This window comes from Xanthomonas sp. WHRI 6106, from assembly GCF_040202405.1.
GTDB classification, from domain to species: Bacteria; Pseudomonadota; Gammaproteobacteria; order Xanthomonadales; family Xanthomonadaceae; genus Xanthomonas; species Xanthomonas cannabis.
Window position 1 is genome coordinate 113,438 of record NZ_JBEGFC010000003.1, and the last position, 55,132, is coordinate 168,569.

General features: G+C 66.4%; 55 protein-coding genes and 2 pseudogenes (2 of these 57 cut by a window edge). 25 read left to right on the forward strand and 32 right to left on the reverse strand.

Translation table 11 applies throughout. From position 1 onward, the window contains the following. Together ABQZ09_RS06080 and ABQZ09_RS06085 are read right to left on the reverse strand one after the other, a co-directional pair. Positions 1–177: the 5' portion of a hypothetical protein gene (locus ABQZ09_RS06080; RefSeq protein WP_349776401.1), read on the reverse strand. It extends 102 nt beyond the left edge of the window; the window shows 177 of its 279 coding nt (coding positions 1–177); the start codon lies at positions 175–177; its stop codon lies off the left edge, out of view. Then, positions 174–392: a hypothetical protein gene (locus ABQZ09_RS06085; RefSeq protein ID WP_349776402.1), complete on the reverse strand. Its 219-nt coding sequence runs from the start codon at positions 390–392 to the stop codon at positions 174–176. The genes ABQZ09_RS06080 and ABQZ09_RS06085 overlap by 4 nt, the downstream gene beginning before the upstream one ends. Before the next feature lie 610 nt (positions 393–1,002). Between ABQZ09_RS06085 and ABQZ09_RS06090 the strand changes: the two genes are divergently transcribed. Next, the gene (locus ABQZ09_RS06090; protein WP_039405961.1) at positions 1,003–1,266 is read left to right on the forward strand and encodes a type II toxin-antitoxin system TacA family antitoxin; all 264 of its coding nucleotides are present in this window, start codon (positions 1,003–1,005) and stop codon (positions 1,264–1,266) included. Between the two features lie 435 nt (positions 1,267–1,701). Here the strand turns inward: ABQZ09_RS06090 and ABQZ09_RS06095 are convergent, their stop codons facing one another. Continuing rightward, the gene (locus ABQZ09_RS06095) at positions 1,702–2,616 is read right to left on the reverse strand and encodes a universal stress protein (protein WP_228314817.1); all 915 of its coding nucleotides are present in this window, start codon (positions 2,614–2,616) and stop codon (positions 1,702–1,704) included. Positions 2,617–2,630: 14 nt separating this feature from the next. Further along, entirely contained in the window at positions 2,631–3,539 is a 909-nt protein-coding gene (locus ABQZ09_RS06100) for a bestrophin family protein (protein WP_349776403.1), read from the reverse strand. 212 nt (positions 3,540–3,751) lie between these two features. On the opposite strand from ABQZ09_RS06100, the gene ABQZ09_RS06105 reads away from it, so the two are divergent. Beyond that, positions 3,752–5,191, forward strand: coding sequence for a sensor histidine kinase (locus tag ABQZ09_RS06105; RefSeq protein ID WP_039405957.1), 1,440 nt, complete (start codon positions 3,752–3,754; stop codon positions 5,189–5,191). Next, positions 5,184–5,828 (forward strand): LuxR C-terminal-related transcriptional regulator, encoded by a 645-nt coding sequence (locus ABQZ09_RS06110; RefSeq protein ID WP_039405954.1) that lies wholly within the window; start codon positions 5,184–5,186, stop codon positions 5,826–5,828. Before ABQZ09_RS06105 ends, ABQZ09_RS06110 begins: the two co-directional genes overlap by 8 nt. Before the next feature lie 92 nt (positions 5,829–5,920). Here the strand turns inward: ABQZ09_RS06110 and ABQZ09_RS06115 are convergent, their stop codons facing one another. Further along, positions 5,921–6,751 (reverse strand): YoaK family protein, encoded by an 831-nt coding sequence (locus tag ABQZ09_RS06115; protein WP_349776404.1) that lies wholly within the window; start codon positions 6,749–6,751, stop codon positions 5,921–5,923. A 162-nt stretch (positions 6,752–6,913) separates the two neighbouring features. Here ABQZ09_RS06115 and ABQZ09_RS06120 point away from each other — a divergent pair, with 162 nt between their 5' ends. Then, on the forward strand, positions 6,914–8,713 hold the full coding sequence (locus tag ABQZ09_RS06120; protein ID WP_349776405.1) for a methyl-accepting chemotaxis protein: 1,800 nt from the start codon (positions 6,914–6,916) through the stop codon (positions 8,711–8,713). A 197-nt stretch (positions 8,714–8,910) separates the two neighbouring features. Here the strand turns inward: ABQZ09_RS06120 and ABQZ09_RS06125 are convergent, their stop codons facing one another. The 4 genes from ABQZ09_RS06125 to ABQZ09_RS06140 form a co-directional block, all read right to left on the reverse strand. Next, positions 8,911–9,462 carry a CPBP family intramembrane glutamic endopeptidase gene (locus ABQZ09_RS06125; protein WP_349776406.1) on the reverse strand — a complete coding sequence of 184 codons (552 nt, stop codon included), beginning with the start codon at positions 9,460–9,462 and terminating at the stop codon, positions 8,911–8,913. A gap of 595 nt (positions 9,463–10,057) precedes the next feature. Continuing rightward, positions 10,058–10,306, reverse strand: coding sequence for a hypothetical protein (locus ABQZ09_RS06130; protein ID WP_349776407.1), 249 nt, complete (start codon positions 10,304–10,306; stop codon positions 10,058–10,060). 209 nt (positions 10,307–10,515) lie between these two features. After that, the gene (locus ABQZ09_RS06135) at positions 10,516–11,466 is read right to left on the reverse strand and encodes a nucleotidyl cyclase domain-containing protein (protein WP_228314822.1); all 951 of its coding nucleotides are present in this window, start codon (positions 11,464–11,466) and stop codon (positions 10,516–10,518) included. Between the two features lie 158 nt (positions 11,467–11,624). Further along, positions 11,625–12,239, reverse strand: coding sequence for a LysE/ArgO family amino acid transporter (locus tag ABQZ09_RS06140; RefSeq protein ID WP_349776408.1), 615 nt, complete (start codon positions 12,237–12,239; stop codon positions 11,625–11,627). Positions 12,240–12,343: 104 nt separating this feature from the next. On the opposite strand from ABQZ09_RS06140, the gene ABQZ09_RS06145 reads away from it, so the two are divergent. The 6 genes from ABQZ09_RS06145 to map all read left to right on the forward strand — a co-directional run bounded on the left by ABQZ09_RS06145 (position 12,344) and on the right by map (position 18,099). Further along, positions 12,344–13,267 carry a LysR family transcriptional regulator ArgP gene (locus ABQZ09_RS06145; protein WP_349776409.1) on the forward strand — a complete coding sequence of 308 codons (924 nt, stop codon included), beginning with the start codon at positions 12,344–12,346 and terminating at the stop codon, positions 13,265–13,267. Between the two features lie 346 nt (positions 13,268–13,613). Beyond that, on the forward strand, positions 13,614–14,147 hold the full coding sequence (locus ABQZ09_RS06150; protein WP_349776410.1) for a hypothetical protein: 534 nt from the start codon (positions 13,614–13,616) through the stop codon (positions 14,145–14,147). Between the two features lie 344 nt (positions 14,148–14,491). Next, entirely contained in the window at positions 14,492–14,989 is a 498-nt protein-coding gene (locus ABQZ09_RS06155) for a chemotaxis protein CheB (protein ID WP_349776544.1), read from the forward strand. Next, positions 14,890–16,635, forward strand: a complete 1,746-nt coding sequence (locus ABQZ09_RS06160) for a chloride channel protein (RefSeq protein WP_349776411.1) — start codon at positions 14,890–14,892, stop codon at positions 16,633–16,635. The genes ABQZ09_RS06155 and ABQZ09_RS06160 overlap by 100 nt, the downstream gene beginning before the upstream one ends. 463 nt (positions 16,636–17,098) lie before the next feature. Continuing rightward, complete coding sequence (locus ABQZ09_RS06165; RefSeq protein ID WP_039405934.1) at positions 17,099–17,326, forward strand: ParD-like family protein; 228 nt, start codon at positions 17,099–17,101, stop codon at positions 17,324–17,326. Further along, positions 17,323–18,099, forward strand: coding sequence for a type I methionyl aminopeptidase (map, locus tag ABQZ09_RS06170; protein ID WP_349776412.1), 777 nt, complete (start codon positions 17,323–17,325; stop codon positions 18,097–18,099). The genes ABQZ09_RS06165 and map overlap by 4 nt, the downstream gene beginning before the upstream one ends. A gap of 56 nt (positions 18,100–18,155) precedes the next feature. Here the strand turns inward: map and ABQZ09_RS06175 are convergent, their stop codons facing one another. Then, positions 18,156–18,365 (reverse strand): hypothetical protein, encoded by a 210-nt coding sequence (locus tag ABQZ09_RS06175; RefSeq protein ID WP_184555718.1) that lies wholly within the window; start codon positions 18,363–18,365, stop codon positions 18,156–18,158. A gap of 327 nt (positions 18,366–18,692) precedes the next feature. On the opposite strand from ABQZ09_RS06175, the gene ABQZ09_RS06180 reads away from it, so the two are divergent. From ABQZ09_RS06180 to ABQZ09_RS06190, 3 genes are all read left to right on the forward strand, one after another. Then, complete coding sequence (locus ABQZ09_RS06180; RefSeq protein ID WP_349776413.1) at positions 18,693–18,863, forward strand: hypothetical protein; 171 nt, start codon at positions 18,693–18,695, stop codon at positions 18,861–18,863. 283 nt (positions 18,864–19,146) lie between these two features. Further along, positions 19,147–19,377, forward strand: a complete 231-nt coding sequence (locus tag ABQZ09_RS06185) for a DUF1653 domain-containing protein (protein WP_349776545.1) — start codon at positions 19,147–19,149, stop codon at positions 19,375–19,377. A 35-nt stretch (positions 19,378–19,412) separates the two neighbouring features. After that, the gene (locus ABQZ09_RS06190) at positions 19,413–19,745 is read left to right on the forward strand and encodes a hypothetical protein (protein ID WP_349776414.1); all 333 of its coding nucleotides are present in this window, start codon (positions 19,413–19,415) and stop codon (positions 19,743–19,745) included. Between the two features lie 51 nt (positions 19,746–19,796). On the opposite strand, the gene ABQZ09_RS06195 is transcribed toward ABQZ09_RS06190, so the two are convergent. The 5 genes from ABQZ09_RS06195 to ABQZ09_RS06215 all read right to left on the reverse strand — a co-directional run bounded on the left by ABQZ09_RS06195 (position 19,797) and on the right by ABQZ09_RS06215 (position 25,702). Beyond that, positions 19,797–20,534, reverse strand: coding sequence for a DNA/RNA non-specific endonuclease (locus tag ABQZ09_RS06195; protein ID WP_039405981.1), 738 nt, complete (start codon positions 20,532–20,534; stop codon positions 19,797–19,799). Between the two features lie 525 nt (positions 20,535–21,059). Then, positions 21,060–23,195, reverse strand: a complete 2,136-nt coding sequence (locus ABQZ09_RS06200; protein WP_184555723.1) for a methyl-accepting chemotaxis protein — start codon at positions 23,193–23,195, stop codon at positions 21,060–21,062. After that, positions 23,192–23,620, reverse strand: coding sequence for a type 2 periplasmic-binding domain-containing protein (locus tag ABQZ09_RS06205; RefSeq protein ID WP_349776415.1), 429 nt, complete (start codon positions 23,618–23,620; stop codon positions 23,192–23,194). The genes ABQZ09_RS06200 and ABQZ09_RS06205 overlap by 4 nt, the downstream gene beginning before the upstream one ends. Before the next feature lie 10 nt (positions 23,621–23,630). Beyond that, positions 23,631–24,800 carry a hypothetical protein gene (locus tag ABQZ09_RS06210; protein ID WP_039405915.1) on the reverse strand — a complete coding sequence of 390 codons (1,170 nt, stop codon included), beginning with the start codon at positions 24,798–24,800 and terminating at the stop codon, positions 23,631–23,633. A gap of 488 nt (positions 24,801–25,288) precedes the next feature. Continuing rightward, positions 25,289–25,702, reverse strand: coding sequence for a Rid family hydrolase (locus ABQZ09_RS06215; RefSeq protein WP_349776416.1), 414 nt, complete (start codon positions 25,700–25,702; stop codon positions 25,289–25,291). Positions 25,703–25,826: 124 nt separating this feature from the next. Here ABQZ09_RS06215 and ABQZ09_RS06220 point away from each other — a divergent pair, with 124 nt between their 5' ends. Then, positions 25,827–26,753: a LysR family transcriptional regulator gene (locus ABQZ09_RS06220; protein ID WP_503018596.1), complete on the forward strand. Its 927-nt coding sequence runs from the start codon at positions 25,827–25,829 to the stop codon at positions 26,751–26,753. Between the two features lie 21 nt (positions 26,754–26,774). On the opposite strand, the gene ABQZ09_RS06225 is transcribed toward ABQZ09_RS06220, so the two are convergent. Further along, a complete protein-coding gene (locus ABQZ09_RS06225) occupies positions 26,775–28,529 on the reverse strand; it encodes a M14 family metallopeptidase (protein ID WP_503018662.1) in 1,755 nt (584 codons plus the stop codon). 331 nt (positions 28,530–28,860) lie between these two features. On the opposite strand from ABQZ09_RS06225, the gene ABQZ09_RS06230 reads away from it, so the two are divergent. From ABQZ09_RS06230 to ABQZ09_RS06240, 3 genes are read left to right on the forward strand one after another with little or no spacing between them, the layout of a single operon-like run. Then, entirely contained in the window at positions 28,861–29,601 is a 741-nt protein-coding gene (locus tag ABQZ09_RS06230) for an ABC transporter ATP-binding protein (protein ID WP_039405979.1), read from the forward strand. A gap of 10 nt (positions 29,602–29,611) precedes the next feature. Next, complete coding sequence (locus tag ABQZ09_RS06235; protein ID WP_349776418.1) at positions 29,612–31,048, forward strand: ABC transporter permease; 1,437 nt, start codon at positions 29,612–29,614, stop codon at positions 31,046–31,048. Next, positions 31,048–32,316, forward strand: a complete 1,269-nt coding sequence (locus tag ABQZ09_RS06240; RefSeq protein ID WP_349776419.1) for a DUF3526 domain-containing protein — start codon at positions 31,048–31,050, stop codon at positions 32,314–32,316. The genes ABQZ09_RS06235 and ABQZ09_RS06240 overlap by 1 nt, the downstream gene beginning before the upstream one ends. A 158-nt stretch (positions 32,317–32,474) precedes the next feature. On the opposite strand, the gene ABQZ09_RS06245 is transcribed toward ABQZ09_RS06240, so the two are convergent. From ABQZ09_RS06245 to ABQZ09_RS06265, 5 genes are all read right to left on the reverse strand, one after another. Then, a complete protein-coding gene (locus ABQZ09_RS06245) occupies positions 32,475–33,137 on the reverse strand; it encodes a DUF2894 domain-containing protein (protein WP_184555743.1) in 663 nt (220 codons plus the stop codon). Further along, positions 33,134–33,808, reverse strand: a complete 675-nt coding sequence (locus tag ABQZ09_RS06250) for an OmpA family protein (protein ID WP_184555746.1) — start codon at positions 33,806–33,808, stop codon at positions 33,134–33,136. Before ABQZ09_RS06250 ends, ABQZ09_RS06245 begins: the two co-directional genes overlap by 4 nt. Beyond that, positions 33,805–36,462 (reverse strand): DUF802 domain-containing protein, encoded by a 2,658-nt coding sequence (locus ABQZ09_RS06255; RefSeq protein WP_349776420.1) that lies wholly within the window; start codon positions 36,460–36,462, stop codon positions 33,805–33,807. Before ABQZ09_RS06255 ends, ABQZ09_RS06250 begins: the two co-directional genes overlap by 4 nt. 10 nt (positions 36,463–36,472) lie before the next feature. Continuing rightward, positions 36,473–37,210: a DUF3348 domain-containing protein gene (locus ABQZ09_RS06260; protein WP_039405885.1), complete on the reverse strand. Its 738-nt coding sequence runs from the start codon at positions 37,208–37,210 to the stop codon at positions 36,473–36,475. A gap of 262 nt (positions 37,211–37,472) precedes the next feature. Then, a complete protein-coding gene (locus tag ABQZ09_RS06265) occupies positions 37,473–38,660 on the reverse strand; it encodes an MFS transporter (RefSeq protein ID WP_349776421.1) in 1,188 nt (395 codons plus the stop codon). Between the two features lie 103 nt (positions 38,661–38,763). Between ABQZ09_RS06265 and ABQZ09_RS06270 the strand changes: the two genes are divergently transcribed. The 3 genes from ABQZ09_RS06270 (at position 38,764) to ABQZ09_RS06280 (ending at position 40,680) form a co-directional block, all read left to right on the forward strand. Then, entirely contained in the window at positions 38,764–39,696 is a 933-nt protein-coding gene (locus ABQZ09_RS06270; protein WP_228314835.1) for a LysR family transcriptional regulator, read from the forward strand. Positions 39,697–39,861: 165 nt separating this feature from the next. Beyond that, positions 39,862–40,074 (forward strand): hypothetical protein, encoded by a 213-nt coding sequence (locus tag ABQZ09_RS06275; protein ID WP_039405875.1) that lies wholly within the window; start codon positions 39,862–39,864, stop codon positions 40,072–40,074. A 288-nt stretch (positions 40,075–40,362) separates the two neighbouring features. Then, positions 40,363–40,680 carry a hypothetical protein gene (locus ABQZ09_RS06280; protein WP_349776422.1) on the forward strand — a complete coding sequence of 106 codons (318 nt, stop codon included), beginning with the start codon at positions 40,363–40,365 and terminating at the stop codon, positions 40,678–40,680. A 390-nt stretch (positions 40,681–41,070) separates the two neighbouring features. Here the strand turns inward: ABQZ09_RS06280 and ABQZ09_RS06285 are convergent, their stop codons facing one another. Together ABQZ09_RS06285 and ABQZ09_RS06290 are read right to left on the reverse strand one after the other, a co-directional pair. Continuing rightward, positions 41,071–41,286, reverse strand: a complete 216-nt coding sequence (locus ABQZ09_RS06285; protein WP_184555762.1) for a hypothetical protein — start codon at positions 41,284–41,286, stop codon at positions 41,071–41,073. 9 nt (positions 41,287–41,295) lie between these two features. After that, a complete protein-coding gene (locus tag ABQZ09_RS06290) occupies positions 41,296–41,547 on the reverse strand; it encodes a YkgJ family cysteine cluster protein (protein WP_039405871.1) in 252 nt (83 codons plus the stop codon). Between the two features lie 448 nt (positions 41,548–41,995). On the opposite strand from ABQZ09_RS06290, the gene ABQZ09_RS06295 reads away from it, so the two are divergent. Next, positions 41,996–42,163, forward strand: coding sequence for a hypothetical protein (locus ABQZ09_RS06295; RefSeq protein ID WP_068835607.1), 168 nt, complete (start codon positions 41,996–41,998; stop codon positions 42,161–42,163). Between the two features lie 184 nt (positions 42,164–42,347). Here ABQZ09_RS06295 and ABQZ09_RS06300 read toward each other — a convergent pair whose 3' ends face one another. Next, positions 42,348–43,511, reverse strand: a complete 1,164-nt coding sequence (locus tag ABQZ09_RS06300) for a zinc-dependent alcohol dehydrogenase (protein ID WP_349776423.1) — start codon at positions 43,509–43,511, stop codon at positions 42,348–42,350. 255 nt (positions 43,512–43,766) lie between these two features. Between ABQZ09_RS06300 and ABQZ09_RS06305 the strand changes: the two genes are divergently transcribed. Beyond that, positions 43,767–44,384 carry a DUF4142 domain-containing protein gene (locus ABQZ09_RS06305; protein WP_184555765.1) on the forward strand — a complete coding sequence of 206 codons (618 nt, stop codon included), beginning with the start codon at positions 43,767–43,769 and terminating at the stop codon, positions 44,382–44,384. Positions 44,385–44,426: 42 nt separating this feature from the next. Next, positions 44,427–44,609: pseudogene (locus ABQZ09_RS06310) on the forward strand (DUF3606 domain-containing protein). Between the two features lie 105 nt (positions 44,610–44,714). Here ABQZ09_RS06310 and ABQZ09_RS06315 read toward each other — a convergent pair. The 6 genes and pseudogenes from ABQZ09_RS06315 to ABQZ09_RS06340 all read right to left on the reverse strand — a co-directional run bounded on the left by ABQZ09_RS06315 (position 44,715) and on the right by ABQZ09_RS06340 (position 52,673). Next, positions 44,715–46,493, reverse strand: coding sequence for an ABC transporter ATP-binding protein (locus ABQZ09_RS06315; RefSeq protein WP_349776424.1), 1,779 nt, complete (start codon positions 46,491–46,493; stop codon positions 44,715–44,717). After that, complete coding sequence (locus ABQZ09_RS06320) at positions 46,490–47,641, reverse strand: beta-glucosidase (RefSeq protein ID WP_349776425.1); 1,152 nt, start codon at positions 47,639–47,641, stop codon at positions 46,490–46,492. The genes ABQZ09_RS06315 and ABQZ09_RS06320 overlap by 4 nt, the downstream gene beginning before the upstream one ends. Positions 47,642–47,729: 88 nt before the next feature. Next, positions 47,730–48,914 carry a UDP-galactopyranose mutase gene (gene glf, locus ABQZ09_RS06325; protein WP_104579504.1) on the reverse strand — a complete coding sequence of 395 codons (1,185 nt, stop codon included), beginning with the start codon at positions 48,912–48,914 and terminating at the stop codon, positions 47,730–47,732. After that, the gene (locus ABQZ09_RS06330) at positions 48,914–50,098 is read right to left on the reverse strand and encodes a glycosyltransferase family 1 protein (protein WP_349776426.1); all 1,185 of its coding nucleotides are present in this window, start codon (positions 50,096–50,098) and stop codon (positions 48,914–48,916) included. Before ABQZ09_RS06330 ends, glf begins: the two co-directional genes overlap by 1 nt. A 34-nt stretch (positions 50,099–50,132) precedes the next feature. Beyond that, positions 50,133–51,315, reverse strand: a pseudogene (galE, locus tag ABQZ09_RS06335) (UDP-glucose 4-epimerase GalE). Between the two features lie 491 nt (positions 51,316–51,806). Next, positions 51,807–52,673: an SDR family oxidoreductase gene (locus tag ABQZ09_RS06340; protein ID WP_039405849.1), complete on the reverse strand. Its 867-nt coding sequence runs from the start codon at positions 52,671–52,673 to the stop codon at positions 51,807–51,809. A 231-nt stretch (positions 52,674–52,904) separates the two neighbouring features. On the opposite strand from ABQZ09_RS06340, the gene ABQZ09_RS06345 reads away from it, so the two are divergent. Beyond that, complete coding sequence (locus ABQZ09_RS06345; protein WP_349776427.1) at positions 52,905–53,546, forward strand: DUF6766 family protein; 642 nt, start codon at positions 52,905–52,907, stop codon at positions 53,544–53,546. Positions 53,547–53,695: 149 nt separating this feature from the next. Next, positions 53,696–53,881 carry a hypothetical protein gene (locus ABQZ09_RS06350; RefSeq protein WP_039405975.1) on the forward strand — a complete coding sequence of 62 codons (186 nt, stop codon included), beginning with the start codon at positions 53,696–53,698 and terminating at the stop codon, positions 53,879–53,881. Positions 53,882–54,026: 145 nt separating this feature from the next. Here ABQZ09_RS06350 and cydB read toward each other — a convergent pair whose 3' ends face one another. Next, entirely contained in the window at positions 54,027–55,049 is a 1,023-nt protein-coding gene (gene cydB / locus ABQZ09_RS06355) for a cytochrome d ubiquinol oxidase subunit II (protein WP_349776428.1), read from the reverse strand. Continuing rightward, a protein-coding gene (locus ABQZ09_RS06360) for a cytochrome ubiquinol oxidase subunit I (protein ID WP_349776429.1) crosses the window boundary here: on the reverse strand, positions 55,040–55,132 show its 3' end. Its footprint extends 1,317 nt past the window's final position; 93 of the gene's 1,410 nt are visible here — the last part of the coding sequence; its start codon lies beyond the right edge, outside the window; the stop codon is at positions 55,040–55,042. Before ABQZ09_RS06360 ends, cydB begins: the two co-directional genes overlap by 10 nt.

Below are 55,132 nucleotides of genomic sequence, written 5' to 3' on the forward strand. Positions count from 1 at the left end.
GCTCTGCGCATCGCTGCCCGGCAAGACATCATCGAAGCCTGTGGCTTCGCAGGCGATCAGGATCGGCGGTAGATCGGGCTGCGCGTGGGAATGCAGCATGGCCAGCACATAGCCCTGCATCATCTCGAAGCTGAGGGTGACGCCGGTGCAGACGCGGAAGTGTTTGCTCGTACTCATTGCCACACCTGCGCAGCCAAGGCATTGAACGCAGCGATTGCTGCAGCACCGTTGGCAAACGTTAGGCTATGGGTGGCCTTGCTCGTACATGCGAGGCGTGCCTTCAAGCGCAGCCACGGGGAATGGCTGCATGCGAGGGTGTCGGCGATCAGGTCGACATGCTGGTCGGCTTGGCGCAACGCAGACACGGATACTTCATGGGTGTCGTAGGACATGCTGGACTCCTTTTGTATTTTGGAATCCGTCACCCAGACGCCAATCGGGGTGACGGACGGTGCGCGGTTGGCGTGCCGGCCAAAAGGAACCGGTGGGCCTTGCGGCCCCCGCGCACCGCCCGCCATAAAGCTGGCCGGCATGCACCCGCGGCGATGCGGGCGATAAAAAAGCGCCGTGCATCGATCGATGGGCGCTGGTGCGCCTTTTGGTTCGGAACGCCAATTCCGGTCGCCGATTGTGCGGCGACGCCCAAATACTCGCTCCGGCTCACGGCGCGTGTCAACGGGAAAGCGTTGGAGTCGGCGTAGCTCATTTCGAGAATCTCCGGCACGACGTGGTCTTGCCTGACGCTCTTTCAGCCTGGACGCTGTAGCCAGCGGGCGAGCACGCGCGTCGCAGCTCAACGCAGACAGCCGTGTCGCCCAATTTGTGCCAAGCGTTGGCCGAAGCGCACGTCTGCCGCTAACGGCTGTCACGCGCAACGCTTGTCATGCTGTCGTGGCTAAGCCACCGAGGTCGTTGAAGGTTGATTACGACGTCCGGCTAGGACAGGGTAGGTCATTGGATATGGGTCCATACGGTACTGTTTCGTACAAATAGGAGCTTGCCATGGTCAACATTCCCACCCGCTTCGACCTGCGCTTGAACCCTGCCGACAAGGCGCGCATTTCCCGTGCTGCCGATCTGCGTGGCATGTCGCTTTCGGATTTTGTGCGTGATGCAGTCATGCGCGAGGTGGAGAGCGTCATGGCCGCTGAGTTGACGGTGACGTTGTCGGTGGAGGAATCCAAGCGATTCCTGAAAGCATTGGACGCACCCTTCCAGCCCAATGCCAACTTGGACAAGGCACTCTCCCGCGTTGCGCAGGGCTGAGTGCGTGTTGATCGTTGAGTAGCTCCGGCCAAAGCGGCGCGATTGCAATAGCTTTAGCTGCAAGGAGCCGACACTGGATGCTTATCTGCAGCGGCAGGCGGTGCAGCACCATCGCGATGGCATCAGCACGACCCATGTCCTGGTGGATGATGAGGTTGCTGGCAACATTCTGGGCTACTCCACCTTACCAGCAGCTCAGCTCTTGCTGACAGCGTTACAGGAGCAGGATCGCAAGCGCTCGCCCAACGACCCGGTGCCCGCGATCCGGATGGGACGCTTGGCGGTTTCATCAGCAGAGCAGGGTAAGGGGCATGGGGATTCCCTGCTGGCACATGCGGTCGCTCGCTGCTTGGGTCTGTTGCTTGCGGGTGGCAGGTGAGACAGCGAAGCGGTTTGACAGCCGGCATGCACGCACCGGGGCGGGCGAGAGGGCGTTTACGCGCGCAGCAACCACCTGGTGCGGCCGCGGCGGCGTCGCGGCGTGTCCTGGTTGGGTGTGGTGCCGATGGCCGGGCGGCGCAGATGCGACGGTGGCAGGCAGATCAGCACGCAGGGGGTCTTGGCCAGGGTGGCCTGCAGCGAGGAGCGCCAGACACCGCGGCGGACGACAGCGTCGTGTTCGACGACGAGTACGTCGGCACAGGCGCGTTTGAGCAGGCCGGCGATCTCGCGGCGTGGGTTGCCCACGGCCACATGCAGCCGCACGCGCAGGTCATCATCGTGCAGTTGCACGACCAGGTCGCTGAGCCAGCTGGCGGCTGCAGTTTCGGTCAGGGGCTTGTCGTTGAACAGGCTGTCCACCAGCAGGCCTTCGCTGATGTCCGGCATGACGTGCAGCAGGTGCAGGTCCGCGCCGCGACGGCGCGCCATGGCGGCGGCATCGCGCAATGTGTCGAGACTGGTCTCGCGGCCGGTGATCCAGCAGGCGACATGGCCGCCGCCCGCGCCGTCGCGCGGGATGGCGTCGGCGTAGGGAAGGGTGAGCATGGGGGTGGCGACGCGTTCGAGCACGCGTGCACGCAGCGAGACATGCAGTGGCCGTGGCAGCCCAGTGCGTTCGGACGGCGGCATGATCAGCAGTGCGTCGTCGCGGCTGCGGCAGAACGAGACGATGCCGGCGGCGGCCGGGCCGCTGGCAAGCGCGCGCTCGCAGCCCGGATAGTTGGAGGCTTCGGCAAAGAACGCGTCCAGCGATTGCTGGGCCTGCGCGCGCTTGCCCTTGGCATGCACGTGCAGGATGGTGAGGCGGGCGCGCAGGCGGTCCACCAGTTGCGCCACGGTGGGAATGGCCGCGTGGCAGGTTTCGGAAAAGTTGGTCGCAAAGATCAGGTGGGTTGGCGTGGTCTGCATGGCACTCTCCGTTGTCAGTAGATGAAGCCGTCGATGGCGCGCACTTCGCGCAGTGGCACGCGCTGGCCCAGCATTTCGCGCAGTGTCAGCTCGATGCCGCGCGACAACGCGGTCATCGGGGTGTCGTGCACGGTGTTTTCGAATGGGTCTTCGATGGCGCTGCTGGCGCTGTCGATGGCGATCAGGGTGAAGCTGATCAGGACCGAGGCGATCGGCATGGCCAGGCCCATGCCGGCGATCAGGCCCAGTGGCACCAGCCAGCAATACATGTTCACCAGCGTCCTGGGCAGCGATGAAAACTGCCGCGGCAACGGGGTGTTCTTGATGCGCTCGCAGGCGCCCTGGATATTGGCCAGCCCAGTGAGGTTGGCGTCCAGCGACGACCAGCGCAGGCTGTCGAGCATGCCGTGGTCGCGCGCCTGCTGCAGCTGCTGGCCCAGGCGCAGGGTGAGCGCGTTGGGAATGTTGGCGTAGCTGCGCAATGCGTCGGCACGTGCCTGCCCCAGCAGGCCGGTGAGTTCGGGGAAGGGATTCTGTCGGCGCAGATGGCAGCGCAACGCATGGACGAAGGCGAGCTGGTGGACGACGATGTCATCGCGCAGTGCGCGCTGGCGCGGGTCGTCGGGGTCCACATCCAGAGCGGTCAACGCCTGGCGTGCGATGGCACGCGAGGTATTGACCAGCGCGCCCCATAGCTGGCGTGCCTCCCACCAGCGGCCATAGGCCGCATTGGCGCGAAATGCCAGGAAAATGGTGAGCGCCGAGCCCAGTTGTGCCAGCGGCAGCGCTTCGATGGACAGCCAGTGCCAGTCGAAGAAGGTGTACAGCACGGCCACGGCGCAGTCGAAGGCCAGCAGCACCAGCAGGCGCTTGTAGGTCTTGGGCCAGATGCGCCGCAACGGAAACGTATCGCGGGTGATCATGGAGGGGCAGCCAAGGTGGGGTGGCCGCATTACACCCGGCCTGCACGGTTGTGTCTGCCATCCTTGCGCCGGCATCGGACGGGCTGCAGGCGGTCCGAACGATGCGGCCGGGCTATCTTTCGATAGGGTGAAATCTGCGCCCCAGGCCGGCATGTTGTGGCGTTGAAAATGTGGCGAGGAGCGAATTTGCAGCGCAAGTGCACCGGTGGGCGATGGACAGACTGAGGCTGCCATTCAAGTGGCGCGGGCAGGTGGTCAAACTCAATCGCGGCCCCACGCTGTGGGCATCATTGGCGATGCTGGCCTCGCTGGTGTGGGCCGAGTGGTATTCGCACCTGGGCGTCTCGTTGGGGCTGCTGTACATCCTGCCGGTGGTGTTGGCCGCCACGGTGTTGTCACGCCGCGATATCGTCATTGCCGCAATTGCCTGCGCCGTGCTGCGCGGGTTGTTCGTGACCGAGGAGACCCTGGTCGAACAGGCGCTGCGGTTTTTCATGGCCACGATCGCCTATGCCGGCTGCGGTCTGCTGGTGGCAGAGATCAGCCGCACGCGGCGGGTGATCCTTGCGCATTACGTGCAGCTGCGTGCCGAGCAGCGGCTACGCCGACGGCTGGAGCGGCAACTGCGCCTGCTGGCCGAAAGCAGCCCGGCAGCGCTGCTCACCGTGGCCGGCGATGGCCGCATCGTGGCCGCCAACCGGGCCGCGCACGAGATCCTGGACATGGCCGACGACGGTGGACTGGAAGGCCGCGCGGTGCGCGAGTTCCTGCCCTTGCTCGACGATGCGCTCAGCATGAGCGCCAACCTGGATGGCATGCGTACTTCGGCCAGCACCTGGGGCTGCCGCAGCGACGGCACCCGGTTTCCGGCCACCACCTGGTTCTCGGTCTACGAAGACAGCCAGGAGCGCCATCTGGCCGCGATCCTGGTCGATACCAGCGAGGAAGTGCGCGCGCGCGAGTCGGCGCATTTTGACGATGTGTTGAAGAACAACCGGCTGTTGGCCGGTGCGGTGTCGCACGAGATCCGCAACCTGTGTTCGGCCGCAGGCGTGGTCACCTCCAACCTGGCACGACATCCGGCCATCGGTGCAGACCCGGATCTGGCCGCGCTGCGCAGCCTGGTGGCGGCGCTGATGGAGCTGGCCTCGTTCAACCTGCGCCGGCAGCTGCCCGATGAGGTGCACGAAACGCGGCTGCAGACGCTGTGCAGCGAGCTGGACGTGATCATCCGCTCTGATTGGGAAGACATCGACGGCCAGCTGATCATCCAGATCCCGGCCGAGTTTCCGTCGCTGCAGGGCGACCGCCATGCGTTGCTGCAGGTGCTGCTCAATCTGGCGCGCAATTCGTTGCGCGCGGTGCAGGGGCTGCCGCCGCAACGCCGCCAGTTGATCGTGAGTGCGCGCCTGGAGCAGGGCGGTGCGGTGGTGAGCGTGCGCGACACCGGGCCGGGCATCGCCGAGCCGGCCCGCCTGTTCCAGCCGTTCCGCAGCGACAGCGATGGCTCCGGGCTGGGGCTGTACATCTCGCGGGCACTGATGGCCAACCAGGGCGGCCTGCTGCGCTACGCGCCCGGCGGGCAGGGCGCGTGTTTCGAGCTGCATCTGCCGCTGGCGCATGCACCGCATGCGGAGCTGCCCGATGGATGAGGCGCCGCGCCCACCGGTCCGGCTGTACCTGCTGGACGACCACACGCTGTTCCGCGAGGGGCTGCTGCGCCTGCTCGGCGCCGATGCGCGCTTTGAGGTGGTGGGCCAGTCCGGTGCGCTGGCGCAGGCCATCGTGCAGATCGCATCGCTGGCGCCGGACGTGGTGATCCTGGACTACGACATGGGTGAGTACAACGCGCTGGACTACATGCGCCGCCAGGCCGAGCAGGCGCGCCGCCCGGCCACGCTGGTGGTCACGGCCGGCCTGCCCGAGCGCGACGCGCTGGCCCTGATCCGCCTGGGCGTCTCCGGCATCTGCCGCAAGGATGTGTCTACCGATGAACTTATCGACAGCATCCATGCCGTGGCGATGGGCCGGGTGCTGATCGATCAGCGCTATCTGCAATCGCTGGTGGTGCAGGGCACCCAGGAAAGCCGCCCCAGTTTCACCGATCGCGAGCGTGAGGTATTGCGGGGGCTGTTGCGCGGGCAGTCCAACAAATTGATCGCACGTCAGCTGGGCAGCTCGGAAAGCGCGATCAAGGCAACCTTCCAGCAGCTGTTCAACAAGCTCGACGTGCGCTCGCGCAGCCAGTTGGTGATGGTGATCCTGCAGGATTACCGCGACCTGGTGTAACGGCGCCGCTGCACGGCCGCGAGGCGCTGTCGCGTGTGCGGTTCTAGCAGCGTGTCTGCTGGCGGCCGGCAGCCAGGGCAGGCCGACGTTGCTCACTTGGATGCAGGCACAGGGCGCTCTGCGCTGCCATGCCGTGCGAGATGAAGCGCCAGGCCGGCGGCAAGACTGCCAACCAGCGCTGCCGGAACCAGGAGAACCTGGAAGCCGAACCGACTGAAGGCCGTGGCGGTAAAGACGCCACCTGCGAGAAATGCAGCCAGCACCAGGCTGCCCAATGACAGCCTGCGCCATGGCAGGGCATCGCCGCGCAGGCCTTGCCCCAGCAGCAAGCCCAGGTCGGTGAAAAAACCGGTGAGATGCGTGGTGCGGATCGCCGAGCCGTTGTAGAAGGTGGTCATCGCGTTCTGCAGGCCGCACGCCGCTGCCGCCAGGCAGCCACCCCAGCCATGGCCACTGCCGAGAAGCGCGCATGCGGCGAGCAGCAAGGCGGTCTGCATGCAGAGCAGGCCGACGTAACGCCACGAGAGGGCGCGCCCGCGCAGGACCAGCCCGACCAGCAGCCCGCCGCCCACGAAGCTGGTGACGATCGCGGCCAGTTCCGCGGCCAGGCGCCAGTGTCCGGCCCCCACGGCGAGCGCCCCAAGCGACGCTGTTCCGGTCAGATGGCTCAGCGCCTGGTGCTTGAATCCCAGATAGCCGGCGGCATTGACGATGCCGGCGGTGAATCCCAGCACGGTTGCCCCCAGCCAGACGCGCCGCGGCAGATACAGTCCCACGTTCCGCTCCTCCTCGACCCAGGCGCCTATCTTGCCAGCGTGGGCGCTGCGGGTGGCCCATGCCGCGTCCTTGGGCCTGCAGGCGAATGGGTCTGGTCTGCATCCGCGACGACAAACCGAAAGCACGTACGTCGCCGGGGCCGACATCTGCGCCGACCGACGCGGCACAGCGCTGCCGCCGGTGGCAACGCACTGCGAGGCCTGTGCGCCGCCAGACTGACTGGCGGCCCAATCGCGGTGCTCAACCCGCTCAAGAACAGCTCGGTTGCTGCCGCTAGCGGGGTCTCCCCTGGAATCGAAGAGACCGCCATGTGGTTTGCCAAGACACCCAACACCGAGCAATGGGGCCGCGCCCTGGACACGCTGCTGCAGGCAGGCGCTCCGCAATGGCCGTCGGTGGTGCCTGAGGGCGTGGCCAGGCGCTTGTCCGAACAGTTGGCCACCCTGCAGCGCGAACGCGCGCAGGCGCAGGCAATGGCGCAAGACGCCGCACGGGCACTGCAGCATCTGCAGGGGCGCTTTGACCTGGTCGCCGACGGCACCACCGATGGCCTGTGGGACATCGGCATCGTGGCCGGTGACCCGGGGCATGCGGACAACCCGGTGTGGTGGTCGCCGCAGATGCGCCGGCTGCTTGGCTTCACGTCCGAGCAGGACTTTCCCAATGTGCTCGACAGCTGGGTGCAGCGCCTGCATCCGGACGATCTGCAGCGCACGCTGGACGCCTTTGCGGCACACCTGACCGACCGCAGCGGCCGCACGCCCTACGACGTGGAAAACCGCATCCGCCTGAAGTCCGGCGAGTACCGGTGGTTCCGCGCCTTCGGTACGACCGCGCGCGATGCAGACGGCACGCCGTTACGCGTTGCCGGCTCCATTACCGACATCACCGAGCGGCGCAAGCGCGACCGCTTTCTGGATATCACCCTGACGCGCTTCGAGCTGGGCTCGCAGATGCTCAGCGACGGTTTGTGGGACATGAGCGTGATCGCCGGTGATCCGATCAACCCCAGCAACGAATTCTGGTGGTCGCCGCAGTTCCGTAACCTGCTCGGATTCGAGAATGAGCAGGAGTTTCCCAATGTGCTCGACAGTTGGGCCTCGCGGTTGCATCCGGAAGACAAGGCGCGCTCGCTCAATGCATTCGCGGCGCACCTGAACGACCGTAGCGGCCGCACCGGCTTCGATATCGAATACCGCCTGCAGCTGAAGAATGGTCAGTACCGCTGGTTCCGGGCGCGCGGCCTGACCAAGCGCGCAGACGACGGCACGCCGCTGCGTGCGGTGGGCGCGTTGATGGATATCCAGTCCGGACGCCAGCTGGGCGAAGTGGCGCAGACCCTGAGTCAGGCCGCGGGCGAGATCGTGCAGAGCAACGACAACCTGTCCCGCCGCACCGAGCAGCAGGCCGCCGCACTGGAAGAGACGGCCAGCTCGATGGAGGAGATGACCAGCATCGTGCGCAAGAATGCCGAAGGCGCACGCCAGGCCAACACGCTGGCCAGCGGTGCGGCCAGCACGGCGCAGCAGGGCGGTGAGCTGGTCAATGGCGTGGTCGCCACGATGACGCAGATCGAGGCGTCATCACGCAAGATCGGCGAGATCATCACCGTCATCGACGGCATCGCCTTCCAGACCAACATCCTCGCCCTCAACGCAGCAGTCGAAGCGGCACGGGCAGGAGAGCAGGGCCGCGGGTTTGCCGTGGTGGCCTCGGAAGTGCGCAGCCTGGCGCAACGCTGCACCAATGCCGCCAAGGAGATCCGCGACCTGATCGCCGACTCCGGCGCAAAGGTGAAGCAGGGCGCCGAACAGGTGGCGGTGGCGGGCCAGACCATGCAGGAGCTGCTCGCGTCGGTAAGCCGGGTCAACCAGATCATGGGCGACATCGCCAATGCCAGCGCCGAGCAGAGCGCCGGTATCGAGCAGATCAACCAGAGCATCATCCAGATGGATACCGCCACCCAGCAGAACGCGTCGCTGGTGGACACCATGGCCGCGTCGGCACGCGCGCTGGAAGACCAGGCCTCGCTGCTGGTGCAGAGCGTGGCAGACCGTGGGCGCGGCACCGCTGCCAAGCCGGCGCTGGCGTTGGCGCTGGCGGGCTGATCGAGTGAGCGACTGCGGCGGTGTGCGTGGCTTGCGCGCATCGCCGCTGGTGTCATCTGGGTGGCACGTCATGGCAAGGCTCGGTCACCGCCGTGCCGAGCCTTGCAGTTGCACATGCCATATTTAACGGCTCTGACGCCGCCAACGCGCAGGTCACCGCCGTGGCATCGCCACCCGTCTGTCTGCGACGCGTGGCGTTAATACCATCCCAGATACAAGGTAGCGATTCCGCAGGTGTCGATGAGTCCATGCGCCACTACCAGCGCATAGAGGTTGCGCCCGGAGCGCAGGTAGACAACGCCCAGCAGCGTGCCGACGATTCCTGTCAGCAGCACGCCGGAGATGCCTTGCGCGGCGTGCATCAGGCCAAACACCACGCCTGAGGCCAGCGCCGCAAGCAGCCGCCCGCCGCGATGGCGGCCCAGCATCTGATCGAGCTGGTGCAGCAGGAACGCACGAAAGACCAGTTCTTCGCCCACCGCGGCACTGAGCCAGGCGCCACCGGCCAGCTGGACGGCCGCCGCCATGTTGCCGCGAAGCGCGCCGTAGGCGCTGTAGTCGGTCCGGGTTGCGGTCAACGCATCGATGAGTGGCTGCACCACCGGGTTGATCAGTCCGATGACCAACGCCAGCAACAACAGTGTCCAGCCCAGCATGGCGCGAAACGCGGTTGGCGCCAGTCCGCACGCGCGCGCGGAGCGCGTTTCGACCCAGACCAGCGCAAGACCAGCGATACCGACCAGAGGCATTCGCCAGGGAAACGGTAGCCAAGGCATGTGCGCCAGGAACAGGATGGCCGCGATCATGACAAGCCGCGAAAAAGGATGCCGCAGCACGGCAAGGCCCGGTTGTACGGCGGGACGTGATGGATCTGGATGATGCATGCCTGATGACACGTTGAACGGTGTCATCGACGTTAGCGGCGACACGCTGTGCGCGTCGCATGCCAGAAGTGATGGTCGTGTCGCTGGCCCCTCAGCGCGGTTGCCTCGCCCGATGCATTGACCGGCAAGGGTCAGTGCATCGAGACGTTGGCATCGCGGCTGGACGTTGCACGGCCGCTGTCTGACCAGGGCGGCGCTTGCAGATCAGGCGCCTGGAGATATGCCGGGCGCTGCGAAAAACTGACCGTCACCATTGGATTGCCCGAAGTCCTGCAGCGATGAACAGCCGCAAGCAGCACCTCGGACCCGCGCCTCGCTCCACTGGTCCAATGGTCAGCAACATCATGTGATCGAGTCGGGCACAACGCGCTGGCCGCCATCACTGGCGTACAGGGCTCAGGCTGCTCCTGTGGACAGGCGCACTCCCGGCGCTTGGTCGCAGCCCGCCGTTGTCGGCGTGTCAGGCCAGGCTGACGTTCGACAGGGTCACCAGGCCCGTACTCGACACCTGGCACAAGGACATCGATTGCCGGGCGTAGTCATAGGCCGTGTCACGGTCCGCAAACGCAGCGCCGGGCAGGCAATGGCGACGCAGGGTGATGCCGCCGGGCCGGGACACCAGAAGCTCCGGCACGAACTTTCCATGCAATGGGCAGACGTGGGCGGTGAGCAGATACTCGCCCACGTCCCGGACAGTCGGGGTATCCAAAAGCAAGCCCTCTTGACGACAGCGGACGCCGCTGACCGTGCAGCAGTGTCAGCAGATGAGCGCCCAGTAGCGAGCGCGTCAAGACGCCAGTATCGAAGGGAGGGGATGAAGATTCTGTCGGTTGGGTGAGCCCGCTTGCAGGGGGCTCCTATCGATCCACGCTGCGCGCTCGACATCGCAATGTCTGGCGCATGCTGAAACGTTGCGCGTCAGTTGAGCGGCGCCGTGGCTGGCGCGTCGCTGACCGGGCTGGATGGCCGCAGTGGCCCGACCTTGATGAGGTGGTCGATGTTGTTGAGTTGCCCCATCTCCTTGAACCAGCTGGCTCCCCACTTGGCGTTCAGGCCCTTGGAGCGTAGCGACGACTGGATGCGTCGTGCCACCGAGAGCAGGCCGGATTCGCTGCTGCCCGGCAGGAACAGCGCGAACTCCCCATGCGCCAGCCGCGCCAGACTGTCCTGCGGCCGGGTGGCCTGTTTCAGCACGCCGATGGCCGCCATGACATCCTGCTCGGAGCCGAGCGGGTTTCCCGAGCTGCTGCTATCCAGGTCGAACAACAGCACGCCGCCCTGTTCGGTGCGATGGCGGTGATCCGCTGCTGCCTGAAGCAGCTCACGGAAGGCACCGAGATCGTAGAGGCCGGCCAGCGTCTGTGTGTCGTCCACGGCCGCCGCATCTGCCGTGGGCTGCGGTAACGCCCCGAGGTGCTGGGCCCAGGAGCCGGCCAGGACGCGCCCGAAGGTCTCCACCAGCGGCAGGAGATGCTCGACCTTTCCCTCCACGACGCGATCGTCCAGGCCGCACAACATGCCCTCCACCCTGCCAGGGATGCGGATGGGAACGCCCAGGTAACTTGCAATGCCGAGTCTGCTGGCCACCGGCGACTGCGCCAGGTGCTCGAACTTCTGCAGATCCGGTGCGAACTGAGGCCCGCCCATGACCATCATGCTGCGGCAGACTGATTCGGGCCAACTCAAGAACTGGTCCACCGCCAGGCCGAAGGACGCGTCCGTGCAGGCCCGGATGATCCAATGGTCGTTCTTGATTTCTGCGAGCACCCAGGTTTTCAGCGGTGTCAGCTCCGCAAGGCGCTGCAGCAGTTCCCCGGCAGTGTCGTCCAGGCCAGCGAAGGGCACCTGGGTTGTGAGTTCGTTGGCCATGCAGGCTTGCTCCATTGATTCAACCCATAGCGGCAGGATCGATCGGAGCTATAGCGGATGCATCCTCGACTTTATGAACCGAGCAGGCGTCAGTGCGCGGGAAGTGCGCGCATGCCCGATCGCTGGCGTCGTCGTCGTGTGCACCATGCGCTGCGCATTCACAGCGGGCGCGTGAGCAGGGCAACGCTCAGGCCGATCATGAACACGGCGATCCCTGCATCGAGGACGCGCCAGGCCGGTGGGGCGCGGAAGACCGGCCTCAGCAACCTTGCACCGAAGCCGAGTGCGGTGAACCAGGTCACGCTCGCCAGGCAGGCGCCCACCGCGAAGAACCAGCGGTGCTGGCCGGTATAACCGGTGGAAATGCTGCCCAGCAGCACCAACGTGTCCAAGTAGACGTGTGGATTCAAAAACGTAAACGCCGCGCAGGTGAGCAGCACGCGATACGGGCCGGCTCGCGCTTCGGGTGCTTCGGACAGGCCGCCCGATCCGCGCCAGGCACGCCTGGCGGCGAGTACGCCAAAGGCCGCCAGGAAACAGGCGCCGCCCACCCGCAGCACCTCTAGCAACCCGCCATAGCGGTGGACCAGTGCACCGATGCCGGCAACGCCAAGCACGATTAGCAGGATGTCGCCCAGGGCACAGACGGCCACCACGCGTGCAACGTACTGCTGCTTCAACCCCTGTCGCAGGACGAAGGCGTTCTGGGCGCCGATCGCGATGATCAGGCCGGCGCCGGCGAGGAAGCCGGCTAGCAGGGCAGTGATGGACATGTGGGGCACCGGTCTCAATGACAGGTGCCAGCATTGGAGCAGGCCGCGCATTAGACAAACGATCCATTCTTCTACAGCATTAGCGTTCCTAATGGAGCGCCACGATGATTCTCATGCATCCACAGCTTGCGGCCTTTTCGGCGGTTCTGGATGAGGGCAGTTTCGAGGCGGCGGCGCGTTACCTGTCCATTACCCAGTCGGCGGTTTCACAGCGGATCAAGGCGCTCGAAGACCGGCTGGGCCAGATCTTGATCGTGCGAGACGCGCCTTGCCGCCCCACTGCGGCAGGCGAGCAGTTGTTGCGCCGCGTGCGCCCGTTGCAGGCGCTGGAGTCCGAAGTCGAAGACGTGTTTGCGCGCTCTGAGAAACGTCGTGGCACCCAATCCATTGCAATCGCGGTCAATGGCGATTCGCTCGTCACCTGGGTGATCCCGGCCATTGCGGGGCTGCACGTCGCGCATGGCTATCTGCTGGATGTGCGGGTGGATGATCAGGACCACACGCTGCGCCTGCTGCGCGACGGCACGGTGCTCGGCGCGGTGACATCCGAGCCTCGCCCCATCCAGGGCTGCAACGTGCATGCGCTGGGCGTGATGCGGTACGTGGCGATCGCTTCGCCGGCATTTGCAGGCCGACACTTCGCTGACGGCGTGTCGGCCGCGTCGCTGGCGCGGGCGCCATTGCTGGCCTTCAACCGCAAGGACGACCTGCAGGCACGATTCATCCGGCATGTCACACGTGCCAGGGTGCAGCCACCGGTTCATTACCTGCCCACGTCGACCGGCTTTGTCCGCGCCGCTGCCAGCGGGATGGGCTGGTGTCTTGCGCCGGATGCACTGGCATCACCCTCCGTGGATGCCGGGGATGTGGTGTTGATCTCGCCCACGCTTCATATCGATGTGCCGCTGTACTGGCAGTATTCGGCGGTCAGGTCCAGCACGCTCCAGCACATCACCAGCGCCATCCGCGACGCCGCCGCCACGGTGATGCATTCGAAAAAGACACGCAGTTCCACCGTGCGCCGTTGAGCCATCCTTCCTGACGATACCCACATGCACGCTGCGCATCAGCACGACACTGCCGATATCGACATGGATGTCGTGCATGGCGACTCGCCGTCCACACGCCTGCGTCATGAGGCCGGTGCCGGTGTGCAGTCGCACTGCGGCGTTTGCCGATGCGTGGTGGTGACCCCGGGTGCGCGACTGCGCCGATGATTACGTCCAGAAGTCATGGTGCCGCCCAGCACACGTGGCGCGCCGACGGCTGCGGCAAAGTGGTCGTGCGTCAGCGCATGGCGACGCAGGGCACGCAACGACCACCACCAGGAGAGCACGGATGGCACAGCGGGATAGATCTTGGTGGCGTTGGGGGATGCCGTTGCTGGGTATGCTGGTCGCCATCGCGCAACTGGCGTGGGAGTACAGCCACGGCGGCGTGCGTAGCCATCACCTGCTGAACCGCGCAGACCTGCCTGCCATCTCCAACTGGTGGGGGCTGCTCAGCCTGCCGCTGGTGGGCTGGCTTGCCGTCAGCGTGGTGGCAGGCCGGGCCGCTGGCGATGGTGCGGTGTTCCGCAAGGCGGTGGCAGGCGCGGTCGGCGCGTGGGCGGCTGGCGGGTCGCTATCGGTCGCCTTCGTGCTCGGCAACGAATCGGTCGCGTTCGGTGTGCTGGTGACGCTGCTGCTGTGCGCAGTGGTGGTCCGCGCGTACCGTGCCGAATATCTGTTCGGCTTCGTGTTGGGCATGACCTTCGTGTTTGGCGCGGTGCTGCCCTGCATCGTCTTTGTGGCGATCGCCAGCGTCTCTGCAACTGCCCATTTTGCACTGTGGCCGGCGCTGCGGCGGCTGATGGGCCAGACGCGCCGGCGTCAACCGCAGGTCCAGGGCGGCGCCATGCGCGACTGATCAGGGCCCGACCGATCGTCGCCGTCGCCGTGCCAGGCCTGCCGGTTGAAGGGGGAACGTGCAGCGGCTGTGCCGTTGGTGCTGCCGTGCAGGGCTGCACCCGCACCGGTGCCTTCGATCCGCGCGTATGTCCGGGCCATCCCGGGTGATCGCATCGCCAGCGGACTACGCCTGCGCAGGCGGCTGCCTGTTCGGACCAGGCTGCCCGCGCCGATCCTGGTCGTCATGCATCTGTCTGCGCGCGGCGATGGCATGGGCAGCATGGTGCGTCGCGTCGCGTCGCGCCGCAGTTCACCGTACACGTGGCCGAAGACGGACAGGTGCTGCTACCAGGGCACATCTATGTGGCGGTGCCGGATCGGTATTTGATGCTCAACGGTGAGCGCCTTGCCCTGGGTGTGGGGCCGCGCGAAAACATGTCGCGTCCGGCCATCGATGCGTTGTTCCGGTCGGTCGCGCTCGCGTTTGGCCCGCGCGTGGTGGGGGTGTTGCTGTCCGGCATGCTGAGCGACGGTGCCGCCGGGCTGGAGGCGATCCAGGCCTGCGGTGGTGCGGTGGCAACAGCTGTCACTATTGCGGCGCACGGATGTCCTGCGTGGCATCCCCTCAGGTCAGTCGGGCTCGTGCACACTAGTGCAGCAACTGGCGTCGGCACGGCCGATGCGCTGATCTGGCGAACACTCCTGGCATGCAGACACATTCTCACGACCACACACAAACTTCGCCCGCCCCCGGCGCGTTGGTGCGCCGACCTGTGGACTGGCTACGCCGGCAGTTACGTGTCAACGACCTGTGGTTCATTGGGTTGGCGGCCCTGGTCGGATTACTCGCTGCGGCGTTGATGGTGGTGCAGTCGGGTATTGCGCACGGCATGCAGGCTTGGCTGTATGGGCTTGGTCCGGACGCGCGGCTCAGCACGGCCGACTCGATCACCGCCACGCAGCTGCTGGCGTTGCCGCTGGGCGGGCTTTTGGTGGGCATGGTGGCTGTGCTGGCGCGTCGGCGCAAACGCCCGCTGGTGGATGCGGTGGAAGCCAATGCATTGCATGGTGGGCGTATGTCGATGCGCGACAACCTGATCGTCGCAGTGCAAACCTTGCTGTCCAATGGCTTCGGCGCGTCGGTAGGCCTGGAGGCGACCTACACGCAGATGGGGTCCGGTGCCGGCTCGCAGTTGGGTCGTGTACTGCGGGTGCGCCGTGCGGATATGCGCACCCTGGTGGGCGCTGGTGCAGCCGGAGCGATTGCCGGCGCCTTTGGGGCACCGCTGGCGGGCGCATTCTATGCCTTCGAGATCGTGATCGGTGCCTACACGCCGTCGGCGCTGGCTCCGGTGGCCGCCGCAGCGCTGGCTGGCGCCTTCATGGCCAATGCACTCGGTGCCGCGCCCTATTCGTTACCAGCGGCGGTGGTCTACCAGCTGCAGCCGCGCGACTACGCAATCTATGTTGCGCTCGGATTGGTCTGCGCATTGATCGGTATCGCCGTCATGCGTCTGGTGGCCGGCATCGAGCGCGGCGTGGGGCGACTCGCGCTGCCGTTGTGGGGGCGCCCTGTCATCGGAGGATTGCTGCTGATTCCGCTGGCACTGTATTCGCCACAGGTGCTGTCATCCGGCCATGGCGCCCTGCATCTGGATCTGACCAGCAGCGCTACCTTGCAGATGCTCGCGACGCTGCTGGTGCTCAAATGCCTTGCGTCCGGGATTTCGCTGGGTTTCGGCTTCCGCGGTGGCCTGTTCTTCGCATCATTGTTCATGGGCTCATTGGTCGGCAGCTTGTTTGCGGTGGGCGTAAACCTGTTGCTGGGCGCTGCGGTGGTGGACCCCACCAGTGCCTCCCTCGTCGGAATGGCGGCACTGGCCGCGGCGATCGTAGGTGCGCCGATGACCATGGCGATGCTGATTCTGGAAGGCACGCACGACTTTGTGCTGGCCAGTGCGGTGATGGCGGCGGTGTTGGTGGCAAACACCGTGGTACGCCAGGTATTCGGTTACTCGTTTTCGACCTGGCGGCTGCATCTGCGCGGCGAAAACATCCGCAGCGCACGCGATGTGGGCTGGGTACGCCATCTATCGGCAGGCAAGATGATGCGCAAGGATGCCAACCATACTGCGCACGACATCAGCGTGGGCGAGTTCCGGCGGCGTTTTCCGCTGGGCTCGACCCAGCGCGTGGTGCTGGAAGATGCGTCCGGCCGCTATGCCGGTGTGGTGCCGCTGGCAGCGTTGTATGCCGATGGCGTACAGCTGGACGCTCCGGTGAGCAACTACGCCAAGCACCGCGATGCAGCGTTGCTGGCGCAGACCGACATCGTGGCGATCATGAAGGTCTTCGACGCCACGCAAGCCGACGAACTGGCCGTGATCGATGTCGATCAACACGTGCTGGGCGTGTTGTCCGAAGGATTTGTGCGCAAGCGTTATGCCGAAGAGCTGGAAAAGCGCGAGCGCGAATTGATGGGCGAGCGGGTCATCGGCGACGACTGATGCGCAAGGCAGGCGTGATCAGCCGACCGTTCCCGCGATTGGTGGGGAAGGCGCGAGCGCCTGGCCACGCAACCAGTGGCCCAAGCCCGGCACCCCCGCACGCCAACCCTGTGCGGCCGACTACCGCGCTATGCGGACCTGTTGCGCGGCGTGCCGCTGGGTTCGTTGAAGCCGACGGTGGCCGCGGACAACAGCCAGACACGCCAGCGTGAGGCGGTTGCCGACCCCACGGTCATGGGCATGCTCGATGATGAGCGCCCATCGAGACGATGAGCGTCCATGGAGCCAGGCGGGTTGTGCCGACCGGAGTGACGCGCAGTAGGTGGCGTGTGGCGATGCGGAGTTTGTGCAGTGTCCTGTCTGATGCGAGGGGTGCCCGGCAGAGGTGACGCTCGGTAGCGGCTGCTTGCTGCGGATATATGTTTCATATACGTTGCGTATATTCGCGATCAGGAGCTTACCAATGGGCATCGTCAATATCGACGACGATCTGCATGACCAACTGCGCCGCGCCTGTACGGTGAGCAGCCGGTCGATCAATGCGCAGGCCAATTTCTGGATCAAGGTCGGCATGCTGTGCGAGATGCATCCGGCGATGTCGTTCCAGGACATCGTGGCACAGGAGTTGCGCGCGGCAGGCGTGCGGCCACAGGCCTTGAAGCCGCAGGTTCTCAAGCCCGGACGGGCATGATCAAGCAACCGGAAGAGGTCGCAGCGATGGCCACGGCCGGCCAGCTGCTGGCGCAGGTGTTTCATGCGTTGGACCAGGTGCCGCTGGAAGGACGCAGCACGCTGGAACTCAATGCGCTGGTCGAGCGCATGATCGTGCAGGAGCTGGGTGCGCGGCCCGCCAGCAAGGGCCAATACGGCTTCGAGTACGTGCTCAACGCGTCGATCGACGATGTGGTCTGCCATGGTGTGCCATCGGCCGATGACGTGTTGCGCAGCGGGCAGATCGTCAACCTGGATATCACGCTGGAAAAGCACGGATTCATCGCCGATTCCAGCACTACCTATCTGGTGGGCGAGGTGTCCTATGCCGCCAGGCGGCTGGTGCATGCAGCGTACCGGGCGATGTGGAAGGGCATTGCCGCGGTGCGGCCGGGGGCGCGCGTGGGCGATATCGGGCATGCCATTGCCCGGCATGCGCGCGAGCACGGTTACAGCGTGGTCAAGGATTACTGCGGGCACGGCATCGGGCGGCAGATGCACGAAGAGCCGCAGATCCTGCATGACAGCCGCCCGGGCACCGGCCTGCCCCTGCAGGAGGGCATGGTGTTCACCATCGAGCCGATGATCAATCAGGGACGTGCGGCGATCCGCTCGCAGCCGGACCAGTGGCCGGTGTACACGCGCGACGGCAAGCTGTCGGCGCAGTTTGAACATACCGTGGCGGTCACGCACACCGGTGTGCGCGTGCTGACGTTACGGCCCGGCGAAACACCGCTGTGCCCGGTGGGGTGAGACCGCCGACCGCGCCAGGGCAGGTGGCCTCGGCCGGCGCGACCCGCCGTGCCTGATTACAGCGTGGTGGTGGTCTGCGCGTGGGCAGTCACGGCCACGTCGGCCGTTGGCGGGTGCGCGCTGTGGCTGCCCAGCAATGCCGAGAGCCGGCGATGGCAGTCGCGCAAGGCCAGGGCAGAGGCGGGCATGTCGCAGGCATCAAAGGTGCGTGCTTCCGCCTTCCAGGCGGCGAGCAGGTCTTCCAGGTCACGGCGCAAGCTCGGCATGGTGGGTGTCCCGATGAGTGTCCCCTCTCTACGCAGGCAGCTGACGCGCAGATGCAGGGCGGGCCTGCGGCGCGATGGCGCAGTTCAGCCGCGGACGCGTGCAGCCTGCCGACGCGTTGCGTTGCGTGGCGTGAGGCTGCGGCTGTCGTGACCGGTCAGGTGCGTCCGCCTGCTGGATGTGCGGGCATCGCCTGATGGCGCTAGTTTACCAGGCGGCTGCGTGTGACGGCCATGCGTGCCTGCGCGCTGCGTATGCGCACGGCACACGTCCACATCACGGCGGCAGGGGGAAGGTGGCTGCGCGGCCTTCTGCCGCAGGAGAGCAGCATGCGTACCCAAGACAGCGGCGCGACACGGATCGACGACCCCACCCCGCCCAATGGCGTCAAGGCGCCGGGCAAGAACGAAGACCTGCTGCAGGACGGCCCTGCCCAGGACAGCGAGATCGACGACGACGATGGCATCGAAGACGACGTCGACCAGGACGAAGACGAATAGGCACCGCAGACGTGGCTTCAGGTGCCGCGTCGCGGCATCCGGAGCCGCGTGCGTACTCGGTCCGGGAGCGCGCCTGCAGGTGCCGTGGATGCCTGCCCCGCTGGCGCCACGGCCGTCATGACTTCAATCGGCCATTTGGAACGAACATGCGGCACGGCTGCGGCGTCGCCTGACGATGCAGCGCATGCTGCGGGCGCACGACGATCGGCGCATGCGCGCCCGCCAGCTCGTCAGCAGTCGCTACCCGGCCTACACTCCACAGCCCTCGCTTGCGCTGACGACCATGCAGACACTGCCACCGCTACCGACCATTGCGCTGGGTGAATATCGCCACTTCAAGGGCGGCCACTACGAGGTGCTTGGCGTGGTGCGTTGCAGCGAGACGCTGGAACCGCTGGTGCTGTACCGGCCGTTGGACAACGACGTTGGCCTGTGGGTCAGGCCGTATGCGATGTTTCTGGAACAGGTGAACGTGGATGGCGCCATGCGCCCGCGCTTCGCACCGGTTGCCTGAGAAGACATGCCGACCGCCGTGTCCCGGACACTGCAATGAGCACGACCGACGCGCCGCTGCTGACGCCGGATGGGCGCTATCTCATCGTGCGTGGTCGGCTCTGGCGTACGGCCAATCCGCATCTAAGCGAAGATGCCCGTGCGGCGCTGGTAAGCGAGTTGATGGACGCGCGGCGCGCGGTCAAGGCGGCCAAACGCGCTGACGATGCACAGGCCCTGACGGCGGCACGTCGCCAGGTCGACGCCGCCAAGGTGGCCCTGGGAGAACGCGGCCCGGTGTGGTGGACCGACGGTGCCGACGATCTCAATCGGCATCTGGTCAGGAACACGCCCTACGCCGCATGGTTTGCCGCACGCGATGGCGCATGACCCAACCCGGCGCGTGCCGGGCTGGGTGCCGTGGCGTGGATGCAGGGCGGCTCAGCCCAGGTCGCAGTTGCTCGGCTGCGGCCAGGTGGTGGCAGGCAGCATGGCCTTGACGGCGGCCGGCGCGGTGATGCCGATGGTGCTGGCGCCGTACAGGTCTTCGAGCTCGTCGATGCTGACGATGTAGCTGTCCAGCGAGCCGAGATTTTCGCGATTGGGAATCAGCCAGCTGATGGCGCGCGTGCCGCCGCCCGGGTTGGCGGTGATGATGGTCTTCCAGAAGAAGTCCGGGGTACGGATACCGTGGCTGGCCAGGAAGTAGTCGTTGCTGGTGTCGCTGTAGATCACTCCGCCGTAGACCTGCACGCTGGCGATATCGCGGTAGCACTCGGCGACGTTTTCGGCGCGCACCCAGATGCCCTGGTTGAAGCTGGCCACCTGCGGCACGATGTTGGACATCAGGTTGGCGCGACGGATGTAGGTGGCGTTGTAGTCCATGTGGTTGGAGGTCACCAGATGGCCGCGGTCGTAGCCAGTGCGCACGCTGGCGTAGGAGGCGGTGGAGGTCTGGCCGGCGCAGCCGCTGGGCAGCTCGGTGTCCAGATTGAAGCCGGACGGGCGCGCGGCCGAGCCGGTATCGGCCTGCAGCACGTATTCGTAGCGCAGCGTGGTGTGGTTGGTACAGTCGTAACGCAGCGTGTAACCGCCTTTGTTGAGCGTGACGACCTGTGCCTGGGCAACGGCACTGAACGCAGTAAGAAGCACAACGGCAAACAGGGTCCTGAAACGCATGCGGCAAATCTCCTTCGAATCGGTCGGACGCACGACGCCGCCGCCGATATGCGAGGAGCAGACCGACGTGATGCGCAGTGCGCTGAGAGAGGTCAATGGCTCGCCCGTCCCCTAGCGAGCGCGACAGCTATCGCATGCCAATGTTGCTTGCTTGTGACGAACGTGACAACACACCTGCGCCAGGCGCGCCGCAGCGCCAGGCTGTGACGGACTTGGCATCTACTGACGTGCCGGGATGGGTGCAACAGCGCGATGCTGCCGGTCATTGCGCAGCTGCCGCGCAGGCGGCTGACGTCGTGTCACGTCGAATGGCGTAGGCACTAACCGGCGCCGTGCTCCCGCGCCGCGCCTGCCCGCAGCGCCTGCGCGACGCACTTGCCAAACGCTCCCTCAGGTCACGCAGCTCTGGTCGCCGCGGTCGCCGCGCGGTCGTCATCCGGCGCAAAAAAAACCCCCTGCTGCATTGATGCAGCAGGGGGTCGTTGACGATCCAGCGAAACGATCCGCACGGCGGATCGCGATCTGCTATGCGACTTCTTCGAGCGCGCGTTCTTGTTGGGTTGCCGCGTCCAGCTGGAACAATGACACCAGCTGGGTGAGGGTGCTGGACTGCTTTTCCATCGCGCGGGCGGCGGCCATGGCCTCTTCCACCAATGCCGCGTTCTGCTGGGTGGTTTCGTCCATCTGGATGACGGTCTGATTGACCTGCTCGATGCCGGCGGACTGCTCGCTGGAGGCGGCAGTGATCTGCCCCATGATGTCGGTGACGCGATTCACGCTGGCCACGATCTCGGTCATGGTGGTGCCGGCCTTGTGCACCAGCGCCGAGCCTTCGGCGACCTTGCCCACCGAGGCGTCGATCAGCTCCTTGATCTCCTTGGCGGCACCGGAGGAGCGCTGTGCCAGCGTGCGCACTTCGCTGGCCACCACCGCGAAGCCACGGCCCTGTTCGCCGGCGCGCGCCGCTTCCACCGCCGCGTTCAAGGCCAGGATGTTGGTCTGGAAGGCAATGCCATCGATGACGGAGATGATCTCGGCGATCTTCTTCGACGACGCTTCGATGCCGCTCATCGTGCCGACCACCTGGCTCACCACCTCGCCGCCCTTCGACGCCACGCCGGCAGCGCTACGTGCCAGTTCGTTGGCCTGATGCGCGTGTTCGGCGTTCTGCTTGACGGTGGAGGTGAGTTCTTCCATCGAGGCAGCGGTTTCTTCCAGGTTGGCTGCCTGCTGCTCAGTGCGTCGCGACAGGTCCTGATTGCCGGCGGCAATCTCGCCGGCAGCGGTATCGATTTCCGCCGACGACTGCTGGATGCGCGCGACGATGTCGGTCAGGCGCTCCACCGTGGTGTTGGCATCGTCGCGCATGCGGGCGAACACACCGGCAAAGTTGCCGTGCATGCGCGTGGTCAGGTCGCCGTTGGCGATCGCCTGCAGCACCTGCGACAACGCACCCAAGCTCTTGTCGGAGGTGCTCATCAGGTGGTTGAGGTCCACCACGATCTGGCGGAAGTCGTACTCGAACGCGGTCTCGTCGCCACGCGCGCTGAAGTCGCCCGCCGCAGCGGCCGCCGCCAGGCGCTTGATCTCGCCATTGATCGACAGCAGGCTGGCCCGCACATCGTTGATCGACTGGCTGATCACCGCCTTCTCGCCCGGCAATGCCTCCAGTTGCTGCGACAGGTCGCCGGCCGCATAGCGCTCGGTCAATGCCACGATCTGCATGGTGACCGCGATATGGCTGGACACCAGCGTGTTGCTGGCGCGCACCATGGTGCCGAACTCGCCGGGGAACTCCTGCTCGGCGATGCGGTGGCTGACGATGCCGGCCTCGTGCTTGTCGCCCATGTCGGTCTGCGCCTGGATCACGCGACGCAGCTGGCGCTGCATGCTCTCCATGGCCTGCAACAGCTGGCCGACCTCGTCATTGCGGTCGATCGAGATGGCGTTGTCCAGCCGGCCCGACGACACCGCATGCGCAATGCCCACCGCGCGGTTGAGCGGCTGGGTGATGGCTCGCGCCACGATCCAGCCGAACGCGATGCACACCACCGCGCCGATCAGGCCCAGCAGCAGGCCGGTCATGCTGGCGGTGACCGAACTGTCCACTGCTTCCTGCACGGTGCCGCGAAAGCGCGCATCGGCGCGCTTCTGCATGGCGGTGAGGGTGGTGCGATAGGTTTCCAGCGCCGGCGCCATGGCGCTCATCTGCGCGGCATCGGGTTCACGTTGCTCCACGAACGCCGCAGCCACGCCATGCGCCAGGCTGTAGTACTGATCGAACTGCTTGCCCAGGCGTGCCAGTTCCTGCGCGTTGGCCGGGTCGGATTTTTGCAGTTTCACGTAGGAGCTGTGGATGTCGTCGGCCACCGGTTTGGTGGCCGCCAACATGTCCGCATCGCCTGCGGCGGCCGCGCCATTGAGCCCGCTGATGAGCTTGTCCAGCGCTGCCACATTGCGCGTCATCGCGTCGAGCATCGGGAAATGCACGTCGCGCACCGCTTCCAGGCGGTCATTGTTGCGATGGAACACCAGCGTGCTGAAAGCCACATAGCCCGATAGGCAAATGATTGCCACCGCTGCCGGCATCAGGATTTTCCAGAACAACGGTAGCGACAGAATGCGTCTCATGAGAGGGCTCTCGAGCAGGTGGCGGGTCACGGCTTCAGGACGACCTTGACGCTGGCGTCCACGGCTGCGGCACTGATGTAGCCGATTGCGCCGGGCGTGGCCGCCACGGCCTTCTTGACCGCGTCGTTGCCGCTGACGCGCTTGGGGCGTTGCGCCTTGCCGGTGAACATCAGCTGCGACCAGTACGACTTCAGCTGCGCCGCATCGCGGGAGGCAACCTTCTTGTAGAACTCATCGCGCGTGGCGGCGCCTTCTTCCTGGTCGATCGGTACCGCTGCGCCGCCGCCGGGCAGACTGTTGGACTTGGCCAGAAAGATCTGCGAGACCTGCGCCGCGCTCAGGCTGTCCGGGCCGCCCTTGGCCGCCATCACCACCACCACATCGGCGTTGGCCGAGAACGCAACCAGCAACAACAGCGCAAGCGCGCAGCCTGCGGAATACTTGGAAAGTTTCATGGGGGCTCTCTTAGAACACGAAGTCGACGGACGCCGACAGCAGGTTGTAGCTGCCGCCCGGACGGAAGCCCGGCTGGATGTTGTTCAACGAGCCGAACGAGCCGGCGTTGTTGTTGATATGGCTGGCCTGCAGCTTGAACGCCATACTCTCGCGCGCATCCCAACGCAGCGAGGCGGTGACGCTGTGACGGCCGCTTTCGGCCTGCGCCAGCGCACGGGTCATGATGCCGACCGGGTCCTGGCCCGGGGCGATGCTCGAGGCCTTGCGATCGACGCTGCCGAAGGTGACCGATGGGGTCAGCGTGCCGAACCGGCCGCCGACGCTGAGGTAACCGGAGGTGGTCTTGCCGTTGAGCGAGGGCGAGTAATCGGCCTGGATCACTTCGGTGCGCAGGAACCAGTTGCCCGGGTCGTAGGCGTAGCCCACGCTGGCGAAGCTGCCATCCACATCGTAGGTTGTCAGGCGATTGGCCAGCGCCGGATTGATGCGCTGGTAGGCGGTGAACAGGCGGTCCAGCGATGGCGTGTCGAAGGTGCTGGTGCCGACGATGTAGCCGGCACGGAAAGTCGATGCGCCCGATTCCAGGCCGATGGCCAACCCGCGCAGCGCGTCTACGTCGGCCTTCTTGGAATCGATGCGGCCATAGAAGCCCTGCACGCTGACCACGCTTTGGCCAACGTTGACGGTGTACACGCCTTCGATGCCGTCCATCGGCAGCAGGTAGTTGTAGACCTCATACGGCGGGCGCACCCACGGGGTGGCATAGCCCACGCGCTGGTACTCGGAGAGCATGTACAACGGCGCGGTGATGCGGCCCAGACGTGCGGCGAACTGCGGGCCAAACTGGTACTTCACGTGGGCCAGGGTCACCTTGGGCGCGTAGTCGGCGCGCTCGGCGTATTCGCTGGTCACCTGCAGCACGCCGGTGAAGTTGTCGGTGAAGTTGGCATTGACCTGGCCGGCGATGCGCGAGTCCGGGCGGGCGGAGGTGGAGTGGCTTGCGCCAACGCCTTCCACGGTCTGGATGTCGGGCGTGAAGTCGGCCTGATCCTCCGTCGAGTGCACCACGCCCAGCGTGCCGAAGCCGCTGAAGGAAAACATCGAGTCCTCCTGCGCGTAGGCGCAGGTCGACGAGGCCAGGGCGATGGCGCCACTGAGCAGTTTGACGGTCAGGTTCATTGCGGTCTCGCTAAGAAGATGATGGACGCCGCGCCAGGAGCGCAGCGGGCAGAACGGTGATGCGCGTCGCGTCGCGCTGATCCCCGGTAGCGGCCGCCTATGGCATCGCTTTAGCGAGTTTTTTACGAATTTAAGAAACGGTTAATTCGCAGGAGACATTACGGAAATGAACGATAGTCCGGCGCTATCGGAATGCCCGGATTACCCAATCGCCGGGGTGATTGGACGTTTTTGTCCGGCACCGCTTCGACGTTGAGCAGATCCAACAGCGCAGCAGAATTGAAGATCGCAGGCGCGCCACGCTACCAGGCATGGCGCCTGAGCGTGCTGGGCTGACGCACACGACAACGCCACGCGTGGGCGTGGCATTGTCGTGTGATGGCCAACCACCGGGAGTCATCCGCGTCGCCGGCATCGTCGCGGTCACCCGCTTGGGGCTCGACGGCCATCGGCTGCTTGCCATCATGGCGTGGGAGCCCACGCCGGGATCAGGCCGCCGACGCGTGATCGGTCGCCGGCAATTTGACGACCACCTTGATCTCGAACCGGAAGCCGGCCAGCCAGGTCACCCCCACGGCGGTGACGGTGGGGTAGGGGGCCGGGCCCCAGTAATCGGCCCACCGGTTCCAGGCAGCGTCGAACACCACCTCGGGATCGACCATGAACAAGGTGACATCCACCACGTCCTGCGAGGTGCAGCCGGCCGCGCTGAGGATGGCGTCGAGATTGCTGAAGGCGCGCGCGATCTCCGCGTCCAGGTCAGGCTCGGGCGACCCGTCTTCGCGGCTGCCGACCTGGCCGGCGACGAACAGCAGGCCGTCGGTGCGTACCGCCGGCGAATAGCGATGGCGCTCATACAGGGCGTGGCGGCCCGGCGGTAAAACAACGTCACGTGTGGCCATGGAGGTCTCCTTCGAAGTGCGACAGAACGGACCTCCACCCTAAACGCGTGGCCGCGCGCGATAAATCCGCAGCCTTGACCAACACTGTTTGTAGAATCCAAACAATCTGGGTGCGGGAGTGGCGATGGATCGGTTCGATGCGATGCAGGCGTTTGCGCGCGTGGTGGAGGCCGGCAGTTTCACCAAGGCCGCAGACACGCTGCACATGAGCCGGGCCAGTGTCACCCAGCTGGTGCAGCAGCTCGAAGCGCGCCTGCGGGTGACCCTGCTCCACCGCACCACGCGCCGGGTGCAGGTGACCGCCGATGGCGCGGCCTACTATGACCGCGTGGTGCGTCTGCTGGCCGACATGGACGACGCGGAAACCAGCCTGTCCGATGCCTCGACACTGCCGCGCGGGCGCCTGCGCGTGGATGTGCCCAGCCCGTTGGCGCGGCTGATCCTGATGCCGGCGGTGCCGGCCTTTCATGCGCGCTATCCGGATATCCAGCTGGACATGGGTGTCAGCGACCGTCGCGTGGACCTGATGGGCGAGAACGTGGATTGCGTGATACGCGGGGGCACCATCACCGACCAGTCGTTGATCGCGCGCCACGTGGCCGACCTGCAGGCCGGCGTCTACGCCGCGCCCGCGTATCTGCAGCGGCTGGGCATGCCCACCCACCCGTCCGAGCTGGAAAACACCCGGCATCGCTGCGTCGGCTTCATGCGCTGGGGCACTACCACGACGGTTCCCTATGTGATGCAGCGGGGCGACGACGCGGTGCGCGTCCACGGGCGGCACGTTGTGGCCGCCGACGATGGCAATGCGTATCTCGCCGCCGGCCTGGCAGGAATGGGCGTGCTGTGGCTGCCGGTGTACATGGCCAACGCGCATGTCGCCAGCGGCGAGCTGGTGCCGATCTTTCAGGACTGGCAGCTGGAAGCGATGCCGTTGTCGATCGCCTTCCCGCCCAACCGCCACGTCAGCGCCAAGCTGCGGGTGTTCATCGATTGGGTGATTGCGCTGATGGCCGAGCATGCGCCGCCGATGACGCCCGCTCTGCGATAAGCGCTGCGCATAAGCGCGACGCTATTGCGTCACTTCGCGCCGCACCGGATACCGCCAGCCAGTGATCGCCGCGTAGGGTGAGCGTGCGTAGATCCACTGCAGTCGCGCATCGCCATCTGTGCGGAATGCAGCATCGCTGGCCAGCTTGTGCTCGAATTCGCGGCGTAATGCGGCGTCGCTGCGCAACAGGCGTTCGGTAAAGTCCACCAGCTCGGCGCCGTATAGCCCGCTGTCGGGGCTGCCGGCGTTGCGGAAGCGTCCGCTGGCCAGCAGGGAATCGCTGCTGAGCGGCTCCAGCAATGCGGCGGCCAACATGCGCATCGGTTGATCGGCGGGCACGCGGATGCTGCCGGCAGGAAAGAGCTCGTCCACGCTGCCTGTGCGCGCGACCTGCTTGCCGGTGGCGTCGGTATTGGTATTGGTGTTGGTGATGCGAATCTGCTGCACCGTGTGCTGGCGCGGCTGCTGCAGACGTTCGTACTGGATGCCATGCGTGTCGAGCAACGCAAGCACGTCGTCGTAGCCGGGGGGAATCCACCAGGCCACCGGATACTGCACCGCCTGCGTCTGGCGGTAACCGATCACCGGCATCGTCCAGGTTTCATCGCGGCCTTCCCAGCGCAATTCCTGCCGGCCGGAGACCGGCGACAGGGCGCGGGTATACGTCACGCCCTTGAACGCGATGTGGTCGATCGGCTGCGGCAGGCGTTCCCAGGCCACCATCAATTCCTGCGGACGTGCGGCACGATCGGCCCTCTTGGCGGCAGCGATCTTGGTTGCATCGCGACCGACCAGGCGCAGCGCTTCTTCGAGCAGGACGTAGTCGCCGAGCACGCGCTGTCGGTACGACTTCAGTCGGTGGTTTTCCACCAGCACGGTGGGAATGCCGGCGAAATCGCCGTAGCCGGTGGAATAACGCGGGCCTTCCGGCGAATAGCGCAGGCCAGAGCGCGGCGCATCTTCGTCGATCAGGCTGGGGTAGATCGCAGGTGTGTGGCCCTGGTTGCGCAGCGCGGCGTTGACGGCCGGCGTGAAGCGTTGCTGTAGCCAGCCGGCAGTGGCGCGCGAACGTGCATATGTGCCCCAGCCGGCGAAGGTAAAGGTGATGTCGTATTGATGATCGAGCCCGCCGCTGACATGCAGGTCGATGTACAGCGCGGGGTCCAGTGCATGCAGCAGCGTCACCACCGCCCGCGTTTCGGGCGATTCCAGGGCCAGATAATCGCGATTGAGGTTGATGCCACGCGGTGTGGTGTTCCAGCCCATCTGTTGCGGGCCACGCAATGCGGCACCGACCAGCGGGCCGCGTTGTTCGTGGCCGTCGCTGTTGAGGATGGGCACGAACACGAAGTCCACCGCATCCAGTAGATCGTCCTTGCCGCGTTGGGCGATGTCGCGCAGCAGCATCAGCCCGGCGTCCTTGCCATCGATCTCGCCGCCATGGATGCCGGCCTGCGCCAGCACCACCGGTTTGCCCGGCGTGCCCTTGCGCGCGCGGACCAGCAGCAGGTCGCGCCCTTCGGCGGTCTTGCCGAACACTTCCAGCGACAACAACGGCGAGGCCGCGACCAGGCGCTGCAACCACGCACGCGTTTCTTCGTAGCTGGGCGTGCTGACGAAATCGCTGCGCTCGGCCGGCGTGATCCACGGATCGGCTGGACCGGCGATCAACGCCTCGCTCGCCCCATGCCAGGCGCGCACCGGCGGCAACAGGGCAGTGGTTTCCAGTGGCTGTGCGCCAAGCGACGCGGCAGCAAGACATGCGGCCGCGAGCAGGCAGGCAGAGGCGGTACGTGTCGCGCGGTGAAAGCCGGGGCGCGGGGAGCAGGGCGAGGCGAGGCGGTGACCGGCGTGCGTGGAGTCGGGGCAGGTGCGTGGATCGGAACTCATGTGGCGTGTGCAATCTCGTGTGGAGGTGGTGACCGTGATGTGCCTGATGAAGGCAGTGGCCGTGCGCTCTGCCGCAAGTGTCTGGGTGACGGGTACTGCACTGGCCGCAACGGTCGGCTGCAGCCTGCGCAAGGCCGTGCGGGCGTCGCGCGCGGCCGGGCATCTTAGGCTTGAGTCGGCAATGTGATAACGTATCATTTTACTCATGATCGGCACGATGTCCCCATCCCCACAGCCAGCGCCAGCGATCTCGATCGACAACCTGCACGTCGCCTACCGCGGACGTGCCGTGCTGCAAGGCCTCACGCTTCAGGTCGCCGCCGGCAGCGTCTACGCCTTGCTCGGTGGCAACGGTGCCGGCAAGTCCTCGACCTTGTCTGCCTTGCTGGGCTTTGTGAAGCCCGCATCGGGAACGCTGCTGGTGGATGGTGTCGACCCGGTGTCCGCGCCCGGCAAGGCACGTGCGCGGCTGGCCTATCTGCCGGAAAACGTGGCGCTCTATGAGCATCTCAGTGCCATGGAAAACGCCGACTACCTGCTCGCGCTGGCCGGGCAGCGCTGCGCTCACGCCGCGATCGGCCAGGCATTTGCCGCCGCTGGTCTGCAGCGCGAGGCCTGGACGCAACGTTTGGCCGGGTTCTCCAAGGGCATGCGCCAGAAGGTGGCCATCGCCGTCGCCAGCTTGCGCCAGGTGCCGGTGTTGCTGCTGGATGAGCCCACCTCCGGGCTGGATCCGCGCGCCATTGCCGACTTCAACCGCCTGGTCGGCGGCGTGCGCGAACGTGGCGGTGCGGTGTTGATGGTCACGCACGATCTGCTCGGCGCGGTCGACGTTGCAGACCGCATCGGTTTTCTCGAAGACGGGCGCATTGCCGAACAGATCGGCGCCGGCGACAGCGGGTTCGATGTGCGCTCCCTGCATGCGCGCTTTGCGCGTCCGCAGGATCATGCTGCATGAGCCGCCGCGCATGAGGGCTGTGTGGTTGGTCGCCCGCGAAGAACTGCGCTTCATGGCACGCAATCGCTCCGCCGCCATCGGCGTGGTGTTGCTGATGCTGCTGACGCTGGCGGCCACGCTGACTGCCGCGCATCACCAGCGCCAGGTCACCGAGTTCCGCGCGCGTCAGCAACAGGCCGCGCAGCAGGCCTTCGAGGCCCAGCCGGACCGGCATCCGCATCGCGTGGTGCATTACGGCCACTTCATCTATCGCCCGTTGCCGGCGCTGGCCGCCTTTGATGCGGGCGTGGATGCGTTCACCGGCAACAGCATGTTCCTGGAAGGCCATCGCCAGAACACCGCCAACTTCGGCGACGTGCGTCAGAGCTCGTTGCTGGTGCGGTTCGGCCAACTGACCCCGGCGTTCGTGTTGCAGGTACTGGCGCCGTTGCTGCTGGTGTTCCTGGGCTATGGCGCGGTGGCGCGCGAACAGGACGCCGGCACGCTGCGCGTGTTGCTGTTGCAGGGCGCCACGCGCCGGCAACTGCTTGGCGGCAAATATCTGGCATTGGCTGCGGTGGCCGGGGCCTGCCTGCTGCCGGCGCTGGTCGGCCTGATACCGATTGCCCTGGTGCCCGGCCAGGCCGGGCCGGTGGCGCTGCTGGTGCTGGCGTATGCGGCGTATCTGCTGGTGTGGTGCGCGTTGGTGCTGGCGGTCTCGATGCTGTGCCGGCGCGGGCGCGATGCGCTGCTGGTGGCGCTGGCGCTGTGGGTGTGGCTGGCCGTGCTGGTGCCGCGGGTGGCACCGGATGTGGCCAGCGCGGCGTACCGGCTGCCCACGCGGCTGGAAACCGATGTGGCCATCCAGCGCGATCTGCGCACGCTCGGCGACAGCCATAACCCGGATGACCCGTACTTTGCGCAGTTCAAGCAGCAGGTACTGCGCCGCTACGGTGTCCAGCGCGTGGAAGACCTGCCGGTCAATTACAAGGGCCTGCTCGCACTGGAAGGCGAGCGGCTCAGCGCCAGCCTGTTCGAACGCTACGCCGCGCGCGATGCCCGCATCCAGCAGGACCAGAACCTGCTGGTGCGCAGCTTCGCGGCGCTGAGCCCGACGGTGGCGCTGCGCGAGGTGTCGATGGCGTTGGCACGCACCGATCTGCGCGCGCACGAGCACTTTCTGGCGCAGGCCGAGCGCTATCGCTACACGCTGGTGCAACAGCTTAACCAGTTGCAGGCCGATGCGGTGCGCATGGCCGACGACACCGCGCAGGATGCCGGTGCCGACCGGCGCAAGCGCATTTCCGCAGCGCACTGGCATGCGATTCCGGTATTCGCGTTCGTGCCGGCGTCCAACGATGAGGTGATCGGCGCGGCGCGCATCCCGCTGGGACTGATCGGGGCCTGGTTGCTGGCGGGGCTGTGCATGCTGGTCGTCGCCGGCCGACGTGTGGGAGTGACGCGCTGATGCTGCTGTGGAAATACGAACTGCTGTTGCTGCTGCGCGCGCGCGCAGCAGCGGCCGGCCTGGTGCTGCTTGCGCTGCTGACCGTGTGCAGCCTGCTGTCCGGGCAGCACGTCATCGCTGCGCAGCGCGCCAACATCGCACGCATTGCAGCGCTGCAGCAGGAAGACACTGCGGCGGTGGCCGCCTATGTCGCACGCAGCAACGATGCCGGCAGCGCGGCTTACTACAGTTTTCACCCGACCTGGGATGCGCCCGCGCCGCTGGCATTCGCTGCGGTGGGCATGCGCGATGTGGCGCCGTACATCCTGCGCGTGCGCGCGCTGGGGCTGGAGGCGCAGATCTACGATGGCGACAGTTACAACCCGGAGCTGGCGCTGGCCGGCCGCTTCGACTACGCGTTCGTGCTGGTGTTCCTGCTGCCGCTGTTCGTGATTGCGCTGCTGTTCGACCTGCGCTCCGGGGAGCGCGAGGCCGGGCGCGCGCGCATGCTGGCGGCCCTGCCGGGTGCCGGCGCCAGGGTGTGGATGCGGCGGGTGACGGTGCGTGCATTGGCGGTACTGCTGTGCCTGGCCGTGCCGTTCGTCATTGCCGCCAGCGTCAACGGCGTACCGCTGCTGCAGCAACTGGCCGTGTTGGCGCTGACCTGCGCGTACCTGCTGTTCTGGGTACTGCTGGCGGTGGTGGTGGGCCGCCTGCGCTGGCGGCCCGCCGCGCATGCCACGGCACTGGCCACCTGCTGGGTGCTGCTGGCCCTGGTGGCACCGGCGCTGGCGCATGTGGCGATCAACGAGGCGGTGCCGGTCACCCAGGGCACCGAGATCGCACGATTGCAGCGCGAGGCGGTCAACCATGCCTGGGATATCCCGCGCCAGGCCACCATGCAGCGCTTCTACGCGCGCAACCCGCAGTGGGCCGATTCGGCGCCGTTGACCGACGCCTTCCACTACAAGTGGTATTTCGCCTTCCACGAAAACGGCGACCAGCAGGTGGCCACGCAGGTGGCCGCGTACCGCCAGGGGCTGGTGCGTCGCGAAGCGCTCGCGCAGCGTGCCGCCATGGTGCTGCCGCCGGTGGCGCTGCAGGCCGCGTTGACGCGGCTGGCGCAGACCGACCTGCGTGCACAACTGGCCTACCAGGACCGCATCCGTGCCTACCATCAGCGGTTGCGCACGTTCTACTACGGTTACCTGTTCCGCGACCGCCCGTTTACGCGCGCGGACTTCGAGCGCGCGCCGCGCTTCGATGTCATCGCCGAGCCGGCGTCGTAGGACCATGCCGCGTTGCACGCGCTGTGCAGCGCGGTGTTGGCGGAGCCTGCCGCAGGCTGCATGGTGGCGGGCAGTGCGCGCAGGATGAACACCCGGTGCCGGCCGTGCTCGATGAACAAGCGGATCGCCCACCACGGGTTGCCGCACCGCGCACTAACTTACGCCGGGCTGCGCCGCTTGGTGGTGCCGCTGCGGCTGCGCTTCCTGGGGGCTGGCAGCGGCGCGGCGGCGTCATCGGCCAGCACGCCGCCGCTTTGCATCTGCTCCAGCCACGACAGCGCATCCACATAGCCGAGGAAGTGCTGCAGATAGCCGGGCGAGCATTCACGCATCAGGGTGATGCAGCGGTGCACCAGCACGCTGGAATTGAGCGGGCCGGCGTCCTTGGGCGCATCCTGCAGCGACTGCCGCACCTGGCTGGCAGTGCGCACGGTGGTCCAGGTACGGCGGAAATCGTCCAGCGCCGGCAGTTCCGGGAACAGCTCCGCATCGGGCGCTGCGGTCTTTCTGCTGTCCACCTCCATCAAGGCGGCATGGCCTGCCAGCTGGTCGGTCACTGCGCGCAGGGCAGTGCGTTGCAAGGCACCTGGATCGGCAGGGCCGGTGGCACGACGACGCGCCGCATCCTTCAGCGTGGCCGCATACGCATCGACCAATGCAGCCAGCCTGTCTTCCAGCACCGCACGCACCGCATCGGCCTGCGTCTGCGCGCGTGCGGCCAATGCCTGCATCAGATGGAAGCGCACCGGGTCAAGCTGGTCGGCACCCTCATTGCGCCAGCGCACCAGCCGCGCGTAGGCGGATGTCGCCGAGGTGGTCATCGCGTGGCCGGTGCCGGTGCCGGCGCTGTGGACGAGGGCGCACGCGCGGTCGAGGGGCGTGCGATCGGTGCGATTTCCACGCGGCGGTTCCTGGCGCGGCGCGCTTCGTCGGCGTTGGAGTCCACCGGTTGCTGCGCGCCGAACGCGGCGGCGAACACCGAGGCGGCCGGCACACCGTCGGCGATCAGCGCCCGGGTCACGGTGAGCGCGCGCTGCGCAGACAGTTCCCAGTTGTCGGCATAGCGGCGGTTGCCGCCCAGTACCGGGCGGTCGTCGGTGAAGCCGCTGACCATCAGGATCTCTTCGCGGGCGCGCAGGTACTGCGCCAACGGGGCGGCAAGCGACTTCAGGACCTCGCGGCCGTCCGGCTGCAATTCATCGGAGTTGAACGCAAACAGCACGTTGCCGCGAATGCCGATGCGGCCATCCACCAGCGTCACGCGTCCGGCGGCCAGCGGCGCGGCCAGCGCCTGTTCCAGCGTCTTGCGGCGCTGCGCTTCGGCCTGGCGCTGCCTGACCTCCTGGTCCAGGCGGCTGGACAGCTGCAGCTGCACGCCGATCACGCCGACCAGGATCAGCACGAACGCGCCCAGCAGCACCGACATCAGGTCGCCGAAGGCGGCCCAGATCGGCGTGCCGGACTCGCCGTCGCTTTCGATCTCGTCGCTCATGCCGGCTCCGCTGCGCCGGCATCGCTGCGGCGGCCGTCGAGCTGACGCAGTTCTTCGATGATCTGCTTCTGCGACAGCATGCTGAGGTCCACCACCTCACGCGCCTGCGCCACGTAGTACGCCAGCTGGTCATCGCTGCGCGCGAGCGAGGCATCCAGTGCGGTGGCCACGTGCTGCAGGCGCTCGTTGAGCTCGCCGGTGGCGCCGCTGAACAGCTGCACCGCCACGCCGAAGGCTTCGCCCAGGCTGGCGACTTCCACTGCGCTGCCGCTGACGTGCGCGGCCACTGCGCCGAGCTTGCCGGTTTCGCTGCCGATCTGCTCGGTGAGCTGGGTGCCCACCCGTTGCAGCAGGTCTGCCGAGGTGGTGACCAGCGCGTCCACGGCCTGGCGTTGTTCGGTGGAAGCGTGATTGACCGCGTCGAGCAAGGTGTCCAGCGTGGCCAGCAGGCGGGTGCGTTCTTCCAGCATGGCGGTGTCGCGCACCATGCTGTCGGACAGGTTCTGGCGCAGCTCGGCCACCACGTCGGCGGCGGCCTTGGGTGCTTCGGCGGCGATCTGCATCAGGCGCGAGACCTCGCTGATGGTGGCGCTGGCCTGTGCCTGCGCCTGCGTGGACAGCTCGCTGGCGGTGCTGGCCAGGGTGTCGCAGATGGCCTGCTGTTGCCGGGTGACGCGCTCGCCGGTCTGTTCCCATTGCGCGGTGAGCGTGGCGCTCATCGCGGTGAAGCGCTCGCTCCACAGGGCAAGACGCTGCGCATCGCGCGCTTCCAGCGCGGCCTGCAGATCGCCATGCGCGTGCTGCAAGGTGCCCACCAGCGATGCGGCCTGTGCGTCGAAGCTGGCGGTGGCGGCGGCCAGTGCGGCCTGGTGCTGGGTGGCCAGCGCAGCGCTGGCCTGCTGCTGCTGTGCCAGTGCGTCCGTCCATGCGGTGGCGGCCTCGCTGCTGGACTGGTCCATGCGCGTGGCCACCGCATCGACCAGGGCGCCGGAGCGCGCCTGGAAGGTACTGGCGAACTCGGTCAATGCATGTTGCAGGTCCTGCGTGAGCGCGTGGTTGCTGCGCTGCTGCTCGGTCACCGCAGCGGTCCAGCTGGCCGCGGCCGCGGCCGTGCTGGTCTCGAACCCGCTGTTCAAGCCCTCCAGCTGCTGCTGCACGGCCTGCTGCACGCCGTCCTGCAGAGCGCTGGTCTGGCGGGCCAGCTGTTCCAGCGTGGCCTGCAGCTGGGTGCTGAGCGATTGGGTGGCGCGCTGTTGTTCGGCAAGCACCGTGGCCCAGTGCGCTGCGGTGGCGGCATGGCTGCGTGCAAGGCCATCGTCGAGTGCGCTCAGTTGCTGCTGCACCGCGCGGGTGACGCTGTCCTGCACGGCGCTGCTGCGCTCATCGACCTGCGCCAGCAGCGCCTGCATTTGTTCCGTGAGTGCCTGCTGCGCGCGCTCCTGCGCGGCCAGGGCGGCCTGCCACTGGTCGGCGGCGGTGCGTGCGCTGTCCTGGAAGCCGGCGCTGAGTCCGTGCAACTGCTGCTGCACGGCCGTGCTCACGCCTTCCTGCACGGCGGTGCTGTGGTGGGCGACCTGCTCCAGGGTGTCCTGCAGCTGGGTGTGGAGCGCGCGCTGCGCCTGTTCCTGCGCGGCAAGCGCACTGGCCCAGTGGCTGGCCGCACTGCTCGCACTGCGATCGAAGCCGCTGCTGATGCCGTCCAGCTGCTGCTGCACGGACTGGGTCAGGCGTTCGTGCAGCGCGGCGGTGTCGCGCGCAATGCCGGCCATGGTGGCTTCCATCGCCGGCTGCAATGCCGCGCCGACCGCGCGCGCGCTGTCGGCAACGCCGGCCTGCAGCGACTGTTCCATCGACGTGGCCAGCCGCGTGTACGCCGCCTCGGTTCTGGCATGGAACTCGGCCTGGTGCGCGGCCAGGCGTTGGTCGGCTGCGATGCTGTGCTGCTCGATGCTGCTCATCAGCGCCTGCATCCGGTCGATCAGGGCCGGCATCAACGCGCTCTGCTGCTGCTGCAGCTTGAACACTTCATCACGCTGGTGCGCTTCCGAATGCGGATGCAGTTCGGCGGCGATCTTCAGGTCCAGCCGCTGCACCGCCTGCAGGCGCTCGCGCCGGCACAGCGCCGACAACAGGCCCAGCATGGCCGAGCTGGCGACGCCGGCGATGGAGGTGCCGAATGCAAACGCCAGGCCTTCCACCGGCGCGGCCAGCGAGCCGCGGATGGCCTGCAGGTCGGTGGCGCTCTGCAGGGCAAAGCCGGTGCCCTTGAGCGTGGCCATCATGCCGAGCAGGGTGCCGAGCATGCCCAGCAGCACTAGCAGGCCCACCAGGTACGGGGTCAGCACGGGCGCCGGCAACGCCACGCGCGCGCCCTGGATGCGCAGACGCACCGCATTGCGCAGGCTCGGGTGCAGCTGCGCCAGCCACGCATCCAGTGCCGACGGCGCGGCGGTCAGCCCGGACACCGCGGTGTCCAGCGTGGCGCTGGCCTGGCGATAGCGATACAGCTCCAGCGCGCCGGCCAGATAGCAGGCACCGATCACCGCGGCGATGCAGGCGCCCAGCGGATTGGAGCCCAGATAGCCGAACCCGACCCAGCAAACCGCCAACAGGCCGACGAGAAACACACACACGTGTACAAGAGTTTTGAACATGACGTCCCAGTTAGCGGGTACGAAGCGCTGCAAGCAGGCCTTCGATCGGGTGAAAACGAACATCCAGTTCGGCGAGCAACACGCTCTGCATGTCCTTGCGAAAAACGTCCAGCCAGCCATCGGACACCGCGCGCGCGGCGGCCTGGTCATCGCCTGGCGGGTGATGCGCCTGCGCGGCATGGCGCAGGCGTTCGAAATGCGCGCCGAGCAGGCTGGGCACGGTGTTCAACAGGGTCTGCTCGCGCGGGCTCAGGGTCAGCTCCATCACCGCATCCACTTCGGCCAGCCGTGCCATTTCACTGGAGACCAGCGTCAGCAGGTCGCGCAGCCGCCCGCGCAGATCGCCGGTGGCGGTGCGCATGGCGCGCTGCATGGCCAGGTAATGCTGCCGGAACGGGGCATAGTCGGGCACCGGCGGCGCCGCGCCCGCCTCGGTGGCAGCACGTGCTTCGGTGCGCAAACGTGCCACCAGCGCATCCAGATCCGCCACGCTGCTGGTTGCCAGACCGGCGCGCACGCGGGCGCAGGCGTCGGCATCGAGCGGGCGCGGCTCGGGCAGGTCATCGGTGTCGGGCAGCTTGCCATCCAGCGCCTTGGACACGGCCACTGCGCGCGTCCAGTCGATCCATTGGCTCAGCCGGTCGGCCAGCGCGTGGTTGGACTGGGCGACGCGGACGTCGCTGAGGCGTGCGAGCAGGCGAATGAACGCCGGGCCCGAGAGGGGCGCCCGTGGAGCAGCTTTCGCCATTGTTCCGGTCAAAGACCGCGCATTTTACACGGGAATGCGCGCGCCACAGCCGCCGCGCCCAGGCCCACGCTGCCTGGGCTGGCGGCATTCAGCAGCGGCTGGCGTGCAGTGCTGTCAGGGGGCGCTGCGGGGCAGCTCCAGGTCGCCGGGCGCGCAGGTGGCGGGGCACCTGCGCGCCACCTGCGCCGATCAGCGCGTCACCCGCTGCCATGGGCGCGCGTGCCACCTGATGGCCCGGGCGCAGCCTTGCCACAGACGCCACTCACCGCCGGGCGCGGTGCACCAACGGAATCAGCACCACCCCCAGCGCGGCGACCGCCGCGGCGACGTAGCCGATGCTGCCCAGGCCCCAGGCCGGAATCGCCAGCCCGCCGATGATGGCGCCGACGCCGATGCCGGCATTGGCAGCGGACACGTTGGTGGTGCCGGCCAGTGCCTGCGAATGGCTGACCGACTGCATCACCCGCACCTGGCTGATCGGAAACAGCGCGGTATACGCAATGCCCCAGACCGCCAGGGTCAGACAGAGCAGCACGCCAGTGCCCGCCACCGGCACGCACAACGCCATGCCCAACGCGAGCAACAGCAGGAACACCGCCGTGGCGCGCAGCGGTGAGCGGTCCACCACCCGGCCACCCAACCAATTGCCGATCAGGCCGACCGCACCGAACCCCATCAGCCACCAGCCGACGTTTGCCGCCGGCACGCCCACGTTGCGTTCGAGCAGGTCGGCCAGATAGGTGTAGGCGGTGAACATGGCGGTGAACACCACCACCGACAACGCCACATTGGCCAGGAAGAAGCGCTCGGTGAAGATCCCGGCCTGCTGGCGCAGGTTGACCCGCTCGGTGCGCGCCACCGTCGGCATCCACAGCGCCAACGCGGCGGCCATCGCCAGCGACAGCGCCGCCAGACTCCAGAACGCGCCGCGCCAGCCGATGCTGTTGGCCGCCACCGTGCCCAGCGGGATGCCGAACAGCAGCGCCGCCGAAATGCCCAGATACACCCGCGACACCGCTTGCCCGGCCTGTTGCGGGCCGGCCAGTTGCCCGGCGGTGTCGCTGGCAGTGCCCCAGAACACCGGCAATGCCAGCGCCGGAAGAAAGCGCGCGACCGCCAGCACCCAGATGTTGGGCGCCAGCGCAGCCACGGCGTTGGACACCGCGAACACCAGCAGGATCGCCACGAACAGGCGCCTGCGGTCCAGGTGCGACAGCCAGGCGGTCAGCGGCGGGCCGGACAGCATCACCGTGAAGGCGAACAACGTCACCAGCTGGCCGGCAGCGGAGATCGAGATGCCCATGTCGCGCGCCAGGCCGGGCAGCAGACCGACGATCAGGTACTCGGTGGTAACGATCACGAATGCGGCAAACGCCAGGATGAAGATCGCCAGCCCGCTGCGCCCGGTGGCGGCGGGGCTGGTCGCTGGAAGCGAATGGAGAGCAGGCATGGCATCGGCCGGAATGGGGGCTGGCCATAGTAGGGGAGAACTAAAGTCGTATATCGGGAGTATTTTCCGTACATTACGGATTCAATTTCTTTAATAGGTCAACATGCATCCTTCCGAACGCGTCAAGGGCATCGACGTCTTCGTCGGCGCTGCCGACGCCGGCAGCTTCACCGCCGCTGCCGAGCGCCTCAGCCTGACCAGCTCAGCGGTCGGCAAGGCGATTGCCCGGCTGGAGGCGCGCCTGGGCGTGCGCCTGTTCGCACGGACCACCCGGCGGCTGGAGCTGACCGATGCCGGCGCGGCGTTCTATCGGGTGTGCGTCAAGGTGCTCGACGAACTGGAGGAGGCCGAGCACGTGCTGCGCGCCGAGGGCCAGGCCCCCACCGGCCGGTTGCGGCTGGATGTGCCGGTGAGCTTTGGCCGGCGCAAGGTGCTGCCGGTGCTGTTGCCGTTCTTTCAGCAGCATCCCGGCCTGCAGCCGAGCCTGTCGTTTACCGACCGCTTCGTCGACATGGCCGAGGAGGGCATCGACGTGGCCGTGCGGATCGGCGGGCCGGAGCAGTGGCCCGGCAGCCTGGGCCACCGCTATCTCGGCCACGAAACCTACGTGTTCTGCGCGGCGCCGCAGTATCTGGCGCAGCGCGGCACGCCGCAGCGCATCGACGAGGTGGTGAACCACGCGGCGGTGATCTACGCCAAGGCCGACGGCAGCAGCAGCCCCTGGCTGCTACGCCACGGCGAAGGGCCGGTGGAGCAACGGCCGATGCACGGACGCGTGGTGTTGGGCAATGCCGAGGCACAGGTGGATGCGGTGGCCGCCGGCCTGGGCATCGCCCAATTGCCGACCTGGCTGATCGATGACCATCTGCAGCGCGGCAGTCTGGTCACGGTGCTGCCGCAGTGCGATACCGATGGCCTGCCGCTGCATCTGGTGTGGATGCGCGCACGGCAGTTGCTGCCCAAGGTGAGCCGCTTGCTGGAATGTCTGGAGCAGGGACTGCGCGGCGCCACCCGAGCGGCACGCATGCATACCTGAGCCGCGGCCGATGGCGTGGCGCATGGGAGGTTCCGCTACGACGGTGGCGTCGGCCGCGCTGCCTGACCGATTCAGCGCCGCCCGCCCGGTCGTCTGGCTGACCCGGTTCTGTCAAATGAACGGGTATAAGCTGCGGGCCGGGGAATTCCCCAGCGAGGTGACGCAATGGACCACTCCGACATGCAGGTGTCCGATCTGCTGGTCTTGGAGCTGCAAGGGTTCCATGCTGCCTACGGCAGCGGCCCGGACTTCTGGGATGCGTACCAGCGCATCATGGGCATCGCGGCGCAGGCTGGCGGCAACCTGATCGACCTGGCCAACGAAATGGCCTCCCTGGCACAAGGGCTGGGCGCGATCGATCACGCGCAGTTGCTGTAACCGCCTGGCGCCGCGCGTCGCCTGCGTTGTGCCACTTGATCGACCGATCCGGGCAGGCCATCACTGAATTTTTCTGCCGTGTTCACGCACGTCTGCTGCGCCCGTTTTTATCGTAGTGCCGTCGATGGCATCACGTGGTCTGGTTCGATCACGCAGTGCCGATCGGGGCGCCATCGGGCGATGCGCTGAGTGTGAGGCTGCACACGGAGGTGTTGCAGTCCCCCGCAATGGCGCCCCCAACACCCGTGCCGGATGCGGACGTCCGGCACCTCGTTGAGGAGCTTGGTTGTGAATGAAGCAGGAGAAGGCGTGCGGGTGCATCTGGTTGGCGGGCCGCATGACGGGCAGATGCTGTGCGGCGCCACGCTCCCCGAGCTTGCGCTGCCGCAAGGCTACCGGATGGCACCCTGGCCGGGCGGGCAGACGGGCATCCACTGGCACGGTGAGTTCAATCTGGCCAGTGCACACGAGTCGCTGGCAGCCGAGCAGCTGTGTGATGCATTGAATGCGCGGTGGCGGCATTACCTGGCGACGCGGCGGCAGCAGGCGGCTGTGTCGCGCGGCGGCGATGTAAACAGCGGCTGTGCAGACGCTGCGCTTGCGTAAGGCCCGCTGATCGACCAGGGGTGATGGCGTGATGTGATGGATCGGCGCGCGCAGCCTGCGCTTCGAGGGCGCGATGCATGTCTGTCATGCCGCGCTTCGGACGCCCGACATTGCGCTGGCGCGCCTGGTGAGGCATTCGGGGGCAACAATGGCGGCCTCACCGACATGCCTGTATTCACGCCTTCCACCTGCAACGCACACGCGCACCGGCTACGGCGCAGTACCTATTCGCAGGATGAGTCAGTGGGCCCTCAAACAGGCCCTAGCGTTGAAGACCCTAGCGTTGGAGCCACAATGCAGCGTGGCGAGCTGCCCCCCCGCACGTGATCCAACGCAGGTCTATTCCGTGCAGCGCAGCGAAATGCCCACTGCCTATGCCCCGACGCAACTTTATTCCACGTCAGCGCCCGACTTGACCGGTGTCGCCGGTGTCGCGGCCGACGCACCGCGCGTCTTTTCGCGCCGCAGCGGGGTATCGCCCAGGCGTTCGATCGCGCCGCCGGATTGCTGGAAGGCTTCCAGATCCGCAGCCAGGCGCTGTTCGGACAGGCGCGGCTTGCCGGGTTGATTGCTGACGGTCATCGACTGGCGGCGGGAGTTATTCATCGCGAATCCTCATGCGTTGTAGAGCGTCAAGGGGATGCCCCGCCGGCGTTGATCGTCGTAGGTGGCACGCACGTCGCGGCAATACGGGCCGGACATGACGAAACGCCGGCAGATGGCCGGTCGCGTGTCGTAGATCGAGCAGCACATCCGCGCCGCATCGATCGCCACGCACCACCCTTCTTCATCGCGCGCCATCACGTGCCAGCCTTCCGGTGTCACGCTGGTCAGGTGGTTGGGGATGCGGTCGGATGGATCGACCATGACGGTGAGCCGGCAACAGACGGCGTCGCAGCGTTCGCAGAGATTCTTGATGGGGAGGCCAGAGAGAATGAGGGCGGCGCCGGGCGTCAGGCGCACTGGCACCATACACCTTGGGCGCGCCAGGATGTGAACCTGCGCCTGGTGCCGCGCGTGTCAGGCGGCAGCGACGCCGGGCAAGAACGCAACGTCAGGGACACATCGCCCCATTCAGCGTGCCGCACATTGGGGATTGCTGCGTCCATCGCGATCTCGGCAAATATATTGGCGATGCACCGTTGCCGCCCGTTCGTGCTGGTCATGCCGTCTGTCACACAGAAGCCGAAACGCACACTGCGGCGGCGTTGCCAACGGTTGCCTTTGTCGCGCCCATGCGAAGACGGTTTTCACCTGTGCCATCGCTGCGGCGCCGTAGCGTGGGCAGTACCGATGCACGTCACAGGAGACAGGTATGAGCCCATCCAATCAGATTCCATCCGCACACGATCAGGCCACAGGCCACGATCAGGACCACAGCGACAAGAAGAAGCAGGACGCGCTGCAGGACGAGGCGGTGGAAGAAACCTTCCCGGCCAGTGATCCGGTATCGCCGTTCGTGCCTGCAAAACCGCTGGACTGAGCCGCTGCGCACAGACGCCGCCTGCGCGTTCTTGCGCGAGGCGGCATGTGCGCATCGCCCGGCATGCAAGTGTGCGGATGTCTGCGCAGCGAGTTTTACGCCGCATCGCACGGCACCAGGTGAGGAGCGAAAACAACAAAGGCGCGGCCGGTGACCGCGCCTTTGTTCGTCCGTCTGGCCGAGGTTACGGCGTCAACACCACCTTGCGGCAATCGTCCTGCTTCTTGTCGAACACCTCATAGCCGCGCGCTGCATCAGCCAGCGGCATGCGGTGGCTGATGATGGCGCTGGGCTTGAGATCGCCATTGCCGATGCGTTCGAGCAGATGCGGCATGTGCTTCTGCACGTGGGTCTGGCCCATCTTGAAGCTCAGTCCCTTGTCGAACGCGTCGCCGAACATGAAGGCGTGGATGAAACCGGCGTACACACCCGGCACGCTGACCACGCCGCAGCGCCGGGTGGCGGCGATGCACTGGCGGATCGCCACGCCGCTGCTGCCCTCCAGCTTCAAGTTGGTGAGCGTGGTTTCCAGCGCGCTGCCCTCGGCCTCGAAGCCGACCGCTTCGATACTGGCATCCACACCGCGGCCATCGGTCTGCGAGACGATCACATCGGCCGGGTCGTCGATCTCATCGAAATTGATCGGAATCACGCCATAGGCCTTGGACGCGAAATCCAGGCGATAGGCATGCCGGTCGACCATGAAGATGCGCTCGGCGCCGAGCATGCGGCAGCATGCCGCGGCCATCAGGCCGACCGGGCCGGCACCGAAGATCGCCACCGTGGAGCCTTGTTTGATCCCGGCATCGACCACAGCCTGATAACCGGTGGGCAGGATGTCGGACAGGAACAGCACCTGCTCGTCGTGCAGTACATCGGGCACCACCAGCGGCCCGACATTGGCCTTGGGGACGCGCACATATTCGGCCTGGCCGCCGGAGAGTCCGCCGTACAGATGGCTGAAACCGAACAAGGCCGCAGGCGGGCGCATGTCCTTGTGGTTGAGCGCGGCGCCCTTGCCGGTATTGGTGGTTTCGCAGGCAGAAAATTCCTGCAGCATGCAATGGAAACATTGCCCGCAGGCCACCACGAACGGAATCACCACCCGGTCGCCGCGTTTGACAGCGGTCACGTCCGGGCCGACGTCTTCGACGATGCCCATGAATTCGTGCCCGAGGATGTCACCATGCCGCAGATCCGGAATCTTGCCGCGGTACAGATGCAGATCCGATCCGCAGATGGCAGTAGCGGTGACGCGCAGGATCAGGTCATCGCGTTCCACCAGCACCGGGTCCGGCACGGTTTCGACCCGCACATCGCGTGAGCCGTGATAGTTGAGGGCAAGCATATCGATCTCCTGTTGAGCCGTAGGTTGCGGCAACGCACAACAGTGTTGGGGCAGGCGCGTTAAGGGCGTCAGCACGGTGCGTGGGCATGGCGTGCACGACGGCCGGCGGCCACGCGCCTTTGATGTGCAAGTCACGGCTGGATAACCCACGCGCTCGCACGCTGGATGTCCACGCCGTACTGCACGCGAGCCCGTCTGCAGTGGGCAAACCGACAATCAACGATCGCCAGACGGCGACCACTCAAGGAGACATGCATGGGACTTTTCAAGATGGTAACCGCCGGTGCCGTGGGCTATGTGGCCTACAAGGCGTGGCAACGCCGCCAGGGCCAGGCGAATGAAGGCGCACAGCAGGATCGGCAGAGTGGGCAGGCCGCCATTGGCGCAACGCCGCCGCACGGCGACCCGTTGCGCGACAGCGTGGGTGATTCGCGCGACCGCAAGCAGGCGCTGGGCGCACTGGCGATCTTCAACGAGCAGGAGCGCACGTTGGCGCAGCTGGCCGTGGTCAAGGGCGTGGAAGGCGAAGTGCTGGACTTTGCGCGCAAGATGGACGAAGCGCACAGTGCCGCACTGACCGATCTCAGCCGGTTCGCACCCGATCGCAGCGGCAGCCTGGGGCAGGCGGCGTCCGTGCGTTCCAAGGCCGCACGCGACCAGCTGGAATCGCTGCATGGCCAGGCGTTCGAAAAGCAGTACCTGCAGACCGCCATCAGCAGCCACGAGCAGGCGTTGACGCTACTCGATGCACAGCTGAGCAGCGAGCCTGGCTCCAGCGACCTGGGCAAGGAACTGCAGCGTGCACGCGAGACCATTGCCGAGCATCTGGAACATGCCAAGACCCTGAGCACCAAGCAGACCCCTCCGCACTGAGACGGGCCCGGACCTTTTGCAGGATCGAGAGCGGAGATCGCCATGGGCGAACCACAGGACGCAAACCGGCAACCCACCGACATGCACACGGTCAGCATCAGCGAGGAATAGGAGTTGCAGTACTGGGCGCGCGAATTGGGGATGTCCGAAGACGACCTCAAGAAAGCGGTGCAAGAAATCGGCAACGTCACCACCCAGCTACGCGACTACCGACCACCGCACTGAGCGGAGCGATGCACACACGACAGGCAGCCTCGGCTGCCTGTCGTGTGTGCGATGTTCAGTGGGATAGCACCCTGCAGCAGCCTGCAATCGTTGCCGCAGTGCGCACTAGGTCGCTGCGGACAGGGGTTGTTCGAAGCCGGCAGCCTGCCGCTGCCAGAGGCCATCGAACACACCGCCACGCCCACGCAGCGCTGCCGGTGCGCCGTCTTCCACCACGCGGCCGTCCTGTAACACCACGATGCGGTCGAAGCCGATCACGGTGGACAGGCGGTGCGCCACTGCCAGTACGGTGCGGTCGCGCATCAGGTGATCCAGCGCCGCCTGGATTTCCGCTTCCGACTCGGTATCCAGCGCCGAGGTGGCCTCGTCGAGGATCAGGATCGGCGCATCCTTCAGAAATGCGCGCGCAATGCCCAGTCGCTGGCGCTGCCCGCCGGAGAGCATCACCCCGCGCTCGCCGACCTGGGTGTCGTAGCCCTCCGGCAGCTGACGGATGAAGCCATCGCAGAACGCATGCCGCGCGGCCTGGTGGACCTCCGCGTCCCTGGCGTCGGGACGGCCATAGCGGATGTTGTCGCCGATGCTGCGGTTGAACAGCGCCGTTTCCTGCGGCACCACCGCGATCTTTTCGCGCAGGCTGTCCTGGCTGACGCCGCGGATATCCTGCCCGTCGATCAGCACGCGACCGGATTCCACATCGTCCAGACGCTGGATCAGCGCGATCAGGGTGGATTTGCCGGCACCGGACGGGCCGACGATGCCCACCTTCTGGCCGGCGGGGATATGCAGGTCCAGCCCATCCAGCACTGCCTCGCGTTCGGGATAGGCAAAGCGCACCTGCTCGAAACGCACATCGCCTTCGGCCAGCGCCAGCGGCGCATCCGTATCGACGATGGCATGCGGCTGCAGGATGATCTGCAAGGTGTCGGCGATCGCGCCCAGCTGCTGGGTGGTGTCCACCAGGGTCAGCGCCAGGTCGCGCGAGCCGTGCAGGATGCGGAAGGTCAATGCGCTGACCAGCACCACGTCGCCGGCACTGACCGCGCCACCGCGCCACATGCTGATCGCCCACAGCAGCATGCCGCCGGCCATCAGCGACAGGCAGACGTCGTGGATCACGCGGGCTTTTTCCACGTACATCCAGCTGCGCCGATGCGCGACCGCTTCGTGGCCGATCTGTTCGGCCAACCGCGCGCTCTCACGGTCGCGTGCGGCAAACGCCTTGATGGTCCAGACATTGGACACTGCATCCACCAGCTCGCCGCCCACCCGCGCGGCCTGCGCGGCAAACCGCTGATGCTTGGCACGCCCGCGGATGCCGAAGCTGGTGATGATGGCCGCCACCAGCGCAACAAAGCCGATCAAGGTAGCCGCCATGCGCCAGTCCACGGTGAACAGCAACACGACGGCTCCGATGAAATCCACGATGGGCGGCAGGATCTTCCAGGCCAGCCCGCCGTAGATCTGCCCGGCCGCCCCGCCAAGAGCGGAGATGCGGTTGCCCAGCGCGCCGGCAAAGTGCTCGGTGAAATAGCGCATCGGGTGGCCGGTGAGGTGGCGGAACAGGTCTACCCGGATATCCACCACGCTGGCCACCACGGTGCGGCACCCCAGCCAGCCGCCCAGCCGCCAGAACAGGTTTTCCACTGCAATCAGGCCGATGAACAAGCCCAGCGGCAGCCACACATCGGCGTGCTCGCGCTGTTCGGTGGCCATTGCATCGACCAGCATCTTCATGCCGTATTGCACCGTCACCGCGCAACCGGCCGCACCGATGATCAGCACCAGCAGGCCGCCGAAGTGCCAGGGACGTTGGCAGATGTAGTGCCACAGGAAGCGCGCCGGCGTATCCGGCAACAGGTCCGGCCGGGTGGATGTGCTCACGTGGCCATGTCCGCGAGCGGGAACTGCGGTGCACGCAGGCCGAAGCGGTCGTGTTCGCGCCTGAGCTGCGCCGCCAGGCGGGCATCGACGGGGCGCTGGCCGTGTTCATCGGCGTAGCCGAGCAGGCCGGTGGGGCAATGCCGGTAGTTGTCCCAGCCCGGGTAGTCCAGCACCGGATACAGGCAGATCCCTTCCATGGCCACGCCATGCTGCAGGGCCAGCGCCACTTCGTCGCAGACATGCGCAAGCCAGGGGGCGCGTTGGTCGGCCTCGGCGCCGGTTTCGGCCACGATCATCGGGCGTTGGTAGCGCTGCCAGAATTCGTCCAGGATGGCCGAGAACGCGCGGTGATCCGGCGAACTGCGCAGGATCGGTGTGCCACCGGGGTACCACTGGTTATCGGAGTAGTAATTGACGCCGATGATGTCCAGATACTCCGGCGCACCGCCCAGTCCCGGCCATTGCCGGCCGCAGACCATGTCCCAGGCCTCAAATTGCGCCAGGCGCAGGCGTTCGGCTTCGCGGCGCGGGCCGGGGCGGTCGTTGGGGGCGGCCACATGGATGGCCGGATCCACCTGCACGAAGCGTGCACGCGGCTCGACCCTGCGCACCGCATCGATGGCCGCGATGGTGGCGCGCACCAGCTGGTGCTTGAGCTCGAACCCGCGCCCACGTGCCATCGGATGCATGCGCGCGTGATCGCCGCCATTCCACGCCCAGAACGAGATCTCGTTGAGCGGCGCATAGAACGGCACCGCATCGGTTTCATTCCTGATGCATTGCGCGGCTGCCGCGGCAAACCGTGCGAAGCGCTCGACGAACTGCGGGGTCCAGATGTCCACATCGTCCGGCCAGCCGTAATGGCACAGGTCCCAGACGACCTGGGTGCCGGTGGCCTGGGCGGCATGCAGCATCGGCAGGAAGCTGGACCAGTCGTAGTGGCCGGGACGCTGCTCGATCAGATGCCAGCGCAGGCCGTCGCGTGCGGTGCGCAGACCGTGCGCGCCGACGGCGGCATAGTCGTTGGCCGCCCAGCGGTCGTGCCGGGTGCCGGCCAGCAGATCCAGTCGGCGGCCGTCGCGACGGCGATGGCTCGAACACTCGAACCCCGCCATGAAGAAACTGTCGAACACTGTGGGGGTGTGCATCTACCATCCTGCTGCACGCGCACCGCTGGTGGCGGCATCGCGTCGATAACGGCCCTGCAGCGGGACTGCTGCAGGGCAGGGGAGCCAATCAGACCGCCAGCGCGGCCGGCGCGTGCTGCTCGCGTTCTTCGATGCGCTTGTACACCGCCAGCGCCTGGCCCACCACCTGATCCATGTTGTAGTACTTGTAGGTGCCCAGGCGCCCCAGGAAGGTGACATCGGGCGTTTCCGCTGCCAGCCGCTCGTAGCGGCGGTACAGCTCGGCGTTCTCGGCGCGCGGGATCGGATAATACGGGTCGCCCTCGGCCGACGGGTATTCGTGGGTGAGGCTGGTGCTGGGATGCTGCTGGCCGGTGAGATGCTTGTACTCGGTGATGCGGGTGTAGGCCACATCCTCGGCCGGATAATTGACTGTCGCCACGGCCTGGAACCGTTCCTGCTCCACCGTGCTGTGTTCAAAGCGCAGCGAGCGGTACGGCAGTTTGCCGTAGCAATAGTCGAAGTATTCGTCCACCGGACCGCTGTATACCAGCTGGTCGTACTCCAGCTCGTCGCGGATCTCGCGGAAATCGGTATTGAGCATCACCTTGATGTTGGGGTGATCGAGCATGCGCTCGAACATGCGCGTATAGCCGTGCAGCGGCATCTGCTGAAAGGTGTCGGTGAAATAGCGGTCGTCGTCATTGGTGCGCGTGGGCACGCGCGCAGTCACCGACTTGTCCAGCTGCGATGGGTCCAGGCCCCACTGCTTGCGCGTATAGCCACGGAAGAACGTCTCGTACAACTCGCGCCCCACCTGGTTGATCACCACATCCTCGCTGGTCCGGATGTCCGCCACCGGCTCGGCGCGGCTGGCCAGAAACGCCGCCGCCTCGTCCTCGCTGGTCAGCTGCAGGCCGTACAGGCGATTGAGCGTGGTCATGTTGATCGGAATCGGCACCTGTTGCTCGCCCACCTGCGCGAGCACGCGATGTTCGTACGGGCGCCACTGGGTGAAGTTGGACAGGTAATCGACGATGCGCTGTGCATTGGTGTGGAAGATGTGCGGGCCATAGCGATGGATCAGCACGCCGGCATCGTCATGAAAATCGTAGGCGTTGCCGCCGATATGCGGGCGCTTGTCGACCACCAGCACGCGCTTGCCCAGCCCGGCGGCCAGGCGTTCGGCGAGCACGCTGCCGGCAAATCCCGCACCGACGATCAGGTAATCGAAGCCGCGCCGCGCCCGGGTGCGCGGTGGCGTGCCGTGGAGGGTGGCGCTGCCGTGAGGCATCACTGGTTCCAAGAGAGTGTCTCCTTCATCAATGCGTAGGTGTGATCCCAGGACATGTCGCCCAGCACCTGGTCGGCGGTCTCGTACAGGCGCTCGGTGTCGGCGTTGTCCTGCAATGCGGCCTCGCAGGCGGCAACGAAGGCGTCGGCCGTGTCGGCAATGCGCACCACGCCGGTATCGCCATAGGTGCGTACCACGTCGTGGATGGGCGTGGACACCACCGGGCAGCCGCCGGCCAGGTATTCGGGCGTCTTGGTCGGGCTGATGAAGCGCGTGGACGCGTTCATCGCAAATGGCATCAGTGCCACGTCCCAGCCAGACAGATACGCAGGCAGTTCGTCATAGGTCTTGCCGCCCAGGTAATGGATGTTGTCCGCGCGCGGCAGCTCGGAAGGGTCGATCTTGACCACCGGGCCGATCATCACAAACTGCCAGTGCGCGCGCTGCGCAGCCAGGCTGCGCAGCAGCGCGACATCGAAACGCTCGTCGATCACCCCGTAAAATCCGAGCCGCGGATGCGCGATGCCGGCCTGATCGGCGGGCTCGGGTTGCGGCGCGCGTGCGGCGGCAAAATGCGCCACGTCCACGCTGCTGGGAAAGGCATGCGCGTTGCCATGCAGTGCGCGTTTGGCCTCCCAGATGCTGTAGCCGCCGGTAAACACCACGTCGGCACGTTGCAACAGCGTGCGTTCGTATTCGACCAGCGCCGGCGGCGCACCGCGGAACGCCGACAGCTCATCCATGCAGTCGTACACGGTGATGCGCGGCTGCAGATGCGCGCTGAAGCCCAGGCTCATCGGCGTGTAGTACCACAGCAACAGATCGGCGACGCCCAGTTCGGCCAGGTAGCCATCCAGCAACTGGCGTTGCACACGCACCGCCGCCTCGCCCTCGCAGCCGGCCGGCAGGCGCGGTACCAGCACGTGCACGCCGCCGTCCTCGCCACGCACCTGCAGCCATGGGGTGGGCTCGTCGCAGGCGATGGGTTCTTCCCAGAACAGCACGTTGGCATCGTGCGCAAAGCGCGACATCAGATGCTGGGGGCGCTGGTAGACAAAACTCCAGCGCAGGTGCGACAGACATAACAGCGTCGGCCGGCCTGGATCGAACTGCGGTGCGCTGTCGGAAGCGACGGCACGGCGTGTTTTGCCGATAGCGTATTGAACCTGACCTGCCCAACTCATGAAATGCCCTCGCTAGGAAAGAAGTGACTGCGCCTCAAGCGCGGGACAGGCCGTCGGCAAGGACCAGCGCGCGTGTCGGCTCGCTGCGGCGGCGCGTATCCGGCGCGGGCAAGGCACGGCATGCCGGGGCCCCCAGCTCACGCGCTGCATCGCGCCCGGGCGATGCGGACGGCATGGCAGATGGCGTGCGTTGCCGCGCAAGGCGCGAGTTGGCGTAGCCCTGTGGATGCATCGACTGCCAACGCCAGGTGTCGCGGCACATGCGGTCCAGGTCGTACTCGGCCGTCCAGCCCAGCAGCCGGTTGGCCAGTGCGGTACTGGCGAAGTACACCGCCACATCCCCCTCGCGGCGCGGCACGATGCGCAGTGGAATGCGCCGGCCACTGGCACGCTCGAACGCGGCCGCCACCTCGCGCACGCTATAGCCGCGCCCGGTGCCCAGGTTCACCACCAGGCCCGTGCGCTCGCGCTGCAGGTAGTCGATGGCATCCACATGTGCGCGGGCCAGGTCCATCACGTGCAGGTAGTCGCGTACACCGGTGCCGTCGTTGGTGGGGTAGTCGTCGCCGAAGACCTGCAAGGCGTCGCGACGACCGACCGCTACCTGCGCAATGTAGGGCATCAGGTTGTTCGGCACCCCGCGCGGATCCTCGCCGAGGTAGCCGCTGGGATGCGCGCCGACCGGGTTGAAGTAGCGCAGCAGCGCGGCGTTGAACTCCGGCCAGGCCGCACTCAGGTCGCCGATCATTTCTTCCATCATCAGCTTGGTGCGGCCATACGGGTTGATCGCCTTCAGCGGTGCGCTTTCCTCGATCGGGCTGGTATTGGCGTCGCCGTACACCGTCGCCGACGAACTGAACACCAGGTTGGCCACCTTGGCGGTGCGCATCGCGCGCAGCAGCGCCAGCGTGCCGGTCACGTTGTTGTTGAAGTACAGCAAGGGTTCGCGGACCGATTCGCCCACCGCCTTGAGCGCGGCAAAATGCAGCACCGCCTCGATGCGTTTGCTGCGCATCAGCTCGGCCAGCTCCGGCGCGCGCACATCCATGCAGTGGAACTTCCGGCCGATAGCCCATCAGGTACTGCAGATGGTCGAGCACGCGCTCGGATGAGTTGCTGAGGTTGTCGACGATGCACACCTCGTGACCGCGCCGTGCCAGTTCGACGCAGGTATGCGAGCCGATATAGCCGGTGCCGCCGGTGACCAGAATTCTCATAGTTGTCTGCCTTGTGGGGAGCGCGGATGCGCTGGCCTGCCTATGGCGCGGATGCACCACCTCGCATGTCTCGATGCGTGTTGCGTGATGTCGCGCCAGCCGTGCAGAGCACCTGTGCCACGCACATCGGCGGGCAGGTCTGGGCAAGAGGAAGGGGTGTGTGCATCACTGTCCAACGCCACCCACGGTAGGCCGCGGCGCGTGAGAACCGTCGCAGCGATGGGTGTGTGCCACGCGAGTGCGACGTCGACCGGAACCTCATCTGCACGGTGCGTTGACGATCGCCCGTGTTACGCGACCGACCGATGCAGTGCAGGTCGCGCAGGCCGGCGCTGCACACCGGTTTTGTGGTCGAGACGGCCGGCGTGATCGAGCGCGCCGTGTGCTTGGCATGACGTTGCGAGCAACCGCGACCGGGTGGAATGAATCTCTGCAGACACAAAAAAGCCCGCATCACCTCATCGGTAATGCGGGCTCTGCTACGCGCAGCGTCAGAGCGTGACGGCGCCGCCGGCGATGGTCAGCAAGGTACCGGAGGTGTAGCTGGCCGTGTCGGACGCCAGCATCACGTAGGCCGATGCCAGTTCCACCGGCTGACCGGGCCGGCCCATCGGCGTTTGCGAGCCGAAATTCTCCACCGACTCATCGTCCATGCCGGAGGGAATGAATGGGGTCCAGATCGGCCCCGGCAGTACCGCGTTGACGCGGATGTTCTTCTCCGCCAGCACGCCGGCCAGGCCGATGGTGAGATTGGCCAGCGCCCCCTTGGTGGCGGCATAGGGCAGGATGTTCGGCGTGGGTTTCTTGGACTGCACCGACGCGGTGTTGATGATGGAGCCACCATCGGTCATCAACGGCGCAGACAGGCGCACCAGGTTGAACACGGCATGCACGTTGGTGTCGAAGGTCTTGCGCCATTCGTCCAGCGTGATGTCCTCGAAGGTTTCGAAATACTTCTGATAGCCGGCATTGTTGACCAGGATGTCCAGCCCACCGAAGGTGCTGTTGACCTTGTCGATCAACGCTGCCGCCTGGCTCGGGTCGCTGATGTCGCAACCGACCAGCAGCGCCTTGACGCCGGCCTTTTCGATCAGCGCGCCGATCTTGGCCGCATCTTCCTGCTCATCGGGCAGGAACGCGATTGCCACGTCTGCACCTTCGCGGGCGTAGGCAATGGCCACCGCCGCGCCGATGCCGCTGTCGCCACCGGTGATCAGGGCACGCTTGCCCTTGAGTTGCCCGTGACCGACATAACTGTCTTCGCCATGGTCCGGACGCGGGTCCATCTGTTCGGTGCGGCCGGGGAAGCTCTGCGGCTGCGGCTTGAAGGGCGGGCGCGGATAGTTGGGTACGGGCATGGTCGTCTCCTGACGGTTGCGGTGGAAGCTCGGGTTGGCGGCCAGTGTGGACACACAGACGTAAACATCCGGGTGAGGCGATGTCAGCAGCGCGTGTGCTGGCAGCCACACACGCGCCGCTGCATTCACGCCATCGGTCGTACCGCGCAACGCACTGGTGGTGCTTGACCAAACCTTCATGCGCTTTTGCCGGGAGCACTCGATACTGCGCGCATCTGCAGGAGGTCACCCATGTTCTTTCGCCGTAACGGGCTGTCGTTGTGTCTGCTTGCGTTGACGCTGTTCTTTATCGGATGCCAGGTCTACGCGGGTCTGCATGCGTATAACGCGGAACTACGCGAACAGGGGCTGCCCACCTTGCAGCTGGCGGCCTATCTGCACAGTCCGCACTTCATGTCTGCGCTGTTCGAGAACTGGGAGAGCGAATTCCTGCAGATGGGCATGTACGTGCTGCTGACCGTCAAACTGCGTCAGGTGGGGTCGGCCGAATCGCGTCCGCTCGATCCCGACGAGGAGCGTACCGAGATCAAACCCGGCACCGCGCCATGGCCAGTACGCGCAGGCGGCGTATGGCTAAGGTTGTACGAGCATTCGCTTGCGATTGCGTTCGGCGCGCTGTTTCTGATGAGTTTTGTGTTGCATCTGATCGGCAGCTGGCGGCTGGAGCTGCTGGAGCGTGCGCAGAAAGGCTTGCCGCCGATCAGCGTGTTCGCGCATTTCACCGACGCCGGCTTCTGGTTCGAGTCGATGCAGAACTGGCAAAGCGAATTCCTGGCGGTGTTCTCGCTGGTGGTGTTGACCATCTGGCTGCGGCAGAAGGAGTCGCCCCAATCCAAACCGGTGCGGGCACCGCATTCCCAGACCGGCGGGTAACCGCAACGACGCCCTCGCGGAGCGCCGCCAGGCGGGCGCGGCCGTTGGTGTCGATGCGCACCACTTCACGCCGTCACCCGGCGGCGTTCACCGCGTTGCAATGCGCGCCTGCCTAGGTTGGGGCCACGACGAACGCGCAGGAGATGAACATGGGTAGCGAACCGAAAAAGCCCTGGGGCCCTGACGATGATCAGAGCAAGCCGTTTACGCCGCAGGAAAAGCGCAACGAGAACGTGGAGTGGAAGGTGCACGACATGCCCGACGAGGACCCGGATGTGAACAAGGCCGACCCCGAGCACGATTACGAACGTCCGGACGGCTCGGAAAAGCGCTGACACCACCCAGCATGCACGGTGCCCGCAGATGCGGGCACCGTGCGTTTTGGGCGCATCGCCCGGCGCCATGCCTGCAGTACCCGGGATCGATGCACTGCGGCCACACCCAGCGACGACGCTCAGCGGCCGCACTTAGCGGCCACGTTTAGTAATGGTGGTGATATCCCACATCGGCCGCGATCTTGCCGCGGAACACGCGGTACGACCACACCGTATAGCCCAGCACCAGCGGCAGCAGCACGATCAGGCCGACCATCGGAAACATCTGTGACGAGGTGGGCGCGGCCGCCTGCCAGATGGTGTAGGTCGGTGGTACCAGATATGGCCACATGCCCAGCACCAGCCCGATGAAGCCCAGGACGAAGATGCCCAGCGTGAGCAGGAAGGGCACCGCATCATGGCGTGAGCGGTCGCTGCTGCGCCACAACGCCAGCGCCACCGCTGCGGTGACCACCGGAATCGGCGACAGCCACCAGAAGTTGCCATGCGCGAACCAGCGCGCCATCACGTGCGAGCTCAGAAACGGCAGCCAGGCGCTGACCAGCACCACAAATGTCACCACCACCCCGACCAGCGGCTTGGTGAGTTGCCGTGCCAGGGTGTGGGTGCGGCCGTCGGTCTTGAGAATCAGCCAGGTGCTGCCGAGCAGGGCGTAGCCGAACACCAGCGCCGCACCGGTGAGCATGGTGAACGGGCTGAACCAGCCGAATACCCCGGCCGTGTAGCGGCCGTTGTCCAGCGGCATGCCTTCCACAAGCGCGCCCAGGATGATGCCCTGTGCGAAGGCGGTGAGGATCGAGCCGCCGATGAATGACAGCGTCCACAGCCGGCGCGAGCGCTGCGCCTTGAAGCGGAACTCGAACGCCACGCCGCGAAACACCAGCGCCATCACCATCAGCAGCACCGGCAGGTACAGCCCCGACAGGATCACCGCGTAGGCCGCCGGAAAGGCGGCGAACAATCCGGCCCCGCCAAGCACCAGCCAGGTTTCGTTGCCATCCCAGATCGGCGCGGCGGTGTTCATCATCAGATCCACCTCCTGCTCGTCGCGAGCGAACGGTGCCAGCATGCCCAACCCCAGGACGAAGCCATCCAGCACCACGTACATCAGTACGCCAAAGCCGATCACGCCGAACCACACCACCGGCAACCAGTAGCTCAGTTCCATGGAGTGTTCTCCTGTTCCAATGCGGTATCTGCTGCCGACAGCGGGCGCGCCGGCGTGTGCTCGCCGCCGGCCACATCCGGGCC

Bases quoted from the DNA above. Each gene is read 5' to 3' on its own strand.
- ABQZ09_RS06105 (WP_039405957.1), top strand. From the start codon at position 3,752: ATGGACAGACTGAGGCTGCCATTCAAGTGGCGCGGGCAGGTGGTCAAA.
- ABQZ09_RS06150 (WP_349776410.1), top strand. From the start codon at position 13,614: ATGCCGTTGCTGGGTATGCTGGTCGCCATCGCGCAACTGGCGTGGGAG.
- ABQZ09_RS06330 (WP_349776426.1), bottom strand. From the start codon at position 50,098: ATGAGTTGGGCAGGTCAGGTTCAATACGCTATCGGCAAAACACGCCGT.
- ABQZ09_RS06285 (WP_184555762.1), bottom strand. From the start codon at position 41,286: ATGAATAACTCCCGCCGCCAGTCGATGACCGTCAGCAATCAACCCGGC.
- ABQZ09_RS06090 (WP_039405961.1), top strand. From the start codon at position 1,003: ATGGTCAACATTCCCACCCGCTTCGACCTGCGCTTGAACCCTGCCGAC.
- ABQZ09_RS06205 (WP_349776415.1), bottom strand. From the start codon at position 23,620: ATGAAACTTTCCAAGTATTCCGCAGGCTGCGCGCTTGCGCTGTTGTTG.
- glf (WP_104579504.1), bottom strand. From the start codon at position 48,914: ATGCCTCACGGCAGCGCCACCCTCCACGGCACGCCACCGCGCACCCGG.
- ABQZ09_RS06180 (WP_349776413.1), top strand. From the start codon at position 18,693: ATGCGTACCCAAGACAGCGGCGCGACACGGATCGACGACCCCACCCCG.
- ABQZ09_RS06125 (WP_349776406.1), bottom strand. From the start codon at position 9,462: ATGCCTCTGGTCGGTATCGCTGGTCTTGCGCTGGTCTGGGTCGAAACG.
- ABQZ09_RS06100 (WP_349776403.1), bottom strand. From the start codon at position 3,539: ATGATCACCCGCGATACGTTTCCGTTGCGGCGCATCTGGCCCAAGACC.
- ABQZ09_RS06235 (WP_349776418.1), top strand. From the start codon at position 29,612: ATGAGGGCTGTGTGGTTGGTCGCCCGCGAAGAACTGCGCTTCATGGCA.
- ABQZ09_RS06190 (WP_349776414.1), top strand. From the start codon at position 19,413: ATGAGCACGACCGACGCGCCGCTGCTGACGCCGGATGGGCGCTATCTC.
- ABQZ09_RS06115 (WP_349776404.1), bottom strand. From the start codon at position 6,751: ATGTCGGCCCCGGCGACGTACGTGCTTTCGGTTTGTCGTCGCGGATGC.
- ABQZ09_RS06320 (WP_349776425.1), bottom strand. From the start codon at position 47,641: ATGCACACCCCCACAGTGTTCGACAGTTTCTTCATGGCGGGGTTCGAG.
- ABQZ09_RS06260 (WP_039405885.1), bottom strand. From the start codon at position 37,210: ATGGCGAAAGCTGCTCCACGGGCGCCCCTCTCGGGCCCGGCGTTCATT.
- ABQZ09_RS06255 (WP_349776420.1), bottom strand. From the start codon at position 36,462: ATGTTCAAAACTCTTGTACACGTGTGTGTGTTTCTCGTCGGCCTGTTG.
- ABQZ09_RS06265 (WP_349776421.1), bottom strand. From the start codon at position 38,660: ATGCCTGCTCTCCATTCGCTTCCAGCGACCAGCCCCGCCGCCACCGGG.
- ABQZ09_RS06245 (WP_184555743.1), bottom strand. From the start codon at position 33,137: ATGACCACCTCGGCGACATCCGCCTACGCGCGGCTGGTGCGCTGGCGC.
- ABQZ09_RS06120 (WP_349776405.1), top strand. From the start codon at position 6,914: ATGTGGTTTGCCAAGACACCCAACACCGAGCAATGGGGCCGCGCCCTG.
- ABQZ09_RS06220 (WP_503018596.1), top strand. From the start codon at position 25,827: ATGGATCGGTTCGATGCGATGCAGGCGTTTGCGCGCGTGGTGGAGGCC.
- ABQZ09_RS06140 (WP_349776408.1), bottom strand. From the start codon at position 12,239: ATGTCCATCACTGCCCTGCTAGCCGGCTTCCTCGCCGGCGCCGGCCTG.
- ABQZ09_RS06210 (WP_039405915.1), bottom strand. From the start codon at position 24,800: ATGAACCTGACCGTCAAACTGCTCAGTGGCGCCATCGCCCTGGCCTCG.
- ABQZ09_RS06240 (WP_349776419.1), top strand. From the start codon at position 31,048: ATGCTGCTGTGGAAATACGAACTGCTGTTGCTGCTGCGCGCGCGCGCA.
- map (WP_349776412.1), top strand. From the start codon at position 17,323: ATGATCAAGCAACCGGAAGAGGTCGCAGCGATGGCCACGGCCGGCCAG.
- ABQZ09_RS06300 (WP_349776423.1), bottom strand. From the start codon at position 43,511: ATGCTTGCCCTCAACTATCACGGCTCACGCGATGTGCGGGTCGAAACC.
- ABQZ09_RS06295 (WP_068835607.1), top strand. From the start codon at position 41,996: ATGAGCCCATCCAATCAGATTCCATCCGCACACGATCAGGCCACAGGC.
- ABQZ09_RS06250 (WP_184555746.1), bottom strand. From the start codon at position 33,808: ATGAGCGACGAGATCGAAAGCGACGGCGAGTCCGGCACGCCGATCTGG.
- ABQZ09_RS06085 (WP_349776402.1), bottom strand. From the start codon at position 392: ATGTCCTACGACACCCATGAAGTATCCGTGTCTGCGTTGCGCCAAGCC.
- ABQZ09_RS06350 (WP_039405975.1), top strand. From the start codon at position 53,696: ATGGGTAGCGAACCGAAAAAGCCCTGGGGCCCTGACGATGATCAGAGC.
- ABQZ09_RS06230 (WP_039405979.1), top strand. From the start codon at position 28,861: ATGTCCCCATCCCCACAGCCAGCGCCAGCGATCTCGATCGACAACCTG.
- cydB (WP_349776428.1), bottom strand. From the start codon at position 55,049: ATGGAACTGAGCTACTGGTTGCCGGTGGTGTGGTTCGGCGTGATCGGC.
- ABQZ09_RS06345 (WP_349776427.1), top strand. From the start codon at position 52,905: ATGTTCTTTCGCCGTAACGGGCTGTCGTTGTGTCTGCTTGCGTTGACG.
- ABQZ09_RS06175 (WP_184555718.1), bottom strand. From the start codon at position 18,365: ATGCCGAGCTTGCGCCGTGACCTGGAAGACCTGCTCGCCGCCTGGAAG.
- ABQZ09_RS06110 (WP_039405954.1), top strand. From the start codon at position 5,184: ATGGATGAGGCGCCGCGCCCACCGGTCCGGCTGTACCTGCTGGACGAC.
- ABQZ09_RS06305 (WP_184555765.1), top strand. From the start codon at position 43,767: ATGGGACTTTTCAAGATGGTAACCGCCGGTGCCGTGGGCTATGTGGCC.
- ABQZ09_RS06165 (WP_039405934.1), top strand. From the start codon at position 17,099: ATGGGCATCGTCAATATCGACGACGATCTGCATGACCAACTGCGCCGC.
- ABQZ09_RS06270 (WP_228314835.1), top strand. From the start codon at position 38,764: ATGCATCCTTCCGAACGCGTCAAGGGCATCGACGTCTTCGTCGGCGCT.
- ABQZ09_RS06135 (WP_228314822.1), bottom strand. From the start codon at position 11,466: ATGGCCAACGAACTCACAACCCAGGTGCCCTTCGCTGGCCTGGACGAC.
- ABQZ09_RS06290 (WP_039405871.1), bottom strand. From the start codon at position 41,547: ATGGTCGATCCATCCGACCGCATCCCCAACCACCTGACCAGCGTGACA.
- ABQZ09_RS06195 (WP_039405981.1), bottom strand. From the start codon at position 20,534: ATGCGTTTCAGGACCCTGTTTGCCGTTGTGCTTCTTACTGCGTTCAGT.
- ABQZ09_RS06145 (WP_349776409.1), top strand. From the start codon at position 12,344: ATGATTCTCATGCATCCACAGCTTGCGGCCTTTTCGGCGGTTCTGGAT.
- ABQZ09_RS06215 (WP_349776416.1), bottom strand. From the start codon at position 25,702: ATGGCCACACGTGACGTTGTTTTACCGCCGGGCCGCCACGCCCTGTAT.
- ABQZ09_RS06095 (WP_228314817.1), bottom strand. From the start codon at position 2,616: ATGCAGACCACGCCAACCCACCTGATCTTTGCGACCAACTTTTCCGAA.
- ABQZ09_RS06275 (WP_039405875.1), top strand. From the start codon at position 39,862: ATGGACCACTCCGACATGCAGGTGTCCGATCTGCTGGTCTTGGAGCTG.
- ABQZ09_RS06185 (WP_349776545.1), top strand. From the start codon at position 19,147: ATGCAGACACTGCCACCGCTACCGACCATTGCGCTGGGTGAATATCGC.
- ABQZ09_RS06340 (WP_039405849.1), bottom strand. From the start codon at position 52,673: ATGCCCGTACCCAACTATCCGCGCCCGCCCTTCAAGCCGCAGCCGCAG.